The 57,671-nt window shown below is 65.2% G+C and carries 35 protein-coding genes (1 of these 35 running past the window's edge); 12 read left to right on the forward strand and 23 right to left on the reverse strand.

Features of this window, described 5'->3' with window-relative positions; all coding sequences use genetic code 11:
• Positions 1-207: 207 nt before the first annotated feature.
• Positions 208-657, reverse strand: a complete 450-nt coding sequence (locus QF819_00005) for a hypothetical protein (GenBank protein ID MDP6801545.1) — start codon at positions 655-657, stop codon at positions 208-210.
• 311 nt (positions 658-968) lie between these two features.
• Entirely contained in the window at positions 969-3,923 is a 2,955-nt protein-coding gene (locus tag QF819_00010; protein MDP6801546.1) for a FlgD immunoglobulin-like domain containing protein, read from the reverse strand.
• 314 nt (positions 3,924-4,237) lie between these two features.
• On the opposite strand from QF819_00010, the gene QF819_00015 reads away from it, so the two are divergent.
• Complete coding sequence (locus QF819_00015; protein ID MDP6801547.1) at positions 4,238-4,837, forward strand: DUF3365 domain-containing protein; 600 nt, start codon at positions 4,238-4,240, stop codon at positions 4,835-4,837.
• On the opposite strand, the gene QF819_00020 is transcribed toward QF819_00015, so the two are convergent.
• Genes QF819_00020 through QF819_00035 form a run of 4 tightly spaced genes read right to left on the reverse strand, consistent with a single transcriptional unit; the run spans position 4,791 to position 11,273 of the window.
• The gene (locus tag QF819_00020) at positions 4,791-7,985 is read right to left on the reverse strand and encodes an efflux RND transporter permease subunit (protein MDP6801548.1); all 3,195 of its coding nucleotides are present in this window, start codon (positions 7,983-7,985) and stop codon (positions 4,791-4,793) included. The genes QF819_00015 and QF819_00020 overlap by 47 nt on opposite strands.
• Positions 7,982-9,142 carry an efflux RND transporter periplasmic adaptor subunit gene (locus QF819_00025; protein MDP6801549.1) on the reverse strand — a complete coding sequence of 387 codons (1,161 nt, stop codon included), beginning with the start codon at positions 9,140-9,142 and terminating at the stop codon, positions 7,982-7,984. Before QF819_00025 ends, QF819_00020 begins: the two co-directional genes overlap by 4 nt.
• Positions 9,139-10,587, reverse strand: a complete 1,449-nt coding sequence (locus tag QF819_00030; protein ID MDP6801550.1) for an efflux transporter outer membrane subunit — start codon at positions 10,585-10,587, stop codon at positions 9,139-9,141. The genes QF819_00025 and QF819_00030 overlap by 4 nt, the downstream gene beginning before the upstream one ends.
• Positions 10,587-11,273 carry a TetR/AcrR family transcriptional regulator gene (locus tag QF819_00035; GenBank protein MDP6801551.1) on the reverse strand — a complete coding sequence of 229 codons (687 nt, stop codon included), beginning with the start codon at positions 11,271-11,273 and terminating at the stop codon, positions 10,587-10,589. The genes QF819_00030 and QF819_00035 overlap by 1 nt, the downstream gene beginning before the upstream one ends.
• A 325-nt stretch (positions 11,274-11,598) precedes the next feature.
• Between QF819_00035 and QF819_00040 the strand changes: the two genes are divergently transcribed.
• Entirely contained in the window at positions 11,599-12,849 is a 1,251-nt protein-coding gene (locus tag QF819_00040; GenBank protein ID MDP6801552.1) for a right-handed parallel beta-helix repeat-containing protein, read from the forward strand.
• 147 nt (positions 12,850-12,996) lie between these two features.
• On the opposite strand, the gene QF819_00045 is transcribed toward QF819_00040, so the two are convergent.
• Positions 12,997-13,536: a PAS domain-containing protein gene (locus QF819_00045; protein MDP6801553.1), complete on the reverse strand. Its 540-nt coding sequence runs from the start codon at positions 13,534-13,536 to the stop codon at positions 12,997-12,999.
• 186 nt (positions 13,537-13,722) lie between these two features.
• Between QF819_00045 and QF819_00050 the strand changes: the two genes are divergently transcribed.
• Genes QF819_00050 through QF819_00065 form a run of 4 tightly spaced genes read left to right on the forward strand, consistent with a single transcriptional unit; the run spans position 13,723 to position 18,363 of the window.
• Entirely contained in the window at positions 13,723-15,183 is a 1,461-nt protein-coding gene (locus QF819_00050; GenBank protein ID MDP6801554.1) for a flippase, read from the forward strand.
• On the forward strand, positions 15,180-16,322 hold the full coding sequence (locus QF819_00055) for a class I SAM-dependent methyltransferase (GenBank protein MDP6801555.1): 1,143 nt from the start codon (positions 15,180-15,182) through the stop codon (positions 16,320-16,322). Before QF819_00050 ends, QF819_00055 begins: the two co-directional genes overlap by 4 nt.
• The gene (locus QF819_00060; protein ID MDP6801556.1) at positions 16,319-17,356 is read left to right on the forward strand and encodes a phosphotransferase; all 1,038 of its coding nucleotides are present in this window, start codon (positions 16,319-16,321) and stop codon (positions 17,354-17,356) included. The genes QF819_00055 and QF819_00060 overlap by 4 nt, the downstream gene beginning before the upstream one ends.
• Complete coding sequence (locus QF819_00065; GenBank protein ID MDP6801557.1) at positions 17,356-18,363, forward strand: lysylphosphatidylglycerol synthase transmembrane domain-containing protein; 1,008 nt, start codon at positions 17,356-17,358, stop codon at positions 18,361-18,363. The genes QF819_00060 and QF819_00065 overlap by 1 nt, the downstream gene beginning before the upstream one ends.
• Here QF819_00065 and QF819_00070 read toward each other — a convergent pair.
• From QF819_00070 to QF819_00080, 3 genes are read right to left on the reverse strand one after another with little or no spacing between them, the layout of a single operon-like run.
• Positions 18,260-21,352, reverse strand: coding sequence for an efflux RND transporter permease subunit (locus QF819_00070; protein ID MDP6801558.1), 3,093 nt, complete (start codon positions 21,350-21,352; stop codon positions 18,260-18,262). The two genes, QF819_00065 and QF819_00070, sit on opposite strands and share 104 nt — an antisense overlap.
• The gene (locus tag QF819_00075; GenBank protein MDP6801559.1) at positions 21,349-24,438 is read right to left on the reverse strand and encodes an efflux RND transporter permease subunit; all 3,090 of its coding nucleotides are present in this window, start codon (positions 24,436-24,438) and stop codon (positions 21,349-21,351) included. Before QF819_00075 ends, QF819_00070 begins: the two co-directional genes overlap by 4 nt.
• Complete coding sequence (locus QF819_00080; protein MDP6801560.1) at positions 24,435-25,556, reverse strand: efflux RND transporter periplasmic adaptor subunit; 1,122 nt, start codon at positions 25,554-25,556, stop codon at positions 24,435-24,437. Before QF819_00080 ends, QF819_00075 begins: the two co-directional genes overlap by 4 nt.
• Positions 25,557-25,792: 236 nt before the next feature.
• On the opposite strand from QF819_00080, the gene QF819_00085 reads away from it, so the two are divergent.
• Positions 25,793-27,736: an alpha/beta fold hydrolase gene (locus QF819_00085; protein ID MDP6801561.1), complete on the forward strand. Its 1,944-nt coding sequence runs from the start codon at positions 25,793-25,795 to the stop codon at positions 27,734-27,736.
• 101 nt (positions 27,737-27,837) lie between these two features.
• Here QF819_00085 and QF819_00090 read toward each other — a convergent pair whose 3' ends face one another.
• The 8 genes from QF819_00090 to QF819_00125 all read right to left on the reverse strand — a co-directional run bounded on the left by QF819_00090 (position 27,838) and on the right by QF819_00125 (position 39,221).
• Positions 27,838-29,454 (reverse strand): PKD domain-containing protein, encoded by a 1,617-nt coding sequence (locus QF819_00090; protein ID MDP6801562.1) that lies wholly within the window; start codon positions 29,452-29,454, stop codon positions 27,838-27,840.
• A 285-nt stretch (positions 29,455-29,739) separates the two neighbouring features.
• Positions 29,740-30,543, reverse strand: a complete 804-nt coding sequence (locus QF819_00095) for a glycosyltransferase family 2 protein (GenBank protein MDP6801563.1) — start codon at positions 30,541-30,543, stop codon at positions 29,740-29,742.
• A gap of 29 nt (positions 30,544-30,572) precedes the next feature.
• Positions 30,573-32,234 carry a hypothetical protein gene (locus QF819_00100; protein ID MDP6801564.1) on the reverse strand — a complete coding sequence of 554 codons (1,662 nt, stop codon included), beginning with the start codon at positions 32,232-32,234 and terminating at the stop codon, positions 30,573-30,575.
• Positions 32,231-34,024, reverse strand: a complete 1,794-nt coding sequence (locus QF819_00105) for a glycosyltransferase family 39 protein (GenBank protein MDP6801565.1) — start codon at positions 34,022-34,024, stop codon at positions 32,231-32,233. Before QF819_00105 ends, QF819_00100 begins: the two co-directional genes overlap by 4 nt.
• A complete protein-coding gene (locus QF819_00110) occupies positions 34,014-34,751 on the reverse strand; it encodes a glycosyltransferase family 2 protein (GenBank protein MDP6801566.1) in 738 nt (245 codons plus the stop codon). The genes QF819_00105 and QF819_00110 overlap by 11 nt, the downstream gene beginning before the upstream one ends.
• On the reverse strand, positions 34,733-35,266 hold the full coding sequence (locus QF819_00115; GenBank protein ID MDP6801567.1) for an HAD-IIIA family hydrolase: 534 nt from the start codon (positions 35,264-35,266) through the stop codon (positions 34,733-34,735). The genes QF819_00110 and QF819_00115 overlap by 19 nt, the downstream gene beginning before the upstream one ends.
• Positions 35,263-37,428: a hypothetical protein gene (locus tag QF819_00120; GenBank protein ID MDP6801568.1), complete on the reverse strand. Its 2,166-nt coding sequence runs from the start codon at positions 37,426-37,428 to the stop codon at positions 35,263-35,265. The genes QF819_00115 and QF819_00120 overlap by 4 nt, the downstream gene beginning before the upstream one ends.
• Positions 37,425-39,221, reverse strand: coding sequence for a SpoIVB peptidase S55 domain-containing protein (locus QF819_00125; protein MDP6801569.1), 1,797 nt, complete (start codon positions 39,219-39,221; stop codon positions 37,425-37,427). The genes QF819_00120 and QF819_00125 overlap by 4 nt, the downstream gene beginning before the upstream one ends.
• 114 nt (positions 39,222-39,335) lie before the next feature.
• On the opposite strand from QF819_00125, the gene QF819_00130 reads away from it, so the two are divergent.
• Complete coding sequence (locus QF819_00130; GenBank protein ID MDP6801570.1) at positions 39,336-40,649, forward strand: hypothetical protein; 1,314 nt, start codon at positions 39,336-39,338, stop codon at positions 40,647-40,649.
• On the opposite strand, the gene QF819_00135 is transcribed toward QF819_00130, so the two are convergent.
• The 5 genes from QF819_00135 to QF819_00155 all read right to left on the reverse strand — a co-directional run bounded on the left by QF819_00135 (position 40,646) and on the right by QF819_00155 (position 47,255).
• The gene (locus QF819_00135) at positions 40,646-42,193 is read right to left on the reverse strand and encodes a FlgD immunoglobulin-like domain containing protein (protein ID MDP6801571.1); all 1,548 of its coding nucleotides are present in this window, start codon (positions 42,191-42,193) and stop codon (positions 40,646-40,648) included. The two genes, QF819_00130 and QF819_00135, sit on opposite strands and share 4 nt — an antisense overlap.
• 17 nt (positions 42,194-42,210) lie before the next feature.
• A complete protein-coding gene (locus tag QF819_00140) occupies positions 42,211-43,020 on the reverse strand; it encodes a metallopeptidase family protein (GenBank protein MDP6801572.1) in 810 nt (269 codons plus the stop codon).
• A gap of 91 nt (positions 43,021-43,111) precedes the next feature.
• Entirely contained in the window at positions 43,112-43,291 is a 180-nt protein-coding gene (locus tag QF819_00145) for a hypothetical protein (protein MDP6801573.1), read from the reverse strand.
• Positions 43,288-45,507 carry a radical SAM protein gene (locus tag QF819_00150; GenBank protein ID MDP6801574.1) on the reverse strand — a complete coding sequence of 740 codons (2,220 nt, stop codon included), beginning with the start codon at positions 45,505-45,507 and terminating at the stop codon, positions 43,288-43,290. Before QF819_00150 ends, QF819_00145 begins: the two co-directional genes overlap by 4 nt.
• The gene (locus QF819_00155) at positions 45,504-47,255 is read right to left on the reverse strand and encodes a CRTAC1 family protein (GenBank protein MDP6801575.1); all 1,752 of its coding nucleotides are present in this window, start codon (positions 47,253-47,255) and stop codon (positions 45,504-45,506) included. Before QF819_00155 ends, QF819_00150 begins: the two co-directional genes overlap by 4 nt.
• A 414-nt stretch (positions 47,256-47,669) precedes the next feature.
• Between QF819_00155 and dnaK the strand changes: the two genes are divergently transcribed.
• The 4 genes from dnaK to QF819_00175 form a co-directional block, all read left to right on the forward strand.
• Positions 47,670-49,586 carry a molecular chaperone DnaK gene (gene dnaK, locus QF819_00160; GenBank protein ID MDP6801576.1) on the forward strand — a complete coding sequence of 639 codons (1,917 nt, stop codon included), beginning with the start codon at positions 47,670-47,672 and terminating at the stop codon, positions 49,584-49,586.
• Between the two features lie 173 nt (positions 49,587-49,759).
• Positions 49,760-51,820 carry a FlgD immunoglobulin-like domain containing protein gene (locus tag QF819_00165; GenBank protein MDP6801577.1) on the forward strand — a complete coding sequence of 687 codons (2,061 nt, stop codon included), beginning with the start codon at positions 49,760-49,762 and terminating at the stop codon, positions 51,818-51,820.
• Between the two features lie 252 nt (positions 51,821-52,072).
• Entirely contained in the window at positions 52,073-55,018 is a 2,946-nt protein-coding gene (locus QF819_00170) for an alpha-amylase family glycosyl hydrolase (protein ID MDP6801578.1), read from the forward strand.
• 121 nt (positions 55,019-55,139) lie between these two features.
• Positions 55,140-57,671, forward strand: the 5' portion of a protein-coding gene (locus QF819_00175) for a FlgD immunoglobulin-like domain containing protein (GenBank protein ID MDP6801579.1). 1,350 nt of this gene lie beyond the right edge of the window; 2,532 of the gene's 3,882 nt are visible here — the first part of the coding sequence; it begins with the start codon at positions 55,140-55,142; its stop codon lies off the right edge, out of view.

Here is a 57,671-nt window from a genome sequence, read left to right on the forward strand (position 1 = left end):
AGAGCGCCGTCATCCGTCGCAAGGCGCAGGAAGTAGACGCCCGCCATCACCTCCGCGCCGTGCGCGTCCCGGCCATCACGCGGAACTCATCCACCGCCGCCTCCACCAGCGAAGGGTCCCCCGTGTCGCTGGCAACGAACTTCACCTGCCCGGGTGTTCCGACCGACCAAGCATGACCCGCAGGACATAGACACGCTGGAAACGCGACTATGTCCTGTCGTGGTCCATGCTCTTGTTCGGCTCATTCCTCTTCTTGAGGTAGTTCACCACGCGAAGGATGCGCAACTGATCGACCTCCTGCACTGACAGACCCGGGACACCCTTGGCGGTGAGCAGTTTCTCCCGCTTCTCGTCGGACACATTGTCCGACAACCAGGTTTCCAGTGTGGTCAGAATCGCTTTCTCCTCCACTCCGCCTTCGGCGATCATCACGGCGCCCGTGTCTAGCGGATGGGTCGCCCCCACATAGAGAAGCCAAGGCTGAAGCGGCGTCCCCACCTCTTCTTTCTGCATACGACCGTCGAGGCACAACTTGAACTCCTTGCCATCAGAATCCTCCAGAACAAGTCCCGTCGTGCCTCCGTCCCTGTAGTACAGGACAGTCTTGACTTGGATTGGCGCCTTCGGAAGAGTGATTCCATCCTGCTCTTCAGCCATTCCACGGATAGGGCCCAAAGCGGCGCATATCAGAGCCAGGGCCAACATTGCCTGAAGTGCCTTCATGCATCCTCCCTTTGATTTCTCCGCCCGGCGACCGCCCTTCGCTTCAGCGGCAAGGGCGGCCAGCGCGGCGCCGGGTCTGCCAACCGTGTGACGGCCGCAAGTAACTGTTCAGGGGCAAGTCATCGTACAGCTGCGCTATACTGTTGTTCATTGAAGAAGAATAAGCAAGTCCGGATTCCGGACCCCTCCCCCGGGCGCTGCCGATCGGGCAATGCCAGGACCGTGTCCATCGCGGACTTGATCCGCTAACGGACTACCGTCATCTTCCGGGTGAGAGCGCCGTCATCCGTCGCAAGGCGCAGGAAGTAGACGCCCGCCATCACCTCCGCGCCGTGCGCGTCCCGGCCATCCCAGCGGGCGCGATGCGTACCGGACTCCCGCACTCCGGAGAAGAGCGTCCGCACGAGCCTCCCGCTCACATCGTACACGGAAAGAGAGACGGCTCCCCTCGCGGGCAACGCATAGTCCACCCATGTCGTGCCGGGCACCGGATTGGGGTGGGCCGGCGAGAGCGCCAAGGCACTCGTGGCGATGACCGCATCCGCCACACCCGTGGGCTGCCCGGTTCCGGCCAGCACGCGGAACTCGTCCACCGCCGCCTCCACCAGCGAAGGGTCCCCCGTGTCGCTGGCGACGAACTTCACCTGCACCTGCCCGGGTGTCCCGAACATCTCGCGAACATCCACTTCCACGCTCTGCCACGAAAGTGCCGGCTCCTGCGTGTACTCGATGTTGAACCAACTGCCTCCGCCGTCGTTGGAGATCTCCACCTCCCAGATGTCCGTTCTCGGGGCCGTCCCCGTCTGGTTGGAATACCAGCGCTCGTACTTCACCTTCGCGTTGTCCGCCCAACTCACATCGAACACCGGGGAAAGGAGCGTGGTCGCCCCCCCGTCCACATCGTTGCAACCCAGCGTGCACCCGGCATGACACTGCATCCCCTCGCACTGACCCGTGACGAAACACATCGCCCCCGGGTCAGGAGTGGCATCATTCTCCGGCTGCGCCATCGTCCCGATCGGGTCCACAAGTTCCCAGATCCCGGTCGTGGCATCGTCTCCCGCGTAACCCACGGTCCACCCCGGTCCGCCGGACTCCAGGTCGTCGTACGCAACGGTCAGGTCAAACTCGTGGAGTTCCCCGGGAGCCGCCGCCGGATTCATCCCTTCGTTTCCATAGATGTCCTTGGCATGCAGGTAGTACTCGACTTCGCCCATTCCCCCAAGCTCCGTGAGCTCTGCTCGATATCGGTCCTGCGTGCCTTCCGGTGCCATCAGAACATATTGGAAAGCGCCCCCGTTCACACGATAAGCCAGCCGGACTTCCGACGGATCCAGTGGACCCTCAGTGGACACGATGTCCGCCACGACCTCTCGTCGGGAAGTGGTGTCCGGGCAGTGCCCGAGGGGTGTGTGTGAAATCAGCACGCCGACAAGAACCGGCGGACATTCGAAGCCGTGGTTTGTGGCCGCCACGCAGAGGTCTTCGTGGTGCGGCGTGCCGTTGTCGAGATTCCCGTCGACATCATCCGCCCAGAACGACCACAGCACTTGGTCGGGGAAGGTCTGCGGAAGCCCGAGCACGCGGGAGTAATGCCACACGGCGCGCGCCACGGAGTCCGCTTCGGCTTCCGGCAGAGAGGCTCGAAGTTCCCGCCAGGCATCCCAGTGAAAACCGGCGAGAATCTGACCGCTGGTGTGAGGCTGGCCGGGGACCACATCGTCCGGCCACTGGAGCGTGTTCTCTGAATCCCGAACGCCGGTCACGCAGTCTCCGTCGAAATACCCGACGCCGATGACCGAACTTCCCGTCATGAGATTCGCGAGAATGTCCGAGTTCCCTTCGTGCATATCGTTGGGGGGATCCGTGGTTCCGCCTGCGGTGTAGATTCCATTCGTCACGCCATGCCCGTACTCGTGGTACAGGACATCCGAAATCCGCCCCGTGTTCGCATAGGCCCCCTGCTCCGCGCAGAGGTTGATGGATCCGTCGGCGAAGTCCCACCACGCGTTTCCCGGGCAGTACCCGTCCGATCGGCCGACCCGTGTCGTGACGGGACGATCCATCCCGACAAACCCCGGATCGATCGTCTTCAGAAAGTCGTGCGCGCGGTTGCCATTGATGAAGGCATCCCGTTCGTCGGGCAGGGAGTTCTGATCGTCCCAGGAGATCGTGAGGAGGCTCCCGGGAGAGACCATTTCGAAGTGCGTTGCGTCCTGCCCGTACGATCGGTCCACATCGATCCACAGACCCGAAAGTTCCATCTTCAGGAGCGCGTACCCCGCGCCGGAGACGGGAACGGAGAAGTACCCGGAGGAGTCGGTCCATGTGGAGTCCACACCGATCACCCCCACCATCTGACTTGACGAAGGCACCGGGGCGTATCCATCGCAGTAGGAAGGGCACTCCGCCTCCGCCAGCACCGTCCCCGCCACCTCCAGCGTGTGATTCAGATTTCGTCGCCCCAGAAGGTCGCCCGAGTGCGCGTCCAGAAACACCTCCCACTCTCCGAGTGGAACTTCGCTGGAGAATCGGACACGCCATGCCAGCGTCGGAACAAACGCCTCCACCCCCGGCGCGGGCATGTAGACCAGATCCGCCGAGGTTTCCCCGGAAGCATCGGGGACCGTGCCCAGTTGCGAAGCCGCCAGCGCAATCGCCGAGGACGCATCCATCCCGGGAACGGGACTCCCGAACCCGTCCGGGAAGAAGTCCGATCCGAAAGCCGCCGCCATGCCTTCGTCCGTCAGCAGAACGAAGGCTCGCGCGGAGACGACGGGCAGCCCGTTTGCGACTTGCCGGAAATGCACGGCCCACTTGCCACGCTCATGAAACGCGCCAAGGAAGATCGCGTTGGCATTGCTGACCGCGAACGCGTCCGGATAGGAGCGGAGGAACGCGAGCGCCACCATTCGGGCGTCGGCCGCGCATCGGATTCCGCCCGGCGCAAGAAGCAATCCCTCTCCCCAGACCGCGTGCGCCGTTCCGGTCCAGGGATTGTGTCGAGCGTGCCACCGGCCACCCAGCTCCAGGTGCCGCCCGCATGGACTGTCCGGGAGTGTGTCCGTGCGGACGGTCGCCTCAAGACGCCGGTACGCCGGGACCACCTCCGCGCCGCCAACCGGGGCGAACGCATACGCAACACCGCACACCGGCATCCCGATGGCAAGCCAGAGGAGTAGGGATGGACCCCGACGCATGCAGACACTCCAAGAGGCGGGAAAGGCTTGAACGATTCACCACGGGGGGGAAGTGGCGGTGGCGGGTGGATCTGAAATCATTATACAGGATCGTGCGACCGGATGAAACCGCCCTGACCGCGACTGTCCCTGTCCGCCCCGGCGATGCCGCGCGCCTTCGCGCCGGGACCGCTTTCCGCGAGGGGGGCGGGCGCGTGTCCGGACGAAAGGAATGATGCGGGCCGTCGCGTCCGGCGTATACTTCGTGCGGCTTGCGGGGCCGTATGCGGACCCCGTTCGGAAGATCCTGCTCATTCGCCGACCGGGAGGACAACATGAGGGAAGTCGCGGCCGCCACCCTTCTTCTTCTGGCGGTCGCGGTCGCAAGACCCGCCGCGGAGGATGACATTTCCCGTGGGGTCACCCATGAGCAGATGAAGGTCCGGATCGCCCGTGAAGAAGCTCGCGTCCGGGGCGTACTGGCCGCCGACCTTCTCACGAAGACGCTCGGCGCGGAACTGAAGGCCGCCGTGTCCTCCGGGGGGCCAGCTGAGGCAGTGACCGTGTGCGCCTCGCGAGCCATGGCACTGACCGACAGCGTCTCCGCCGTGCTCGGTCTTCGCATCCGCCGTGTCAGTGATCGGAACCGCAATCCGGGCGGCGCTCCGAACCAGCTCGAACGCGCAGTCCTCGCGCGTTTCTCCGAGGAGGGCGCCCCGGCCGACACCTTCTTCGCGGACAGTGCCGGCGACTGGCATTACCTGCGCGCCATTCGCATTGAGAAGCCGCTCTGTCTGAAATGCCACGGCCCGAAAGAGGAGCTGGCCGAAGATGTCCGCGCCGTTCTTCGGCAGGACTACCCGGAGGATCTGGCCACCGGGTATCGGTTCAGGGAGCTTCGGGGAGCGTTCTCGGTGACTGTCCCCGCCCGGTGATGCGGGCGGCCATCCGCCGCACATCCTCCAGCACGACATACCCCACGGGGACGAGGCCCAGCGTGATGAAGGTCGAGAAGATCACACCAAACGCCAGCGACACCGCCAGCGGAATCAGGAACTGCGCCTGAACGCTCTTCTCGAACAGCATGGGGCTCAGGCCCGCGAAGGTAGTGAGCGAGGTCAGCATGATCGCACGGAAACGCTTCACTCCGGCTTCGCGCGCGGCTTCCAGCGTGCCCTTTCCTTCGGCCACGCCCCGATTCACAAAGTGGACCAGAACGAGGCTGTCGTTCACAACCACGCCGGACAGTGCCACCACGCCCGCAAGGGATAGAATCGTCAGGTCCATCCCCATGATGATGTGGCCCCAGATTGCACCGACAATCCCGAATGGAATGGCGGACATCACAATGATCGGCTGGATATAGGACTTCAGGGGAACGGCCAGCAGGACGAAGACAAACAGCATCGCGACGGAGAACCCCCGGATCAGATGGTCGATCATCTCCCGTTGCTCTTTCTGTTCGCCCTCCAGCGAATACGACACATCCGGATGGTCACGCAGAACCGCCGGGAGAACGTCCGTCGTGACTGCGCGGACAATCTCGTTGGAACTGGCGATGCTCAGGTCCACATCGCCGATGACATCGATGACGCGCTTGCGGTCGGAACGGTTGATCGCGGAATACCCCCGCCCCTTCTCCGCGAACGCCACTGTCCCGAACGGCACCTCCACTCCGCCCGCCGTTCGAATGCGCATCCGCTCCAGATCCCCGAGAGAGCGACGCCGGTTCTCGGGATAGCGCACCATGACTCTGACATCGTCGCGACCGCGCTGAATGCGCTGCACCTCTTCACCGTAGAATGCCTGTCGCACCTGCCGCGCCAGATCGATCAGCGTGATCCCCAGCACTTCCGCTTCCGGCCGAAGCGACAGGCGAATCTCTTCCTTCCCCAGCCGGAAAGAGTCTCCGACATCGAGCGTTCCCGGGTATTCGCGAATCCTCGCCTGCACCTCCTGCGACACTTCACGCAACTCCGCAAGGTCCGGCCCGGCCAGCTGCACATGGATCGCCTGTCCCGCATCAAAGAGGCTGGAGGTATAGGTCAGTTCCTCCACATCGGGAATCGGGCCCGTCAGTTCCCGCCACCGGCGAGCCAGGTATGCGCTGGAGATCTTTCGGCCCTCCGACGGGGAGAGTTCCAGGTGGACCTCCGCAAGATGCTCCCCGCCAAACGACGCAGCCACTCCCAGCGGGCCATGCGCCGCACGGGCACGATACGGTTGCGCCCCGACCGACACGAGTCCATGTCGAATGGCCCCGGCATTCTCCGGGGAGTCCTCTTCAATCTCCCGCCGCAGGAGGTCCGCGGAATCGGACAGCCGGGAGACCATCTGCTCGGTAACTTCCGCTGGCGTTCCCTTGGGCATGGTGAGGAAGGAGACGATGTGGTCCGCCTCCACCGGAGGGAAGAACACGAAGCGAAGCCAACCGCCGCCCACCAGTCCGACCGTGATCAGAAGCGTGGCAAAGCCCACGGCCAGCGTGAGGTATCTCCAGCGCAAAGCGAAGTCAAGCCCGGGCCGGTAGTAGTTCCGGACCACCCGCTGAAGCCCCGCGTCTACTTTCCCCTGAAACCGGTTCCACCCGGAGAGAAGCCCCGTCGCACGGTCTCGCAGGCGCACATGCGACAGGTGCGCCGGAAGAATGAAGAGCGATTCAACCAGCGAAAGCAATAGCACCGGGATCACGATCAACGGGATCACCCGCCAGACCTGCCCCATGGTCCCGGGGAGCGTCAGAAGGGGCGTGAAGGTGACGATGGTGGTAAGCACCGCGAAGCACACGGGCGTCATGACGCGAAGCGCTCCCTGAACGGAGGCCTCCACGCCACGCTCACCACGCTGAAGCCGGGAGTAGATGCTCTCCCCCACCACGATGGCATCATCCACGACAATCCCCAGCACGACGATGAACCCGAAGAGCGAGATCAGGTTGATCGACACGCCCATTGTCGGCATGAGCCACACCGCGCCCAGGAAGGAGATGGGGATCCCCAGCGCGACCCAGAACGCCAGGCGAAGCCGAAGGAAGAGCGCAAGACACAGGAACACCAGCGCGAGACCCGTCCGACCGTTCCGAATGAGCAGACTGAGGCGCCCGCGCAGGATCACGGAGTCGTCCTCCCAGACGGTCAGCGAGATCCCCTCGGGATAACGACCTGAATCCGAAGCCCGAGCCACGAACTCCTTCACGCGGTCCGCCACATGAAGAGCGTTCTGGTCGCCCACGCGAAAAACGCGCACGAGAAGCGCGGGTGCTCCGTCGAAGAACGCCTTCTCTCCGGTATCGCGGAAGCCGTCGCGCACCGTGGCGACATCCCGCAACAGCACGCGTGTCCCGTCGGGTCGAGTCATCAGCACGATGTCGCCGAAATCTCCCCCGGTGTACGCCTGCCCGCTCGTCCGGAAGAGCACTTCGCCGCCCGCCGTCTTGACCGATCCACCCGGAAGTTCCAGCGACGATTGCCGGACGGCACGCGCAACCAGATCGATCGTGAGACCATGTCGCTCCAGAGCATCCTCCGAAACCTCCACGGAGATCTCGTAAGGACGGGCAAAGCCCAGATCCACCTGCGTGATTCCCTCAAGCGCGGCAATGTCATCCCGGACCTTCTCCGCATAACGCTTGAGCGATGCTTCCTCGGCATCTCCGGAGACCGCCACGGAGAGCACCTGGCGTCGAACCACAACATCTTCGACCACGGGGTTTTCGGCGTTCTCGGGAAAGTTCTCGATGGCATCGACGCGCGCCTTGATCTCGTCCAGGAGATCGCTGTGGTCCTTTCCGGGAACCGTCTCCGCCGTGACCTGGCCGGCCCCCTCCGCGGCGGTTGCGGTGATCCTCCGAATGCCCTCCAGCCCTTCAATCTCCTCTTCAATGCGAAGGCAGATCCCGTTCTCCACCTCCTCCGGAGACGCGCCCGGGTAGAGGACCGATACCGCGATCATCCCGGCGGATATCTCGGGAAAGATCTCGCGCTTGATGATCGGATAGGTGAGCATCCCGCCCACGAGGATCAGCACCATCAGGAGATTTGCGGCGACCGGGTTGCCGGCCATCCATCGAACAGGGGCTCTCAACGCGCGCCTCCCGGGATCTCTTCCAGAACGGTCCGCACGGTCATGCCCTCAACAGGGGCAGCCATGGCCGACAGGCACACGAGGTCCCCGTCGGCAAGCCCGCTTCCGATCACGGCATCCTCCCCGTGCACGCGCACGACGCCGACGCTCCGGTAGCGAAGCTGGTCCCCCTCGACAAGAAGCACCCGGTCCCCGCCCCGCAACACCGACCGGGGGAGAACGACCGCATCGTCCATCGTGAGACCCTCCACACGCGCTTCCACGAAAAGTCCCGTCATCAGCGGCGGGCGACCATTCGCTCCGGGAGTCATGGGGTCCGCAATGCGTGCGACGAGTTTCACGGTGCGCGTTCTCGGGTCGATCTCGCCCTCTGCTCGTGCGACGACGCCGCTCCATTCGTGGGTGCGCCCCGCGAAGTCCCCGGTCAGACGAACCGCTGGCTCTGCGGCCGTATCCACGAACGCCATGTCCTCAACAGGAACTGGCAGTCGGACAAGCGCCGCCTCGCTGCCGTAGATCCTCCCGAGCGGCGTACCGGGCGCCACCTGTCCCCCGACATCGACCGCCTTCGCGCGCACCTGTCCGTCATAGGGAGCGCGCACGACCGTGCGGTCGAGGTCGAGTCGCGCACGACCCAGCAACGCCTCCGCCGCCGCATGCTGCGCACGCGCTTCCGCTACATGGGGCAGTCGCAGCACCAGTGCGTCCGGAGCGTCGGCCCCACCGAGCCGCTCCCAGTCGGCGCGAGCCACCTCGGCCTCTCCTTCTTCATGCAGGAGCCGGACCCATGCCTGCGCGACCGCCGCTTCGGCCTGAACGACGGCCAGTTCATAGTCGGCCGGGTCAATCCGCAGAAGAAGATCCCCATCATCAAAGAACCCACCCGCGACAAACGACGGCGACACCTCCATGACTTCGCCCGCCACGCGCGCGACAAGGTCCGTTTCCACTTCCGCTTCGACCATCCCCCGGGAGTAAACATCCAGACGGACTCGGCTCGTCTCCACCTCCATGACACGGACGAGCGGCGGCGGAACCGCCGTGGCTTCGGACCGAACCGCACGCCGGGTCTTCACCAGCGTGACGGCTCCGATCGCTCCGAGAGCGACGACAAGAACGGGAAGGAGAACTTTCGGGTGAATCTTCATGAGCCTCATCCTTCGGAATCGGGTTCGCGGGGAGCGTCCCCGACGGTCGGCGGCAGTTCCCCGCCAAGGGCAAGATGCAGATCGACGCGGTTCACAAGACGACGAAGGCGCACGGCGACGAGGCCGCTTTCAGCAGCATGGGCGCCGCGGCGGGCCTGAAGCAGCATGATGACATCGGACAGGCCGGACTCGTACCGCTCCGTCGCGAGACGCTCGGCCTCCTGCGATTCCCGGGCCGCTTCACGCCGGGCCGCCTCCGCTTCGGCAAGATGCGCATCCGCCGCGAGAAGCCCCTCCACCTCCGCGCATGCCCCCAGCACATCCCCCGCCCATGCGGCGAGCGCCTGATCTTCGATCGCACCGGCCTGTGCGACGCGCGCGCGGAGCTTCCCCCGCTGGAAGAGCGGCTGCAGAACTCCGGCGACGAGTCCCCAGGTGGAGAAGTCCCCTTCCGTAAGGTCCTGCAGCGCCGAACTCGTGCGACCGCCTGACGCCGTGAGGCTGATGCGCGGGAGCAGAGCGCGGCGCGCTTCGGACCGCGCGGCCCCGGCTGCCGCCAGGCGCCGCTCCGCCGCCACCAGATCCGGACGACGAAGCAGCAGATCCGCCGGGAGCCCGGCGGGAACGGATTCCGGAATCGGGAGGGGGCCCTCCGGGTGCATTTCTCCAGCAGGATAGCGTCCCAGCAGCACTTCGAGCGACCGCGTCAGTCGGTCCAGCGCGATCCTCCGGTCGGCCAGCACCGCCTCGGCCCCGGCCGCTTCGGCGCGAAGAAGCCGGAGATCGAGCGAGGGCCTCAACCCGCGCCGATAGCGTTCGCGAACGCGACTCTCCGCGGCCCGGTAGCTGCCGACCGTCGCCCGGGCGAGTTCCTCCTGCTGCCGCGCTTCCACTACCGCGAACCAGCTCTTGACCGTCTGCGCGGCAATGGACAAGCGCGCGGCCTCATACTCCGCGGCGGTGGCCTCATACGACGCGACCCCCGCCGAAGCGGCGGCCCGCACCCGTCCCCAGAGGTCCACTTCCCAGGAAACATCCACTGACGCCCCGTAACCGGTGGAGGTCGACGAGATCCCCCCTCCGGAACCCCCGGGAATCGGCAGGCCGACGAACACCTGTCGGGATCGTGTCCGCTGGAGACCAGCCTGCACGCCCGGCAGAAGGCCCGCTCCGGCCATGCGAGCCTCGGCGGCGGCGGCCTCCACTCCGGCGGCGGCGGCGACGAGATCCCGATTGTGCAGGAGCGCTTCTTCCACAAGCCCGGGAAGACGCGGATCCCCCAACGACTCCCAGAACCCGGCGGCGGAACCGGCGGCGGAGTCCGGCGGCGCGGCGGTGAACGACGACGGAAAATCCGGCGCAAGACGGGTTGGCGTGCGCGGCGGCGAAGATGCGCACCCCGCGGTCAGGAGCGCAGCGACGAGAGAGGCCGCGGCCGGGGACCACACACGCATCACGACGCCCCCCCGGCATCCGGGTCCACCGCATTCGACCGGAACCCGGCCACCACGAACGGAATGAGATGGTCCAGAACCGGCCCGTCGCAACAACTCCCGCTGTCGTCAGGATGACCAGCCCCCATCCGGGAGCCATGGATCATCGCGAAGGCCATGGCGCCCAGCGCGAACCGCATCCGCCACAGAATGACCTCCTGCGGAACTCCCGGAAGCGCGCGCGACAACGCCGCCGAGAATCTCCCCAGCACCTCATGGAAGAGAGACGCAATCAGCGGACGCAACTCTTCGCCCGCTTCCATGTGCGCGCGCCCCATAAGCTGCATGAAGGTGAAGCCGCCATCTTCCGACCGCTCCCCAAGGCGAAGCGCCGGAGACAGAAGCGCGGTGAAGATGTCCTCCAGCGCAGGGCCGCTCTCCGGGGCGGCGGCCTCACACGCATCGAGCAAACGGATTCGCTCCGCATTCATCGGCTGGACCCGGCGGGCGAAGACGGCCTTCACGAGTTCCGCTCTCGACCCGAAGTGGTAGTGGACCGCTGCGAGATTCGCGTTCGCCTCGTAAGTGACCTGCCGCAAGGAAGTCGCGGCAATCCCCTGCCTGGCAAAGAGCTGTTCCGCCGCATCGAGCAGGCGATCCCGCGTGGCTGCGTGGGCTTCGCCGGGTAGATCGCTCGGACAGTTCATGGAGCCTCCCGAACAGTGAATCGGTCTCTGAGACCGTGCGAATCAAACGGGGGTTTCAAACATACGCTTGAATGATCGGCAGGTCAAACGGTACCCTTCACCGCCTTGAGTTGGGCACCTGGGGAGTGGGGTCGCCTGACGGAGTCCACTCATCGCAAGGAGACACCCGATTGAGACCGGAGGGGGCAATAACTCCCGGCAAGCTCCAACGCTAGCCAGTCTTGCCAAGAGAATCGCTAACTCCCGTGGTTGCATCGCATTTGGCTCCACACGGGTCTTGCTCTGTGCTATACTTCGCTCACCTTCCGCCCCGGAGGTTGAACGAATGGCTGCTTCTTCACGGTCCACTCTCCCGGCGCGACTGCTCATGCTGGCCGCACTTCACCTGCTTTCCGCCGCTCCGGCAAAGGCCACCGTCTATTACCTCCGCGCGGACGGAACGGGCGACATCGCCACGATTCGCGAGGCGCTGGACATTGTGGTGAACGGGGATGTCATCGAACTGGCCGACGGGACCTACCGCGGCTGGGGCAGCTGGGGGCTGGAGTTCCACGGCAAGGCCATCACGCTCCGCTCCGGAAGCGGGAATCCGGAAGACTGCATCATCGACTGCGAAGCGTCGGAACGCGCGCTCATCTTCTGGGCGTTCGAGGGGCCGGATTCGCGGGTGGAGGGCATCACCATCCGCAACGGACAGGTGACATACGGCGGGGCGATCTACTGTTCGTATTCTTCGCCCACGATCACCAACTGCATTCTCACGGAGAATGTCGCCACACTGAACGGCGGTGCCGTCTTCATTCAGCACGCTTCGCCGGTCATCGAGGACTGCGTGATCACCGAGAACTCGTCTTACTTCTCCGGCGGCGGGATTCGATGCGAACGCTCCGCCTCCCCGACCATCCGAAACTGCACCATCTCGGGGAATGAGGCCGGCTACGATGGCGGCGGTGTTTCCTGCTACGAGTACTCCTCACCGCTCATCACCGGCTGCACGATCACGGCGAACACCGCCGTCTTCAGCGCGGGCGGCGTACAGGGGAACTACCACTGCGATGTCGAACTGGTGGACTGTGTTGTCGTGGGCAACGCGGCCGGGGCCTACGGCGGCGGCTGCTCCTTCGTGACGGATTCAGAGCCCGTCGTCGAAGGCTCCACCATATCCGGCAACCGCGCCACCAGCTACGGCGGCGGCATCTACCTTCAGGGGTCCCAGCCCGAGGTGGAGCGGTCCATCCTGTGGGGCAATTGCTCCAACGACGGGCCCGAGCTCTACACCGCCGATGCCACATCCGACATCCAGTTCCTGTGCTGCGTGGTCGACTCCTCCGCGTTCTTTGGACCGGGCGAAGTCGACTTCTCGCCGGGGAGCGTCTTCACCGACCCGCTCTTCTGCGCGGGGTGGCCCTGCGCGTCCGCACCGTCCGGCTGGGGTGATTACACGCTGGACGGCGCCTCCCCGTGCATCGCGGAGAACAACAGCTGCGGCGTGCAGATCGGGGCGCTCGGCTTCGGGTGCGGCGTGGACGCGCTGTCCCCGGCTTCCTGGGGTGCCGTCAAGGCTCGCTACCGCTGACCCTGCGCGGGACCGCCCCCGCCTGCTCTCGCTGGTGAACAACGGGTGCAGGCGGGGAAGGCCGGCGATCACCAGTCGATCCTCTCGGGCTGTGGCGCCTGGCCGCCCAGTTGGCCGGGTTGGCCCGGATGTACTCGCGGATGCGATTCAGCGAGGGTGCGCTTCGAATGATGCTGTCGTGGTAGTTGCGTTGCCAGACCCTTGTGCCTGGAGTGTTGTACAGCATGCGGATGCGGCGAGTCGTGGCCGACTTGAATCCGCCAACCAATGCGCCGATCGACTTGGGGCGCGGACCGCGTTCCCGTCGGCGTCACGCTCCATGACCTTCCCGCGATCCAGAATCCACTTCCATTCCCCGGACTTCGTGAGAAGACGATGCTCCGTTTCATAGAACGGGGTTTCCCCGTCCAGGTGCTTCTGAAGAACGGCCATCACCATGGGCATGTCGTCGGGGTGGACCAGTTTCTCCCAGGTGCTGACATTCCCTTCCAGCTCACCCGGCAGGTACTCCAGCATCTCCATCCAGCGGCGGCTGAAGTGAACATCTCCCGTGACGATATTCCAGTCCCACACACCCTCGTCAGATCCGGCAAGAGCGAGCTTCAACCGCTCTTCGCTTTCGCGCAGAGCTTCCAGTTCCTGACCGTGCAACGACTGCCCGGCCGACCACGGCTTCGCGGAGTCCATGACACCTCGCCTGGGGGAACTGCGTGCTTCGGGCCTGGGGGAAAGACGACCCGTGCGGCTACTCTACGCCAATCGGCTGAAGTGTAGCACTTCTTGAACTCTCGGACCATCCCGGCCACAATGCCCCGGTTCACCGGTCGGATGGGAGTCCGGGTGCGCAGGGTTGCCGGGTCGCGGGAGAGCCTCTTGTCCACAAGTCGGACCATTGCGAAGAACGCTGGTTTCCTGTTCCTGATGCGGGGTACGGGGTTCGTGCTGTCGTTCGTGCTCGTGATGGCCATCGGCCGAATCCTCGGCCGCGAAGGGCTGGGCGTCTACACGCTGGCCACCGCTTTCCTTCAGGTGTTCGTCCTCATCCCGAACTTCGGACTCGACACGCTGGCCATCCGCGATGTCGCCCGCGATCGCAGGCGAGCCGGTTCCTACTTCGCGGAGATGATGGGCGCGAAGCTGGCGCTCACGCTTCCCGCCTGCCTGTTGATGCTGGGCGCGGTGGAACTGCTCCACTATCCGCCGGAGACGACCACCGCCATCCGACTCCTGTGCCTCGCCCTCCTGGCGGATCCGCTGGCCGAGGCCGCCGCGGCCGTTTATCAGGGCTTCGAACGCATGGAGTTCATGACCATGGCGTCCGGCGGGATGAAGATCGTCGTCACGGGAGTGAGCCTTGCGCTTCTCGCTCGCGGGGCGGGGGTGGTCGATGTGCTGGTGGTTCAGGTCGCGGGGAGCTTTGCCGTCATTCCCGTGCACCTGCTCCTCCTCCGCCGACTCTCCCTTCGCATTCCGCAACGCCCTTCCCGCGCGGGAATGATGACACTCCTCCACGAAGCCTACCCGCTCTTCCTCACGAATCTCGTCGGGTTGCTCTACTTCCGCATGGATGTGGTCATGCTGTCCAAGCTCCGCGACGAAGCGGAAGTGGGTCTCTACGGCGCGGCATACAGTGTGCTGCGCGCGCTCGTGATGATTCCGTCCATCTTCGTGACCGCGATCTATCCGGTGCTCTCACGCCTCTACGGAAACGACGGCGCGTCACTCCGGCGTCTCTGCGATACGGCATTCCGTTACCAGCTGGCGGTGGGCCTTCCGCTCGTGGCCGGCCTCTCCACGCTCGCGCCGGAGACGATGCATCTCGTATACGGCGACGACTTCGCGCCTTCCGGCCCCGCGCTCCGAATCCTGATCTGGACGCTCTTCTTCTTCTTCACGAACACCCTCCTCGGGTACATGCTCTTCACCGCCGGGAAGCAACGCAGCTTTCTGTCGATCAAACTCATCGCGCTGGCTGTCAACGGAGTCGCCAATGCGATCCTCATCCCGCGTTACGGCATTCAGGGCGCCGCAGCGGCCACCGTCGGGACCACTTTCGTGAGCTTCGCCCTGCATCATCGCCTCGTGACGCAACACCTCTACCGCGTGAACTTCCCGAAGATCCTCTGGCGACCCGTGGTGGCTTCAGCGGTGATGGCGCTGGCGGTTCACCTCGCCCGCGATTGGCCGACCGGCGCGGTGATCCCGGCAGGCGCGGCCCTGTACGCGTTCGTGGCACTCGTCCTTCTTCGCATTCTCGGTCCGGACGACCGGGAGATCCTGCGGACCATCCTGCGGCGCGGATCCACCGCACCGCCTCCGGAAGGAACACCATGACTGCCCACCCACTCGCGACCGCCCGCGCGGCGGAAGCGTTCCTCGCCTGCCCCGAGGATGGAGCGCGGCTGAAGACCGGGCCTGGCGAAGTGACTTGCCCGTCCTGCGGGACCCGGTGGCCACGCATCGGCAAGGTCCCCGTCTTCTCCGATCCCGACGGATACTGGGGCGAGATTCCCCAGCGTGAAATGGAGCCTCTTCTGGAGGAGGCGGAACTGGAAGGCTGGGACCGGGCGCTGCGCAGGAGGCTTCTCGGAGAGACGGGAGAACTCCGCGACAGGCCTGACGCCGGGGCCGACGAAGAAGGCGCCGCCCCGCGCGGGCGATTCCTCTACGACTACGCCACCGACGCCTCGCGAGCGGACTGGCGATTTCTTCTTCCGCTGAACGAAGACAGCCGTGTGCTGGACATCGGCGCCGGATGGGGCGCCCTCTCGATGGCGATCGCCCCCGAGGTGGGACTCGTCGTCGCAGCGGACGACATGGTAGAGCGCGCCCGCTTTCTTGAGATCCGCGCCCGCCAGTCCGGCTTCGACCATGTGCAGCCCATCGCGACCCCCGCTCAGGACATCCCCTTCCCGGACGGCACCTTCGATCTGGTCATCCTGAACGGCGTGCTGGAGTGGGTGGGGCTGTCCCGAGTGCGACGCAACCCGCGCGATGTCCAGCGCCTCGTGCTGGAGAACATCCACCGGAAGATCGCGCCGGGGGGCAGCCTCTACATCGGAATCGAAAACCGATACGGCTACCACTACTTCACCGGCACTCCCGATGACCACACGAAGCTCCGAGGGACCAACCTCATGCCCCGATTCATGGCACAGGCATGGACTCGGATGCGGACCGGACGGGACTATCGCGCCTACACGCACTCGCTGGACGGCTACCGAAGGCTTCTCAAGAGCGCGGGCTTCGGGGGGATCTCCTTCCACGCAACGCTCCCCACCTACCGGAACCCGCGGGAGATCATCCCGCTCGATGATCCCACCGTCTTCGACCACTACGCGACGCGCACCCCCGCACGGACCGTCGGCCGCCGGGTGAAGGTGGCGCTGGCCCGCGCGGGATTCCGCGCCGGAGTCATCCCGAGGCTCATCCCGCACTATGCCATCCTCGCCACGCGGGAGAGGTCGCGATGATCGACATCCTTCGCAAGACGATCGCCGACCGGTGGGAACGCATGAACCTCCCCGGGAACCCGACGCTGGATCTGTCGTTTCTCCTGTCCGGGGGAGTCGGGGGACGGCACGGCAAGGTGCTGCTCTTCGCATTCCGCCGGGGAGATCCACGCCCGCTTCTCCTGGTCAAGATGCCGCGCGTGAAGACCGCACACCGCTGGGTCGAGCACGAGTATTCGTTCCTGGAGGAACTGGCCGAAGCCGCCCCCACCGGAGTCGGGCACCTCTTCCCCGAGGCGCTCTTCCGGGTCACGGACGGGGCGCGGCTTGCCACTGCGCAGAGCATCCTGCCCGGTGTTCCGATGGACCGTCTGCCGACGCCGGGATCTCCCGGTGCGCCCTCCTCGGAAGACTTGCTGGACCTTGCCCGGCGATGGCTGGCGCGATTCTGGCGCGCGACCACCTTTCCAGAAGGAAACGAGCGCGCCCTCTGGCAGCCGGTCACCGACGCGGTGGAGCGGTTCCCACGGGAGCGTGATCACCTGCCCGCGCCGGTGCTCGACGGGGCCGAGGAGGTTCTCGCGGGAATCCACGCGCGGAAGGAGAAGACCTCTCCGGTCGCAATCGGACACGGCGACTTTCTCGCGTCCAACCTTATCCTCCACGGGGCCAGCGCGGGTGCGGTGGACTGGGAGTTCGGCGCAAAACGGCAACTCCCGTGGGTGGACCCCGTCCACTTCGCCGTGGATCACTGCCTCCGGCACGGAATGCAGACCGGACGCGGACGACTCGGGGGGTTCCGCGAGGGGTTTCTGGAGCGGTCCGCCCTCTCGCACCGCATTCGCGACTTCCTCTGGGAGTGCGCGACGGAAGGCGGCGTCCCTCACGAGGTGCTTCCGATCGCGCTCCCCGCCTACATCATGGCATCCACGGTCCGCATGGAGACCTTCTTCTCGCGCGATTACCCGGTTACCCGCGAATGGGAAGCGATCGCGGCCGAGTGTCTGCTTCCTGACTCCATCGCACTCCTCCACCAGACGCTCGGGATCTCCTGATGACCCCTGACCCCACCCGCGCCACACCAAAGAGCACTCCTTCGGCGCGCATCGTGCGTGGGGTTGTCAGTGCCGGACTGCTCGGCTTCCTCTTGTGGCGCGCCGATCTCTCGGGGATCGTGGCCCGCCTTGCCGGAGTTCACGCGGGGAGCCTCCTTGCGGCATGCGTGCTCCTGCATGTGGACCGTATGCTTCAGGCATGGAAGTGGCGCGGGCTTCTGCTCAGTTCCGGCACCCCGATCCGGCTGCGTGATGCCATCGCCAACACCTACATGGGCAACTTCGCGGGGCAGTTCCTGCCGTCCGGCGTGGGTGGCGATGTGGCTCGCGTCTTTCTGCTTCGCAAGATGCGCCTGCCCACCGATGAAGTGGTCGCCTCGATCGCCATGGAGCGCGTCGTCGGGTTTTGCGCGCTCCTCGCCACAGCGTCCGTTGCGGTGCTTGTGGGAGCCTTCCTCGACGCTCCCGCACCCGAAGGCCTCCCCGGCGGCATCCTCGTCGTATCCGCCATTGCCGCCGCAGGTGCCGTCACCAGTCTTTCCCCGCGCTTTGAGTCCATCACCACGCGACTCTCCCGGCCGCTGGAACGCTTTCGCCTGCGGGCGCTCGCCGACTCTCTGATTCGCGCCTATCGAAGGTACGCAGGCCGGAAGCGCGCCGTCACCGTGTACTTCTTCCTATCCATTGTGGAAGTGGCGGCGATGACGCTCGTGACTCATGTCGCCTGCCTGTCGTTGAGCCTCAAGGTCGGCCTTGTCCCGTTGCTCCTCATTGTCCCGGTGACCCTCGTGTCGATGCGCATCCCCGTCTCCGTGAACGGACTGGGCGTTCGCGAGGGCGTGCTCGTCTTCACGCTCGGCGCGCTGGGCCACTCCGCGGAAGCGGCACTCGCGCTGTCCGTGACTATGCGGTTCCTGGATCTTGGCGTTTCCGCAATCGGCGGCCTGCTCTTCTGGACACAACGCGGCGAACAAGACCGCCCGCCTTCCCAAGAGCATCCTCGGTAATGCACACGGTGGTCGGCAGAAGAAGCGAAGTGAGAACCGTCGACACGGCCAGCCCCCCGATCAAGACAAGCGCCATCGAGTAGTAGTAGACCCCACCGAGAGCGGGCTTTCGAACCACGATCGGGATCAGCCCCAGAAGCGTCGTCGCGGCGGTCATGAGAACGGGCCGCAACCGCTCCGCGCCGCCGCGAAGCATCGAATCGCGGCGGGCCATTCCGCTTCGACGATACCCGTTGATGTGCTCGATCATCACGATGCCGTTGTTCACCACTACGCCGAGCAGCAGGAACAGCCCCACCGACGCCGGTTGGTCGAAATCCGTCCCGGTGAAGTACAGCATCCAGAGTGCGCCCGCCACGGCGAACGGAAGAGAGATCATCAGCGACACAGCCTGACGCGCGGATTCAAAGAGAGAGGCCATCACTCCAAAGATCAACCCCAGCGCCAGAAGAAGATTCAGAAAAAACTCCCGCTGGCTTTCGCGCGAATCCCTCCGGAAAGAATCGAAGTCCCATGAATACCCGTACGGGAGAGCCATCTCCTCCAGCGCGGCCCGCGCCGCTGCCGCGTGCTCTTCCTTCTGCCCTTCCTCGTAGCGCGCTCCCACCCAGACTCCGGTCACTCGATCGTCGCGCTGGATGTCGTCCGGTCCCTTCACCACCGCAAACTCCGCAACGCTGGCCAGAGGCACCGGCGCGGCGCCCCCGCGGGGCAAGGGAAGGTCATGCAGGCTGTGGAGGTTTGTCACTTCTCCTTCGTCGAGCGCAAGTTCCATCTCCACTTCGCCATCTGGGCCGAGGAAGCGAGGAAGCCTGCGGCCGCGAAAGGTGAGCCCCACGATCTGGCCGGGTTCGTCCACCGGCACGCCGTAAGCCCGCGCACGATCCCGGTCTATCCTCGTTTCCACCTCCAGCTTTCCGCCGTCGGCGGAGGAGTAGAAGTCAAAGAGTCCATCCACGCCCTCCAGGAGTTGCCGGGCTTCATCGGCCAGTTCCGCGAGTTTCCCCGTGTCCTCTCCGCGTAGTTGAAATGCAACGCGCTTCCCGCGATTCCGCTGCCAGAAGGGTCGGCTGTCCTGTACCTGAAGACGCACGCCGGGAATCTTCGGCACGACTTCCTGAAGGCCACGCCGGATGCGGTTCATTTCCTCTTCGTGCGTATGTCCCTCTTCCATGTAGAGGCGCGTGATCATCCATCGTTCGTTCCAGAAACTGTAGATGGAACGGATGTGGAACTCCTCGCGATGACCGTCGAGCACCTCTTCCACCCGGTTGATCAAGGCCTCTTTCCGGTCCAGCGGAAGTTCCTCACTCAGGATATAGCGGACGCCGACGAACATCTCGGGCGAACTCACATCGAAGTTCTTCTCGACACCGCGGTACGGAACGACGGCCGAGGCCATCACGGCGATTCCCGCCAGCGGCGCGATCCAGCGATGATCCAGCGTGAAGTCGAGAGCGCGGACATAGCGGCGGCGAAGCGCCGACATGAAGCGCGAAGTCCCCGGCAGTGCGGCGGTGCGGGATCGGGCCATTGCCAGTGGAATGAGCGTCTGGCTGATGAAGAGCGACGCCACGAGGGTGAAGCAGATCGTGAGACCCAGTTCCCGAAGGTAGAGGTTCATCTCATTCGGTCGGGAGAAGATGATCGGCAGGAAGACGATGATCGATGTCAGGGTCGCCGCCGTGATGGCCACGGACACCTCGCGCGACCCGAAGAGCGCGGCAACACGCCCTGACATCCCCTTCTCCCGATACCGGTGGATGTTCTCCATCACGACCACCGCGTTGTCCACGAGCATCCCGATTCCTACAATGAGTCCCAGGAGGGTCAGCGTGTTGAGCGTGGCCCCCCGCGCCCAGACCACGGCACACGCCGCGATGACGGAGAACGGAATGCACGCCACGACAATCAGCGTCGGTCGAACTCTCCGCAGGAAGAGAAACAGCATGATGGACGCGAGAATCCCGCCCAGAACACCGGTGTGCCGGAGGTCGGCCAGCGTCTTTCGTATCTCCTTCCCCTGATCTTCCCAGACAAGGAAACGAATCCCCGACAGATCCGGGTCCGCGTCCATGGCAGCGACACGCGCGCGAATCTCTTCGCTGATGGTGACCGTGTTCGCGCTCGGTTCTTTCGTGACACTCACGCCGATGGCAAACTGCCGGTCGAGATGCCGCCCGTATTCCAGGGGCGGCTCTGCAAAGGTCACAACCGCGACATCCTCCAGCCGGATTCCGGACGCGGAAACGGCCACCTGACGAATCTCGTCGATCTCTCGGAAACGCCCCAGGCTGCGCAGCAGGATCCGGCGATCTCCCTTGCGCACCACGCCCAGCGCACGATCCTGGTTGTTCTCCGCCAGTGCCGACATGACCTCGCGAATGTCCACGCGGTGTCGGGAAAGCGCGTCCAGTCGCAGGTCGATTCGGACTTCGCGGGGGTTCACGCCATCCAGCGTCACCTGAGCCACACCGGCGATTCGCTCCAGTGGACGAACGATCTTCCGTTCCAGAAGTTCGTAATCGCGACTCAGATCCCGAGCGGAGGAGATCCGTCCCTCCATGATCGTCTCGCCCGTTTCCCGGGGATTCCAGTGGGGCGAGATCTGCAGTCGCTCCAGATCGTCCGGGAGATCGTCCCGCATCCGGTCCACGCGTTCCCGAATCTCCGCACGCGCGGCATCCAGATCCGTTCCCCATCGGAAGGTGACATTCACGCGACCGCCCTGTTGATCGCAGCGGGACCAGACTCGTTCCAGCCCTTTCAGCGAGCCGAGTTCTTCTTCCAGCGGACGGATGATGTTCCGCTCCACCGTCTCCGGCGACGCGTTGGGGTACTCGGCAATCACATAGAGCGCGGGGCGCTCCACTTCCGGCATGAACGCCAGCGGGAGCCTCGCGATGGCGAGAAGTCCGAGAACAAGAATCGAGACGAGCAGCATTGCGGTCGTGACGGGTCGGCGAATGGCCAGTTCGGGAAGCGTCACGACGCGGCCTCGGGCGTCCCGGCCTCCGCCGCGGCCAGCTCCGCGGCCAGGTCCCCTTCTTCGGATACGCGCCCGGGTACCGTCAGGTAGAGAGCCGGAATCACCGCCAGCGTCAGGAGGGTTCCCACCGCCAACCCGGCGATCACGACCATGGCCAGCGGGGCGCGAAGTTCCGACCCTTCGCCGAAGCTCACCGCCATCGGCACGAGTCCCAGCACGGTAGTCAGCGTGGTCATCACAATCGGGCGCAGACGCACAAGCGCCGCCTCCACCACCGCTTCCCGCGTCTCCATACCCTGACGACGGTTCCGGTTGATGGCGTCCACCAGCACGATGGCGTTGTTCACCACCACCCCGGCAAGGAAGATCGTCCCCAGGAGCGAGATCACATTCAGCGTATGACCGCCCAGTCCCAGCCCCGCCACAATGCCCACCAGAGCCAGCGGCAATGTAAAGAGAATCAGAAGTGGATGGAGCAGGTTCTCGAAAGTCCCGGCCATCACGAGATAGACCAGGAAGACCGCCAGCAGAAGCGCGAACCGCAGGCTGTCGAAGGAGACGCTCATCTCTCGATTCTGGCCGCCTTCCTCCCACGAGATCCCGGCCGGGGGCGGAAACGCGCGCACGACTCCGGCCAGGTCTTCCGACACGGCACCCAGACTCCGGCCTGACACCTCTCCGGCAAGGATCGCCGCGCGACCCTGCTGAATCCGGTGAATCTCAGATGGACCCCGCGCCGCTTCCAGTTCCGCGACTGCGGAGAGCTTGATCGGAATGCCGCCACGCTCGCTGACGATCAGGTTCTCGATGTCTTCGATGCTGTCCCGGTCAATCTCTCGGTTTCGCATCCTGATGTCGATGTGTCTCTCCGCCTCCCGGAATCGAGACGCGACGGTTCCCATGACGCGGTGGTGGAGCGCGTCAGAGACATCTCGAACGGTCAGTCCGAGCGAAGCCAGCCTGTCGCGATCGAAGACCACCGACAGTTCCGGGTTCCCGGATTCAAGCGAACTTCGCGCGTCGACAAAGCCGGGGATCGCCTCCGCCCGGGGAAGCAGTTCGGAAAGATATGCGGCGAGCGCGTCCAGATCCTCCCCGTGAAACACCAGTTCGACCGGCGTACTCAGACTGAAGAAGGACGGTCGCGCCAGCCGGGTTGAAAGGTCCGGGATTGCGGCATACTGCTCGCGAAGGTGTGCCGCGGCGAGAGCCTCTGCGTCCGAGTCGGTTCGATTCTCCATCACGACATCCACTTGCCCCAGATTCTCGTCCTGCGTCTTCATGGAAAGCCCGCCCGCCACAAGGCGGCTTCCCACGCTGGAGAACACTCGCGCCACGCCCGGTTCCGCGCGGGCCGCTTCTTCCATGGACGCCATCACCCGGTCCGTCACCGTGAGCGGCGTCCCCTCGGGAAGAGTGACCTCAAAGTGGAACTCTCCCTCCGTCAGTTCGGGGACCAGCTCGCGCCCGAGCCGGGGCACGATCGCCACGGCCGCGAGGAACAGCAGAGACGCGACGCCAAGCGTCAGCCCCCGCCGGTCGAGGACCGCGTGAAGGAAGCGCTCGTACGCCCGGGTGCCGCGGCCTCTCCCTCTCGTGTGGCCCGCCTTCGCGCTCCCTCCGCCGCCGAGCGAAGACAGCATGGGGATCACCGTCAACGCAACGACCAGCGACGCCACGAGGCTCGCTGTGACCGTCAGTGCCTGATCGCGGAAGAGTTGCCCGGCAATGCCCTCTACGAAGACGATCGGCAGGAACACCGCCACCGTCGTCAACACGGATGCCGCCACCGCGCCGCCCACCTCGCAGGTGCCTTCGATGGCGGCGGCAGCACGGGAGAGACCGTCCGCGCGCTTTCGGTGGATCGCCTCCAGCACAACAATCGACGCATCCACCAGCATACCGATCCCGAGCGTCAGCCCCCCCAGCGACATGATGTTCAGCGACACGCCCATGCGGTACATCAGGATGAAGGTCACCACGATGGACAGCGGAATGGATGTGGCAATCACCAGTGTGGGGCGAGCATCGCGCAGGAAGAAGAACAAGACCGCAATCGCCAGAAGGCCGCCGAGAAGAAGCGCGCCCCGCACCTCCCGAATCGATCGGCGAATGAAGCGAGCCTGATCGAACAGGACGACCACTTCCATGCCGTCCGGCAAGGCCTCTTCGATCAGGGCGATCTTCTCCCGCACCGACGCCGACACGGCGACCGCATTCCCGTCGCCCTCTTTGTGCACGGCAATCTCCACCGACTCGCGCCCGTCCACGCGAGTGATCTCCTCACGATCCTTCGATCCGCGCACCACCTCGGCGACATCCCGGAGACGCACCACCGCGCCCCCTGATCCGGAGACCGCCAACTCCCCGATCTCCTCCACAGTCTCGTACTCGTTCAGCGTTCGCACAAGGTAGCGGCTTTCCTTCGATTCCAGCGCGCCGCCCGGTTGGTTCACATTGGACGCCGCAAGCACCCGCGCCACCTCGGACGGCTCCACACCGAGTGCGGCCAGTCGCCCCTGGCGGAGGTCCACGCGAATCTCCTCCTCCAGACCGCCCTTGATCCGCGCGGCCGCCACGCCGGGAATCGTCTCCAGTGACTCCTTCACCTCTTCCTCCGCCACCCGGCGCAGGAACGCGAGATCGTCCGATCCCGTGAGTGCCATCCGCATCACGGGATCGAGCGCGGGGTCGTATCGGAGCACGATGGGGTCTTCCACTTCCTCCGGGAGTTGAAGGCGATCCAGCTTTTCGCGAACATCCATGGAGAGTTCGTCCATGTCCGCCCCCCAGCCGAACTCCAGCGTCACCTCCGATACGCCGGACCGGGAGATGGAGTGAATCTCACGCAATCCGCGCATGACGCCCACCGTCTCTTCGACCGGGCGTGTCACGAGGTACTCCACTTCCGCGGGCGCGGTATCCGGGTACTCCGTGCGGACGGTGATGGACGGGTAGGTGATGTCGGGAAGGAGATCCAGCGGGAGACGGGAGAATCCCACCACGCCGAACGCGGTCGCCGCGAGCGCCACCATGAGCACCGTGACGCGCCGGGTCACCGCCGTGCGAACAACCCCGCGAATCATGAGGATTCCGGCGCTTCCGGGATCTCAACCGGCGCGCCGTCTTTGAGCTTGCGCTGCCCCTTCACGACAACGCGTTCTCCTTCGGCCACGCCTTCGGTAAGTTCGGTGTCGTCCCCTTCGACGAATCCGGTCGTCACGGTCCGGCGCACGGCCGTGCCGTCTTCCACCACAAAGACCACGCTCTCCCCTCGATCTTCAAAGACCGCGATCGAAGGAACGATGAGTGTGTTCTCGTGACGCGCCGTCACAATCCGTACCCGCGCGAAATCGCCGGGGCGCACGGATTCGGGCGCTTCGTGAATCTCCGCGGTCACTTTCACCGTTCCGGAAGTCGGGTCCACCACAGGACTGACCAGGTGGACGACCCCACGGAGCGGTTCGGAACAGCCGTCGACCGAAAGCTCGATCTCCTGCGCCTCCGCCACGCTCCCCATCCTCGTCGCGGGGATGTGAATGCGTGCCAGCAGCGGGTCTGTGTCCATCATCGCAAAGAGCGGCGTCCCGACGGCCACATTCGCGCCGAGATCCGTGAGTCGCGCCGTGACCTTCCCCGTGAACGGCGCGCGCACGCGTGTCCAGGACAGTTCGAGCCCGGCGCGATCACGCTCGGCCTGTGCCAGCGCCAGCGTATTCTCCGCGGTCTCGAACTCCTCATCGGAGAGAATCCCCGCCTCTCGCATGGCATCCCGCCGACGGTGCTCCGCCCGCGCCTTCTCCACCCCCAGTTCCGCCTGCCTCAGGCGGAGTACCGCATCGTCGTCCTCCAGACGCAGCAGTTCGTCACCTGCCGCGACCTCATCCCCCTCCTCATGGAAGACCTCCCGCACCACGCCCGTGGCCCGCGCCCAGATCTCCGCATGGCTCTCGGCGGCCAGCGTCGTGGTGGATGCGTGATAAGCGGACACCGTTCCGACTCGCGCCAGCTCCACCGCCACCGGTACGCTCTCCCCGCCGCCCGGACGCTTGCCGCGGCCTCCCTTCCTCTGCGCCCCGTGCTTTTCAACGGCCGGGGACTCTTCAGCCGCGTCTTCCCCCCCACATCCGGGGAACACAAGCAGAAGCGACAGCCCGACAGCAAACGGAAGTGTGACGGCGAAAGTGCGAAGAAAATGTCTCATGGCGGACCTTGTTGTTCCCGGGAAGCAGGTGGCAGACGGCGCGACATCAGGCGGGAGGAGCCGAATCACGCAGTCCGTGCACAGGCGGACCCGATGAGCCTAGCAGATCGGACCGAACCGGCCAATCGAATGCGCCGCAAGGCAAGCGCGATCCGGGCTTGATCTTCCGATTCCCCCCGCTCATTCTGGCGCGAGGATCGCAGCATCAGGCCGTTCACTCTGGAGGGGAGCCACTCATGACCCGTCGTCTTGTGTTCACTGCTCTTGCCGTCGTCCTTTTCACACTCCCGGCCGCGGCAGAGAGGCGCGAGGAGGGGAACCTCGTCCTCGACGGCGTTCCCGAAATCCCGCAGCGGATTGTCGACAAGACAAACCAGTATATGAATGTCCGCTCCGCCTCGTTCTCGGACTGGATTCCCGGAGGCGGGCTTCTGATCTCCACACGATTCGGAGAAACGCGTCAGCTTCACCGCGTGGAGAAACCCGGCGGAGCGCGGCGGCAGTTGACCTTCTTCCACGAACCGGCAGGCAGTGGGTCCTTCGGAAACGATCCCGGATGGTTTCTCTTCACGAAAGACGCGGGAGGAAACGAGGCCAGCCAGATCTTCCGGTACGACCTTTCCACCGGAGAAGCCGTCATGCTTACCGACGGCGAAGCCCAGAACGGCGGCCCCGTCTGGTCGAACGCGCGGGACAGAATCGCGTGGCGAAGCACGACGCGAAACAAGCGCGACCACGACATCCGTGTCATGGATCCGCTCCACCCCGGGAAGGAGCGGATCGCGCTGGAGACGGAAGGATACTGGTTTCCGATGGACTGGTCGCCGGATGACCGCTTCCTCTTGATCGGGAACTACATCTCCATCACGGAGTCGTACTTCTGGATTCTGGACGCGCAGACCGGAGAGAAGAGACCCGTCGGGAACCACGGGGCCGCGAACGGCGCCACCATCTCCTACGGCGACGCGCTCTTCGGGGCCGGCGGCGACGAGGTCTTCTACACCTCCGACGAGGGCACCGAGTACCGCACCCTTCGCGTCGCGCCGGTAGGTTCGACGGACGCTGAGGAGCTGTCCGGGGCCATCCCGTGGGGTGTCGGGTCCATGCGGATGTCGGAAGACCGCACGAAGCTCGCCTTCACGGTGAACGCCGACGGCGCGGACCAGCTCTTCGTGATGGACACCCGCTCGCGGGAGTATCGGGCGATGGACCTTCCGCTGGGGATTCTCGGTGGAACGAGCTTCTCGGAGGACGGCTCCACCATCGCCATCACCTTCACGCGTCCGAGTGCACCGGGAGATGTCTACACGATCGACCTCGAGTCGGGAGAGCTGACCCGCTGGACGGAAAGCGAAGTCGGCGGACTGGACACCAGTCTCTTCCGCGATTCGGAACTGGTGCACTTCCCCACCTTTGACAACAACCCGGACGGCAGCCCGCGCGAGATTCCCGCGTTCCTCTACAAGCCTGCCGGCGAGGGGCCCTTTCCCGTCGTCATGAACATCCACGGCGGCCCGGAGAGCCAGAGCCGCGCGTGGTTCTCCTACACGACGCAATACCTCGTGAACGAACTCGGCTGCGCCGTCATCTATCCGAATGTCCGCGGATCCAACGGATACGGGAAGTCGTACCTGAAGCTGGACAATGGATTCCTGCGCGAGGACTCCGTGAAGGACATCGGTGCGCTGCTGGACTGGATCGCGGCGCGGGAGGATCTCGACGAAGGCCGCGTCGGCGTCATGGGCGGCTCTTATGGCGGCTACATGAGCCTCGCCGCGCTCACGCACTACAGCGATCGACTCCGCGCGGGCGTCGATATCGTGGGGATCTCGAACTTCGTCACCTTCCTCACGAACACGAAGGACTACCGGCGCGACCTTCGCCGGGCGGAATACGGTGACGAGCGGGACCCGGCCATGCACGCACACCTGGAGAAGATCTCCCCGACAAACCATGTGACGAAGATCAGCGTGCCGCTGTTTGTGATTCAGGGCGCGAACGACCCCCGCGTTCCGGCGTCGGAGGCGGAGCAGATCGTCACGGCCGTACGGGAGAGCGGAAGGGAGGCATGGTACATGCTGGCCCTCGACGAGGGGCACGGCTTCCGCAAGAAGACGAACCGCGACGCCATGGGTTATGCGCTGGCTCTCTTCTGGGAGACCTACCTGCTTCAGGAGTAGCGGACCGACGCGCACCACCCGGGAGGCTTGCGGACGAACGGCCCCGACGCCAAGCGCCGGGGCCGTCGTTCTTCCGCCCGGAGAAGACGGTGCTGCGGTTCCTACCGATAGACCCAGGAACGGTTTGTCGGAATCTCGTCCCTGATGATCTCGATCAACACGCCGGAGCTGTCGCTTCCGTCACCACCGAAATAGAGCCCGGTGAAGAGGTCGTAGTCCCAACCCGTGTAGTTAGCCGTGTTGAAGTTCCACTGGACCTCGCTGCCCGCACTCAGGACCGCCTGAAACTCGTTCAGGTAGCCATCTCCCTCGTCGTAGTAGGTCTCCTCATTCCAGTGGAAGAGAACCTGGTCGCTTCCCAGCACAAAACCGGCGAAGCCCTCGTCGTCCGAGGTCAAGTCGTCATAGGCTGCAAGAATGAAGGTGTCGGTCGAGTTGCCGTAGTATCCGGTGATCCCCCACAGAGGCCCGTAGCCCGGACCGTATCCCACGCTCGCGTCTCCCAGGATGGCGTATCCGTTTGTGTCCATCCGGAAGTGGGTGAAGCTCTGCCCGCCCAGCGCGACCGGGAAGGGAAGCGCCGTACCGGGGTCACTGGTATGGTCGTCTCTCCGAACGGCCCAGTCGCAATCGCCGTAGGACACTGCGGTCCACTCGAAGGGAATCTCCGTGACGGCAGCGGTTCCCGCCACGCCGACAGTGACCTCGACTTCCTCGCGTGCCACATTGCCGGAGGTGTGCGTGACCTGGAAGGCCACCGTGTAGGTTCCGTCCGCGGCGTAGGTGTGGAACATGTAGGCCGGAAGGTTGGAGGAGAACGAGTCGGTCGATCCATCGCCCCACTCGACCAGCACGGAGAGTTCCGCATGGTTGGCCACCATGTAGGTGGCGGCCAGCATCGCCATCAACGATTCGGGGACTGCCGGATCCACATGGAGGCTGCCGATGATGGGTTCGTCATTCGCGTCACGCAGCGCGGGTGCCACCGTCGCGGGCCACGCAAGCTCCGTATTCTGCAGCCAGGATGCGTCCATGCGGAAACCCGTCTCCGCCTCGCCCGGCGCGAGCACCGCCACGCGGGAGGCGATCCACGGCGTGTTGGCGTGATCCGAATCCCACGCCAGAACCGCCGGGACATGGACGAGGTCGGTCCGTCCGGTTGTGAAGCCCACGCCGTCCAGCGTCACGGCCTCGGTGCCGACTGTCACGGCCCCGGCGTCCGTATAGGCCGTCACGCGGCTGCCGTAAGACTGGCGTGCACGGATCTCGAAGACTTCGGCATCCGCCGGGAGGGAGAGGGCGGAGTCAAAGCGGAGCGCCGTCGTAAGAGCGCCCGCGGACTCGGAGAGAACCAGGTCGATCCCGGAGCCGTAGACGCTCTCCAGAACCACCGTGCCGTGGTCGTCCGTCGGCGTGACGGAGACGGGCGAGGCGGTCCAGACCACTTGATCCGCGCTGTTGAGCGCCACGAGGTCGCCCGGGGTCCAGGTCATGGTGCTGGCTCCCCGGCGCAGTTCGATCGCGGGGGCTGCCCCGCCATTGACCACGGTCCAGGAAAGCGCGTCGGCGAGGAGTCCGTCGCCGGGCTGCTCACCGGCAACCACCGGAATCCCGGTCGGGATGTCGTCGGTACGGGTGGCGTCACGACCGCAGCCAACAACCATGGCCAGTGCCGCAATCACGCCGAAGATGATCAGAGTACGGGGGGAGGTACGCATGATGGTTCTTCTCCGGGTTGGGTGCGCAGGTACGAGCGACGGCAGGGGCCGAACGCTGAAAGGCCTGCGTCTTGTCCTTGAGCCCCGTGGGCCATCGAGTAAGGACCATTGAGTAGGGCTCTGGAGTTACGGAGTGTAGCTTACCGTGTCGGTCTCTGTCAACCCCGGCCGGATGCACTCATCCCGGGGGAAGCCCCCCGTGACTGGTGGGGAAGGCTCGCGCCGACACACTTCCCGGCCGGAAGGAAAACGGCCTCAGGGGCACCCTCAGGGGCATTCGGAGCGTCAGCGCCGGTCCGGCTCATGAATCCGGTGCAACACGGCCCGGAGCGTCCGGCGAAGGCGAACGAGTCCCCGCAGATCGTCGCGGACCGTCTTCAGAAGCTGGACACGCGTGTCGAGGTCTTCGATCCAGCCCACCGGCACTTCTCCGATCCCGACCCCCGCCTTCTCCGCAAGCACCAGAAGTTCCGTGTCGAAGAACCACTTGCGGTCCTCCACAAACGGCACAAGCCGCTCCACGGCCTCCCGGGTCATCGCCTTGAACCCGCACTGCGCGTCGCTGAACCGCGTTCCAAAGAACGCCTTGACGAGCAGATTGTACCCTCGCGAGAGGAACTCCCGTTTGATGCTGCGCTGAATGTCCGACCCGGCCGACAGCCGCGACCCGATGGCCACGCCATTCCCGTCCATCAAGAGTTCCAGCAGTTTCGGAAACGCCTCCAGATTTGTGGAGAGGTCCACATCCATGTAGGAGACCATCTCCGCGTCGCTGTCCAGCCACACGGTCTTCAGCGCGCCGCCGCGGCCCTTTTGCCGAATGCGCCGGTACTCCACCTCCGGATAGATCTCCGCCAGTTCCCTCGCCACTTCCTCCGTGAGATCCGTGGACGCGTTGTCCGTGATGAGGACGCGCCACGGCCCCCGCACATTCCCGCGGAGAAAACCCACGAGCGTCGCGACGCTCTCGGGAAGAATGCGCTCCTCGTTGTACACCGGCAGGACAACATCCACGCGAAGACGGTTCTCTCCGGGGAACAGGGGCATCGGAGCCGTTTCGGGAAGCGGAACCGTGGGCGTGTCCGTCATGGAGATCCTCGGCTGAAGGCCCCCGTATGCTACCAGAGAGGAGTCGGCGCGAGGGAGTGGAAGTTCTCCGCAAGGCGAACCATCCAGTACGCGTTGTGGGCCAGCGACAGGAAGAGCGCGCTTCGGAGCAACCAACGGACACGCAGGCCTGAATCAGCCACCAGCGCGGCCATGAGCACCGCAAGCGCCGGAACCAGAAGGCAGAGGTGCTTCGTCTGCCGCCAGTCGGTCAGCGTGAAGAGCACCGCACCCGCCGCGACCCAGACTGCGGGCAGCAGCAGCGCGCGTGCCGCCGCCGCGTGCGCGATCCAGGCGCGGAAGACCCACACCAGGGAGAACGCGGCGAGAAGCGTCCACGCCCACCCCAGATGCGCGGCGAACTCTCCCCACAGAGCGATGCGTCCCGGATAGGTCGGGCTCCCGGCGCGATCCAGCACCTCTCCTCCGGCGAATCGCCCCACGCCATGCCCCAGCAGGTGGTCTGTCACGAACTCGACCGGATCCGTCCCGAGCCCATAGAGCGCGAAGGCGGCCCACCCGGCCGCCACACCCAGTACCGCGGGAAACGCCGCGCGAAGAAGGCGGGGGTTCCTCGCACGCACCGCTTCCGCCATCCGTCCGGCCGCGGCCCCCAGCGCAAGGAGCAGTGCCTTCTGGTTCGCGAGGGCCGCCAGCGTACCCGCCGAGAACGCCGCCCGACCGCCCCCCGCGCGTTCCGACGCAAGCCAGGCTCCCGCAGTCAGCGTCGCCGCCGTCAGCGCGTAGTAGCCGCCATACCCCGACCGCACCACAACCTCCGGGAGGGTGGCGTACGCCAGCGTGACCAGCGCGGCATCGAAGACGCCCGCGCCCAGTCGCCGTCCCCAAGCGAAAAGCAGAACCGCCACCGCGGCCGCCAGCACGAAGTTCGGTGCGCGCGTCCCCGCCAGCGCCGGGTGCGTGCGAAACGCCGCGTAGACATCCCGGTTCCAGGCAAGGGACCGGTCGGGCCGGGGGGTCTTCCCGCGAATCGCTCCTGCCACGGCGCGCAGACCGCGTGGCGCGTCGCCTTCTCCTCGCTCGGCGGCACGCGCCGCGTCGTAGGCGGACCGCACGGCGTCCAGTTCTCCGGACAGCGACAGTGTCGTGGCATTCAGCAGATGCAGAAGCGGGGGATGCGCGAAGAAGCGCAGCGTACTCCGGTTCGTGAGGCAGACGGGATCGAGGTCGTGGACGATTCCCCACGCCGTCCCCTGCACTTCCATGTCCTGATCCTCCAGCGGCGGCACGACGGCAAGCCCTGCCCACGCCGCCAGCGTGAAGGCGGCCGCAGCGACCGCCACGGCTGCCGCATTCCGTCGCAGACCGGGGAGCGTCCCCCCGCGGCCGACCCCCACAAGACCGGTCGCCACGGTGATGGCCCCGAGCGCGATCGCCAGCGTGCGGGGTGTCGGCTGAACACCCGCGATGCGAAGCACGCCAATGGCTGCAATCTGGAGAACCGCCGCGACTCCGAGCGCACGCACGAACCGACCCGCTGTTCCCGCACTCCCGGGCAGCAGCATCCCGGCCGCCCCGGGCGCGACGAGCGCGGCCACGCACACAAGCACGACGCCCGCACCACCCCCTCCCGGCGTCCACCCAAGCGCGAACGGCGCATACGGCAGAGCGAGAAGCGCACCGCCCGCCGCCATCTTCGCGCTGCGCGTCATGGTCCGTCTCCCGCGCGGTGAAGCGCGGCTTCCGCTTCGCGCCGCATTCCGTTCCGCCGGTAAGTCTCCGCCATTCCGGACAGCGCCCGCGGGCGATTCGTCAGGTCATACAGCCAGATCCCGCCGACGCGCTCTTCGGGTTCCACCTCCACAAGCCACGGGAATGGCGGTTCGTCGCGACGCGCTCGAATGTACACGCCCTGGAGATTCGTGACGCTCATCGCCAGCCACACCGGCCCGCTCTCCGGAAGCCGCTCCCAGCCGTCCATCCCCTCCTCCCAGGTGGGTGGCAGGAGTTGCCACCGCATCTCCTCCGCGAAGGGGTTGGCCGTCCCGAAGTAGCAGAGGATGGCGTGGTCCACGCCGTGGCGGTGCAGTGCGTCCGTCGCGCGGGAGAGATCCTGCCCCCAGTCGAGGCTGGAGTCGCCGAGAATGCGCGCGCCGCCGCTCACGCCACCCGCCGCTTCATGGAAGTACGAAAGATAATCGGGATGCACGCGCGCTGACCCGCCCAGATGCCACAGAAGGAGACCGCCCGCGATCACGACCCCCACGCGCGAAGACGGGAGTCCCCGCCGGAAAGGCAGCGCGGCGAGAATCAACAGGAACGGCATCGCGGGGAGCACATGGCGGAATCCGATTCCGAGCCGGGCCAGCATATTCGTCGCGAAGACGAGCGCCACCGGCAACAAAAGAAAGAGCGTGTCCATCCGATGGCGCCCGCGAATGCGGCTGACCCCCCACAGCACCAGTGCCAGCACGGGGAGCGGAGTTTTCGCGAAAAACGCCACCGGCGCAAACCACCACCAGCCGTGGTCCGCGCGCATCCCGCACAAGAACACCGGGTGTCCGCCTTCCGTGTAGAGGAGCACATCCTTCATCCCGCGCGCGAACTCCACCGATGGCCAGGGGATCGTCGCAAGGACCTCATACGGGATGCGGCGAATCAGCGACATCCCCTCCGGATGAACGCCGCGTCCGGTCATCCCGATGGAGCGGATGGAAGCGAAGTCGGTCGCCAGTCCATACGAAGCCCACACGACGAGAAGCGTCAGGAGGGCTCCCGTTCCGGCCAGAACCCCCAGATGGGCGAACCCGCGCCGCAGATCCCGCGACGGCGACGGAATGAGCGCCAGTGCCGCGTACACAGGCGCGTACGAGAACGCGGAGAACTTGGTCGCCATCGAGGCGGCGAAGCACGCGCCGGCCGCCACCACCCAGCGGGTGCGCCCCGTGCGTCGCGCCGTCCACAGGCACGCGCAAGCCGCGGTGACCCAGAGCGCCAGCGGGATGTCCGTCGTCACGAGTCGTGAGTGCGCCACGATGTTCGGCTCAAACGCGAAGAGGCCGAGCGCGACCGCCGCGGACGCTGCCCCGGCCATCGCTCGCGTCCATACCCAGACGACGAACCCCAGCAGAAGACCCGCCAGAACGGTCGGGAGCCTCGCGGCAAAGAGGATTCGCTTCCACGACGCCGGGCTCTCGTACAGGACTTCGCGCCCGAATGCCCACTGATCGCCATCGCGCCAGGCATCGCTGCTCTCCGGCATGCGTGCTCCGGCGGCCAGCGCCGCCGCGCCTGCCGCGAGCTTCGGAAGCGCGGGGTGCTCCGGGTTCATGCGAAAGTCACCCGCCCGGACATACGACACCCCGGCACCCAGATGCGCCGTTTCGTCGAAGGTCGGGGACTTCCGCGCCATGGAGAGAAGCGACGCCGCGGCAAAGGCCGCCAGCAGCGCCGCGACGAGGACCCATTCCGCTCGCGACACCGGAAGGCCTTCAGTCCGCACGATATCTCCCGACTTCGCCCGTGATGCGCGGAAGCGCCATCAGCATCCGAACGGAATCGCTCAGGGGATCCACGCGGCTCCCCTCCACATTTTTCCAGACCACCGGGATTTCCCGCACGACAAACCCGTTCCGGTTGGCGCGAAGCACCAGCTCCACATCGAACGCGAAGCCGTCTTCCCGCAGTTCCCCGGCAAGCACCCGCGCGACCTCGCCGCGCATCAGCTTGAACCCGCACTGCGTGTCCCGAAAGGGAATGCCGGTGATCGCGCGGAGGATGAGATTGAAGGTCTTCCCCATGTGCTCGCGATACCATGCCTGCCGCACGACGATGTCCGAACCCGGCAGCCCGCGCGACCCCATGGCCAGGTCCGCGCCTTTGTCGAGGGCCTCCGTGAGCTTCGCCAGTTCCTCCGGCGGCGTGGACAGATCCGCGTCGGAGAAGAGGACGCGCTCCCCGGCGGACTCCGCAAGCCCCGCGCGAACAGCCGCGCCCTTGCCACGGTTTGACGGGAGACGCACGACACGCACCGCGGCTCGCGACCCGGCCACGCGCGCGGTCCCGTCGGTGCTTCCATCGTCCACGACGAGGATCTCCCACGACTCCGCCCGCGCCTGAAGGTGCGCGATCAGCGTGTCCAGGCTCCGCCCGAGCCGGGCTTCTTCGTTGTACGCGGGAATGACGATCGTCAGCGCGACACCGCCCGCCGTCACGCTCTCAGAATCCACTCCACCGCCTCCACGATCGTCGGGAAGGTGTGCTCCCGCGGATGGTCCGCCGCGGCTTCGGCGCCGCGTCCCGTCCGCACCAGAAGCGGGGTCGCTCCCGCGGCACGCCCCGCTGCCATGTCCTCGGGAGAGTCGCCCACGAAGTACGATGCGTCGAGGTCGATCGCGTGCGCCGCCGCCGCCGCCCGAAGAAGCCCCGGAAGCGGCTTCCGGCACTCGCACCCGTCGTCCGGAGCATGAGGGCAGGTATGGAACCCGGCAAAGCGCCCGCCCGCGTCCTCCAGAAGGCGCGCGCACTCCCGGTTCACTTCGTCCACGACTTCCGCGCCGATGATGCCGCGCCCCACGCACGACTGGTTCGTGCAGACGGCCACCGGCCATCCGGCCAGACAGAGTCGGGCCACTGCTTCAAACGCCCCGGGATAGGGAACGAACTCCGCGAGGCTCTTGACATAGAACGGAGGGTTCTCGTTGAGCGTGCCGTCGCGGTCGAAGAGTACGCCCGCGCGCGTCACGGCGTCACCAGCACCCGGTGCGCGGTGATGTTCCCCGCGATGTCTCCCGCGTGCAGCATGATGGTGTGCTCCTCGTCCGCGGCGGCCTCGACCGTGAACTCGAACGCCTCACTCATGGAGTCCAGCATACCGTCTTCGGGAAGGAAATCCGTGTCTTCCAGTCCGTCCACTTCTCTCCGGAGAAGGTAGAGCGGAGAAAGCGCATCCTTCACGCGCCCTGTCACGCGAATGGTGTCGCCCTTGCGTCTAGCGTCCACCTTTGCGAACACGGGTGCGGTGTTGTCCACCAGGAAGGGTTCGCTCACGGCGGATGCGGTGAGCGAACCTTGCGGGTTGTCCGGTTCGTCGGAGGCGGTCACGCGAACGACATACTTGCCGTCCGGGTACATCACGCTGTGGAGAGTTCGGATGGTGCGCGTCATGCCTTCGGCCAGCAGCTTCCATCGCGTTTCGTCCACCGCGCGGTAGTGGAGTTCGTACACCAGCGAATCTCCGTTCGGGTCCCCCGAGACCCATTCCACCTGTCGAATCCCACGGGTCCAGTGGGTGGCCGCGGGCTTTGAGGGAGAACTGTTCGACTGCGCCTTCGTGTACTCCACCGTGACCCCGCCGCGAAGACGCTGATAGAGCGGTGGCGGCGATCCGTCCGGCTCGTCGTGCAGGAAGAGATCTCCTCGCGGGTTCACCACCACGCCCGCGATGAGCGGCGATGCGTTCCGTTCGGTATAGGAGAGGCGCACCTGCCGGATCTCGGGCGCGTCGGCACCGTCGCTTCGGAGGGTCACTCTCCACTGGAGATACCGGGAAGGTTGCCGAACCGCCAGGGGGATCTCGCGGCCGCCGCCCAGTTCCACCCAGTCCGACCAAAGCGCTCCGGGTTCCCCGGTGTCACCCGCACGCGCCGAGAACTCCACGGACGAGCCGCCCGGCGTGTCTCCCGTCCAGAGGATGGTCCCCCAGTGAGCGGGAATGCTGGCGTCCAGTACTTCGGACTTGTAGATGCCTGACGAGGACGGATCGTCGGTCACCAGGTAAAGCGAAGACGGCCCGGAGGTTGCCAGGAACACGCCGCTTCCGAACGGATCCCGCGCCATCGCGGAGAACTGGCTCTCCCGCCCGGTGCCGAGCAGCGATGCTTCCCCCGCAACTCCGGACGCGTGCACCTCATAGAGCGCGGCCGGGTCACCGGTTGCGACCAAGACCCTCCCGTCGGCCGTCTCTTCCAGATCGAAGATGAACCCGTCCTCCGGAAACCACGCGGACGCCACTTCGCCTTCCGGGGTAATGCGGTAGAGCCCGGCGGAAGTCCGCCGCGGGGTGACCTCCGCGCGGTAGTCAAAGTCGTCCAGCGCACTCTGGGAATCGTCCGGCCCGCTTCCGTTGTCGTCGCCGGAACCGGGTGTCGCGGAAGCCCAGACCGACCCGTCCGCCGTGGCCAGGACCGCCGTCACATCCTCTTCGTCGCAGTCGATCAGCACGCGAAGATCTCCCCCGGAATCCAGACGCAAGACGAGACCCGTGCCCGATGTCCCGAACACGAGCCGTCCTTCCGTATCGAAATCCAGACAGAGCACATGTTCTTCGCCCGGTTGGGCAATCCGCTCCGCGACCCCCGTCGCCGGATCGATTCGATACACCGCGGCGGGCGCGCCATAAGCGGCGTAGAGCATTCCGTCCGCGCCGAACCCGAGATCCCACGGGTAGGCTTCCTCCGCATCGAACCGCCATGCGTCCGTTTCGCCCGGCCCCATGCGAAGCACGATTCCGTCCGGCGCGAACCCCGCATACACCGACCCATCCGGCCCGACGGCAATCGAGATGGCCTCCGGAGACGGTCCCGTCCGGAAAGGCGCCAGGCCGGACATGGTCAACCGGTACACCACTCCTCCGTCTCCCGTGGCCAGATAGGCGCGCTGCCCGGTCGGGTCTGCCGCGGCGTCCCAGATGTAGGGCACATCCACGCTGCCAAAGAGCCGGAGGTCGGGGGCCGGGCGGAGCGCCCCGGCCCGGGTGACCGCCACGCCTTTGGGACTTCCGTCCAGAAAGTGCTCCGCACTGTCGTAGACGATGAACTCCGTCGTCACGGCACTCGACTCGCCCGGATGCACGGCGGCCAGCAACACACCGGCCGCTGCCGCGAAGACTGCGGTTCTCCCTCTCACGGCTTCTCCCTCTTCACCCGACACGGAAGGATGTGCGCACCGAGGACCATGCCGGATTCCCCGGTGGACTGTTCAGACACCAGTTCTGCAAAGAGATGGTCTCCGCCATCGCTGCGGGATGCGCGTTGGATGACGGAACGCGCCACCCTCGGCAGACGGGGGAGTTCGCGACCGTCCACAAGGACTCCGCTCGGCGCGCGATAGAGCGCGATGTAAACATGGTCGCCGCGGCGACGATCACGAATCCGCGTGAGCAGTTCGTCGAGATCCCGCGCGTCCCGGCTTCGCGGAGACCGCTCCGCCTCCAGTTCCTCCATGGTCGCCGCATCCGCAATGACCACGGCGTGCGCGCCGGGCCCATGATCTTCCGGAACGGGAACCGCGAAGCGAACCGCCCTCTCTTCCCCGCGCCAGTCGCGCAGCGTATAACTCCCGCGGAGCGTCCCCCCCCGCTCGATAACCCGGCCATCCAGATGCGCACGCTCGATCGTGGAGAGGCGTGCCGGAGACTCGAACTCCACCGTCACCTCCACGCCCTTCAGCAGCACATCCTCGAACGGGTTGAGCGCGATCCGCCGTGGCGCATCGGTCAGCGCGTCCGCCACCGCGGCAAGCGTGTACTCTCCCGCGATGAGGAACCGACTCTCGGTTTCGCGCCCGTCGTCCAGCAGAAGTCGCTGCGTGAATCGCACGGTCTCGGACTCCATCATCCCGCGCTCGGAGAGAAACGCGTTCGACGCGGCCAGCCCTACGAGGTTCGGCGTCAGGAAACGACTCCGCGCAAGATCGAAGTGATAGGTGCGCCGCTCGCCTTCGCGGACCACCTGCATATCCAGCGAAGTCGTTCGGGGTTCGCGCCCGAGAATCCCCGAGATGCCCGAACGCCGGTCCCCCGTGAGTGTGCCGATGACCTCCCCGCCGCTTCCCATCTTGAACGAGACATTCCTGCTGGGAATGACTGCGTGAATGTATCCGTCCACGAGCGGCATCTCGACGCGACCCAGATGCAGGAAGGGGTGCCCCCAGCCGTGGACACGACGGCCGTCGATCCAGGTGGCGGTTCCGATGGCGGAGATGTTCATGTCGCCCCCGATGAGGCGAACGCCCAGAGTCGATCCCGGGCGAAGTTCCCCGGCACCGGACGCATCCCCCGCGCTTCCGCCTTCCGTCACGACAAACCCCCACGGCTCGAAGACGGATGCGGCGTGGAGAGCCAACCGGGGATCGCAGCCGGAAAAGACAAGCGGGGTGGCGATGGCGGTGGACGCCAGCGAGGGACCCGGCGGGCGACCTTCGAGAAAGTCCCGTCCGGAAACGGCATCACGCCGGGGCTTCTCCGGCAGGAGCGCGCCGGACTCCCCGGAGCCGGGAACTTCCCATTCGACTTCGCCGGTCATCTGCCCGATGGGCGTAATCCCCATCAGCGGTTCCGTGATCATACCCCAGGTGGACGACACGGCCCCCAGCAGTCGTCCGTTCAGATAGACGGGGCTCCCGCTCATTCCCTGAGACACGCCAAGGCGTTCCATCCGCTCGCCGAGGCCGCGCGCGAGGATCAGGTCCTTTCCCGGGGCGACATCTCGCACAACCGAGACAATCTCGACGGAGAAGGTGTCGATCTCGGTGCCCTGAAACACGGTGCGACCGGTGGCGACAGCTCCCGGAGAGACTTCCGACAGCGGAAGGAACGCGGATCCCGCAAGAGCGCACGACGCCGCGAGAAGCGCGGGAAGAAGGGCGGTGGCCATGCCGTGACGGAACGGCCGTCCGGGCGCGCGCGGCGTGCGGATCAAGGGGCTCTCTCTTGGAAGATGTTGGGATACCGTGACTTCCGGTCAACCTAGCGCGGCACAAAGGAGAGTGTCAACCGGGTTGACTTCGCCGGGGGTGCAGCGAATCATGCGCTCATGGAACCGACTCGCGTCCGGGACATTCTACTGATCGCCACGGCACTTGCCGGGCCGGGATGCTGCGGAGACAGCGACGCACCCTCTTCCGTGCGCCTTCTTCCCTTCCCGCCGCCCTTCCGCGCCGCGCTGGCGATCTCCAGCGACATCGACGATACCGAAACCGTGGAGGAGTTCCTGGCCATTCAGGACTTTCTCTGCGGGAGCGGGACCACGCCGCTCGGCCCCGGACTGGGCATGGAAGTCGGGAACAGCTTCTGGTTCTTCGACGCCACCGGCGCGACAGAGGTCGCATGGTTCTCGGACGATGCCGGGACACCGTCATTGGCGGCCACGACGCTGGAGGAGTTGATCGCCGCTGGGTTTGTGGATGTGCTGCACTCGTGGGGAGACTTCAGCGAGGGCGGTTTTCGTCGGGAGTATGCGGAGCGGGGTGCGCGGGAGCTGGCCGCGATCGAACAACGAACCGGACGGCGCATTCGCGTCTGGGTAAACCACGGCAACCCGCGGAACTCGCAGAGCGTGGGGCCTCTTCCGTCACAACTCGGCGACAATCCGGAGTCGAGCGCGCACCACACGGACCTCCTGCGGGAGTGCGGCATCCGCTTCACGCACAAGTGGGAGGTCACGAGAACGGTCGGTCAGGACGCCGGACGAAGCGTGGGCGACTTTCTGCGCGCATGCGTGTCACAGGCCTGGTGGGCAGCCCGGAAACTCTGCGGTCGATTGCCGCGCGGAACGCGTCGTCCGTTCGCGGACAATGTACTCCTTCACGCGGAAACGCTCGACGACGGCACGAGGTGGTTGTCGTTCAGACGGTACATCGGGCGGCGGCGCGGGATCTCGACCGGCGGCGCGGGGGTCGCGGAGCTCATCGCCCCGGAGATCCTGGACGACCTCACCGAGCGCGGGGGCGTCATGATCGTCTACACGCACCTCGGCGACAACGACGGCCCGCCGCGCTACCTTCCGCCGGAAACCGTGCGAGCACTGCGTGGACTCGCCCGGAGAGCGCACGCGGGGGAGATACTCGTGGCGACGACTGCGCGAATCCTCGCCTGGACGGCTTCGAGGAACTTCCTTCGCTGGAGTGTGCGCGAAGATGCCGCGAGGACGGTGATCGAGATCGCGGGCTTCGACGATCCCGCTACGGGATTCCGGCAACCCGATCCGGGAGAACTCGACGGGATCACCTTCGCGGTGAAAGATCCGTCACGCACGCGGATCACCGTATGCGGACAGGATGCGAAAGGTGTGGTCCGCACGAAGAGTACGGTCGGCTTCCCGTGGGCCGCGCTGGAGTATCCGCGCTAGGGGATTCGGACGACCTTGCGGGTCTCGGTTGCGCCGTCTCTCAGCAGGCGCAGGAAGTAGCTTCCGGCAGCCGAAGGCCGCCCGGAGTCGTCGCGGCCGTCCCAGACGAAGGGGTGGTTCCCCGCCGCGAACACCCCCGACGCCAGAGTACGAACGCGCTGCCCGGCCGCGTTGTGGACCCTCAGTTCGATCTTCGCGGGGGCTCGAATGGAGACTTCCACACGAGTGCTCGCGGAAAACGGGCTGGGCCTCGCAAGCCCGAGTGCGGCGTCCCCGGGGGGAAGCGAAGCGCTTTCGACGCCCGTGGCGACCGGTTCTGAGAATCCGGCCGCATAGACCTCCCGGTTCCCGTCCCGCGTGTCGGTCCAGACGCACTCCATGCCTCGCGCGGGGTCCGGTTGGCTCCACTTGTGCCAGGAAGCAAGCGTCGGCACCGAGGAGAACGCCCCCGCTCCACCGGGGGAAACCTCCACCGGCAGGTCCGGGGTTCCCGGGTCCAGATAGAGAACGGTCGATTCCCCATTCGGGCGATCGTCTTCTTCCCACGCGACCACCATGTGCGGACACCAGGTGTACCCGAAGATGTACGGGACCCAAGTGTACACGGTGGCGACGGTCGGGTGGCGCGAAACGCTCGGCGTTGTCACGAGCGGCGACGGACTCCCCCACCAGCCGGAATCCCCCACGATCATGAAGATGTCGCGCGTGGATGCCCGGTCATCTTCCCAGGCGACGCCCGTGCGGAGGAAGATGGCATCCGTGCAGGTGTTCCATTTCATCCATGCGGACGGGTGGCGCGAATCACCGGAGTCATGGGTGAGACGCGTCTCGGCCATCCAGTTCATCCCGTCGAAGATCCGCGCGTAGATCTCGCGGTTGCCGTCGCGATCATCCTCCCATGCAACCAGCACGGCATCCCCCGCGCCCGTCCATGAACCGGGGGACGCGACCGACGCATACGCGGACACGCCCTCCGACACGGACACGCGCGTTCGCGCTCCCCAGCTGCCGTCTGTCTCCCACAACGCGTGGTAGATCTCGCGGTTGCCGTCGGAGGTCTCCTCCCAGACGAGATTCCCTGCAGGCTGGTCGAGGGCAGGACGGGCGGACTCGTGTGCATCGCAGGTGAGACAAGTGTCGGGCGACCACGCGCTTCCCGGCAGGCGACGGGTCGCGTAGATTTCCCGACGCCCCGAGCGGTCATCCTCCCAGACGACGCGCACCTCCCCCGACTCCGTACACCCCACCGCCGGGTGGCGCGATGCCCCCGGGTCGGTGGTGAGTCGCTCCACCGCGCTCCAGGCCCCGCCGGTTCGCTCCCGGTAGAGGATCTCCGCGTTTCCGTGCCGGTCGTCGCTCCATACCACCAGAAGCGAGTCCCGCGAAGACCACGCGTTGCGGCCGCCGTCCACTTCCGTGTCGGAGTATCCCGGATCGTTGGTGACGCGCACCGGAGGGTCGAACACCGCCGCGGGTGCCGCAATGGCCCCCAGCATCGACACGATTGCAAGGAGTCCGTAGAGGGGTCGTTCGTGATGCTTCATCTGGGGTGTCTCCGTCTCTAGTCCAGCCCGCGCTCCTTCAGGTCGTCCTCGTCCCAGCCGAGATGGTGGCCGATCTCGTGAAGAACGGTGGTGCGGATCTCGTTCTCCAGGGTTTCGCGATCGGTCGCAAAGCGTTCCAGATTGTTCTGGAAGAGGTGGATTGTGTTGGGAAGCGTTCCCGTGTCGGACACGGACTGATCGACAAGGCTCGTTCCCTGAAAAAGCCCGAGTATCTGCGGATCAAGCGGGGGGGCATCCAGCGTGAGGAGATCATCCGGAGGAATGGGCTGTACGAAAAGCGAGGTGTTCTCCATGACCTTGAGAACTTCGGGGTCCAGACCCGCGACGACTTCCTCCGCCACCTGAAGGAACTCCTCTTCGGACATTTCGTACGGCTCCGGGAACACCTCCGGATCGAGACGCCGTGCCTGGGCGAAGGCGACCACCGCCAGCGAGTCATCACCCGCACGCTCCGCAAGAAGGCCGCGAAGCTGGTGGGCGTCGGCCAGTTCCGGATCCGCCTCCAGGGCAGCCACGAGCTGCTCTCCGCACTCCGCAAACTTCCCCGCTCGGAAGAGCGCCCACCCCAGCGCGGAGTGGCCTTCCGCCCACTCTTCGGTGCCCTCCACCGCGCGACGGAGTTCCGCTTCGGCAGCCACCACCTCTCCACAGTCGAGCAGCGCGATCCCGAGCAGATAGCGGAGTTCCGGATCGTCCTCGCTTTCGTTCAGTGCGCCCAGTGCGGCAGCCGCTGCCTCCCCGGAGCGGCCCGCCGTCAGGAGCGCCCAGATCTCGTCCCAGAGAGTCGCACTGCGGTTGGCCACCATCACGCACCTCCGTCCTCGACGGCCGTCCCCGCCGGATGTGTTCCGATTGTAGCATTTCGGGCCGTCGCAAAGGGAAACCGACCGCCCCCGCTTACTTGTCCGCGACATCCTCGTACTTTAGCGAGTCACGCCCGTCGAGCTTGCTGAATCGAAAAGCCGGCTTCGGCCCCTTCTTGAGTGTGCCCTTTGCCGCGCCGTCTTCGGGTGTACGAACGCCGTCTTCTCTCTCTTCGGGAACTTCCTGTCGGGAGTGCTTCTCTTTCTCGGTCATGCGTGACTCCTTTCTCTGGCCGCCTCCAGTATGAGGCCTTCGGCCGCCAGCGCTTTCAGAAAACTGCCCGCGTCCGCACGGATCGCGGGGTCCAGGCCCTGAAGAACTTCCTGAGTGGTGCGGTCACCGCGACACGACGCCAGCAGTTCCGCCCCTTCCGGCGACAGACACGCCACTTCGCCGGAACGCGGATCCAGCACGAGTACCGCCTTCGACGGAGCGATCGGTGAAACCGTCCGGTCCAGCGTCTCCAGCACTTCGCCGCTGATCAGGTCGAACTGGTAGCGCGGCAGCGTCAGTCCATCGGTGGCCGCCTCCAATGCGGTGTCCACTTCATCGCGATCGAAACGAATGGGAAGAACGCGAAGCCCTGCCGCTGCCGAGGGACGATCCGGAAGGCCGCCGGGCGCCGACCGCTCCCGGAACGCCCCCTCCATCAGCGCGTCGACGCTTCCCGCCTTCACGAGGTAAAGGAAGTAGTGGGACTTCAGTTCGTGATAGAGAACATTCCGATTCTGAAAGACCGGCAGGTGGCTCTTGAGGCGGCGCAGCATCTCCATGTACATCCGGCGCGCACGCGCGCGGTCCATTCCGCTGCCGGTTCGGAAGTCGTGGTAGATCTGGAGATCCGTGCTCTCTTCTGGGAACACCTCGGCGATGTCAAAGTCCTTCGGTCGGCGAAACACCTCGGACTTGTAGTCGAGATAGAACACGCGAAGGCTGACCTCTTCGAAATAGCGGCTGTTCTCCACCAGCGTGTTCAGCGTGAGTTGCGCTTCCTCTTCCGTCTCGGTGGGGAACCCGACCATGACATAGAGAGTGACGGAGATGCCTGCATCATGGACTCGACGGATGACCTCCATGCCAAGCTCCGGATCCGACCCCTTGCACATGAGATCGAGAACGCGGCGGCTCGCGGATTCGTATCCGAAAGCCAGGCGGCGACACCCGGCCTCGGCAAGTTGCGCGCAGACCTCCGGGGTGAACACCTCCGGTTCGAGCTTGGCGTCGCACCACCAGTCGATATCGAGATTCGCCTCCAGAAGCGCTTCGGGAAGACGGCGCACCATGCTCGGCGGGAGGTCTTCGATGGGGAAGTAGAAGTGCCGGGACCCCCAGCGCTCCTTGAGGAAAGCGATGTCCTCCACCGTCTTTTCGATCGAGCGACCCCGATAGCCGGGGCCGATCACTTCATGAAGCGTGCAGAACACGCACTTGCCCCAGTAGCACCCTCGTGTGATCGCCAGCGGAATGATGAACTCCGGCGAGAAGTACAGGTCCAGCGGCATCCCCTCGAAGTCCGGCGTCGGGAGTGAATCGATGGGAAGCGGTTCGATGCGCGGGTTCGAACAGACTTCGCCGTCAGGGTTGCGGAAGATGATGTTCGGGATGTTCTCAATGGTGGCGCAGGTGGCGATCGCTTCGGCGATTTGCGAGAACGGCCGCTCCCCCTCCAGGACGACGAGCGTGTCAAGGAGATCGAACACATCGGGGCGCTTCGCGAGTTTCTCGCCCAGGTAGGCAACCAGTCCGCCCCCCACCGAGACATGCACTTCCGGCTTCCACTCCTTCAGCATGGCCGCAAGCGTGAGCGCGGGAATCGCCTGGCTTGCAAAGGTAAGCGAGATCCCGACGAGGTCCGGGTTGAGTGCGCGAATCTGAGGCATCGTGACTTCGCGGAAGAACTCGATGAATGGATTCCCTTCCGCGTCTGCGGCCCCTGCCAGGAGGTCGTCTGTTCGCTGCACCGAGTGGCGCATGGAGAATCCGTGCGGCGTAAAAGAGGTGGGGTGATGTTCCGCACTCACGAGCGCCAGTCCATGCTCGATACAGCGCGCAGCCCGCGTGTACTCCTCGTAGTCGTAGAAGCGATCGGGGTCGCGCAGGGCCGCCTTCGCGTCTTCGATCTCCTCCACGACCCAGTCGCCGGCGACTTCCGCCTGCGTGAAGCTCCGGTACGCGGACATCTCCGCGTAACCGAGGTGGGCGCGCGACTCCAGCTGGCGGAGACGCCCGGACATGCGAATGCGATCGAGCGACTGAGACAATCGCGACCGGGAAAGAAAGTAGTGGCAGGCCTCGATGTTCGCGTCCATGACATGGGTGTCAGGGAAGCCTTCCTGTCGCAGGTAGGCGGCCAATGTGGGGAGCGCGAGGTAAGGCTGCGTGAAGTGCGCCTGGGGCGGAAAGAGAAGAAGCGTACGCATGCTGTTCATCGGGTGCCCCGGGTCTCGAAGGCGGGAGAAGGTTCGACAATGGTGAGAACTCGATCCACGGGCACGCCTTCAACAACCGCCACGCTGCCGGAGGGCCAGCGCACTTCCACGCGATCCACCCACGCCGTCCCGCCAAGGCCAAAGCGCGTGCGCGGGTCGTGGGACGAGTAGATGCCCTGATTCGGCAGAACCCACGCCGTGCGTGTCCGGCCACCCGCCGTCACGCGAACCCGTGCGCCGTAGGAGTCGCGGTTGCTCTTCGTGCCCTTGGGGAGAACGGCAATCCAGTGCCCCTGTGCACGCGTACGGTTCTCAAGAAGTCGCGGTCGGGAATCCATGTCGACGATGAGTAGATCGAGATCCCCGTCCTCATCCGCATCGGCGACCGCAACGCCGCGACTGGACTTCAAGACCGCCATCGGACCCGCCGGATCGAAGAGAACTTCCCGGAAGTGCGGCGGCTCCCCGGGGAAGGTCTCGTTCAAGAAGAACTGGTCCGGCATCTCCCAGGGAGACAGACCGATCGCGGGTCCGTCCGGGTAAACATGGCCGTTCGCGACAAAGAGATCGAGATCGCCATCGAACTCCACATCCAGGAAGGCGCATCCCCAGCCGAGTCGGTCGATCACAGGTTCGTGCAACCCGGCGGCAGCCCCTTCGTCGGTGAAGAACCCGTGGCCGTCGTTGATGTAGAGGTTGTTCGGTTCGGTGTCGAAGTTGGTGACATAGAGATCCGGGTCGCCGTCGTCGTCGATGTCCGAAACGGCGATTCCCATCCCCGCCTGAAACCGACCGTTCGCTCCGCGCGCGAATCCGCGTGCCTCTCCCTCTTCGGCAAAGTGCCCGCCGCCCCGATTCATGAAGAGGTTGTTCGCCTGCGCATCATTCGCGACGAGAAGATCCAGCCAACCGTCCTCGTCTACATCACAAAAGACCGCGCCATAGGAGCAGAGCGGCTTCTCAAGGAGCAGGCCGCGTGCCTTGGCGGATTCGGTGAAGTGACCGGTCCCGTCGTTTACGAAAAGCGCGTTGGCCTCTCCGATGTTGATGCCGGGGTTTTCGGCTTCCGGACCCCACATGACCGCGACCCCCTCGATCATGAGAGGCTCGCCGCCCGCGGGCGGGTTCAGGGGATCGAACACGACATACGATGCCACGAAGAGATCCAGGTCGCCGTCGTTGTCGATGTCGCCAAACGCCGCGCGCGCGCTCCAGCGATCGCTGGCGGCTCCGCGCGGAACTCCCTCGGAGGCGAAGGTTCCGTCGCCCTGATTTACATAGAATGCGTCCTGACCGAGATTCGCCACATAGAGGTCCGGGTCGCCGTCGTTGTCGATGTCGCCGACCGCACACCCGTTCCCCCATCCGCGGTCACCGACTCCCGCCTTCTCCGTCACATCGGTGAAGCGCCAGTCGCCGTCGTTCCGATAGAGGCGGTTTGCCGCGTCCGGGAGGTAGCGAAGCCGTGCGCCACCGTCTATCGCCTCAATCCCGTTTCCGTTGACCATGTAGATGTCGAGATCTCCGTCCCCGTCGTAGTCCAGCCAGGCGGCTCCACACCCGTTGCTCTCGGGGATGAACATTCGGTCCCCCCCGCACAGGTTTGGAACGGTGAGGCCAGCCTCCACCGCGCGGTCCACAAAGACCGGCTGGGCCGCGACGGGACGAAAGGGTAGAAACGCGAAGAGAAGAAGCGGCACGACCCGGGACAGGCGCTCCGGAAGTGGGGGGGAAATGCAGGCTGACATGTCTCGATCCCGTTTGTGTGTGGGCGGAAACCACCCGTGGGGCCTTCGCCCGGCACCGTATCCGACGCGGGAAGCGGGGTCAACAAAGTGCCGGGCAGCAGGGGGTGGTTGTGCGGTGAGAGGCGGCCTCAGGCCATTTTCCACCGGTGTTGCGAAGAGTGTGGGTGGCCCGGAGACGGCACTTCCGACACTGCCAGCCCCGCCACAAGCCTGCCATTCTGGCAGCGTCGTGCCCGACTCGCTGTCCGGCACCCGATCCTTCGCGCAGCCCACCACGCCTGGCCGCTACCGTAACTCGTGGCCTGTTCGTATCTTACCGGACACCTGCCGCCCTCTTCCCCTTTCGGCACGACCCTTGCGAGGTCCTCCGCCGACATATTCCGTCACCCTACCTGTCCAACCGGAGGGAATCTCATGGGCAAGATCATCGGTATCGACCTCGGCACCACCAACTCGTGCGTCGCGGTCCTCGAAGGCGGGGATCCCGTCGTCATCGCAAACGACCAGGGCAACCGCACCACACCGTCGGTCGCGGCCTTCACCGACGGCGACGAACGCCTTGTCGGCGAAGTCGCCAAGCGGCAGGCCGTCACCAACCCGACCAACACCGTCTATTCCATCAAACGCTTCATGGGCCGACGCTACGACGAGGTCGGCACCGAGATCACCGAAGTGCCCTTCAAGGTCGTCAAGGGCGGGAACGGTGACGCGCGTGTCGAGATTGGCGGGAAGACCTACTCGCCGCCGGAGATCAGTGCCATGACGCTTCAGCGAATGAAGCGCGTCGCGGAGGAGTACCTGGGGCAGGAAGTCACGGAAGCCGTGATCACTGTGCCTGCGTACTTCAACGACTCCCAGCGACAGGCCACCAAGGACGCCGGAAAGATCGCCGGCCTCGAAGTCAAGCGCATCATCAACGAACCCACTGCCGCAGCGCTCTCCTACGGCCTCGACAAGAAGACCAACGAGAAGATCGCTGTCTTCGATCTGGGCGGCGGGACCTTTGACATCTCCATTCTGGAACTTGCCGACAGCGTCTTTGAGGTGAAGTCCACCAACGGGGACACGCATCTCGGCGGAGACGACTGGGACCAGGCCATCATCGACTGGCTCGCTGAAGAGTTCATGAAGGAGAACCCCGGCATCGACCTTCGCAAGGACCCGATGGCACTCCAGCGCCTGAAGGAGGCCGCCGAGAAAGCGAAGTGCGAACTCTCGACCGTCCCCGAGACGGATGTGAACCTTCCCTTCGTCACGGCGGACAACACCGGCCCGAAGCACCTGAACATCAAGCTCGGGCGTGCGGCTTTCGAACGCATCACGGACGCCCTCTTCGAGCGGCTGAAGGACCCGTGCCTGGGGGCACTCTCCGATGCATCCATGTCGCCGTCGGACATCGACGAGATCGTGCTCGTCGGAGGCTCCACGCGCATCCCCCGCGTCCGGGAGATCGTGAAGGAGATCTTCGGCAAGGAACCGCATCACGGCGTGAACCCGGACGAGGTGGTCGCGGTCGGCGCAGCCATCCAGGGCGGAGTTCTCTCGGGTGAGCGGAAGGATGTTCTGCTTCTGGATGTGACGCCGCTCTCGCTCGGCATCGAGACGCTCGGTGGTGTCTGCACGAAACTCATCGACCGCAACACGACCATCCCGACACGCAAGAGCCAGGTCTTCTCCACGGCATCCGACAGTCAGCCGGAAGTGGAGATTCATGTGCTCCAGGGCGAGCGCGAGATGGCCGTGCACAACCGGACGATCGGCAAGTTCAAGCTCGCCGGCATCCCGCCCGCACCGCGCGGTGTGCCGCAGATCGAAGTGACCTTCAACATCGACGCGAACGGCATCATGGAAGTCTCCGCGGTGGACAAGGCCACCAGCAAGGAGCAGTCGATCAAGATCGAGGCGTCGAGCGGGCTCTCCGAATCCGAGATCGACAAGATGGTCCAGGACGCGGAAACGCACGCCTCGGAGGACAGCGAGACGCGCGAGAAGGTGGATGTTCGCAATGCGGCGGATCAGGCCGTCTACCAGACGGAGAAGCAGATGGCCGAACTGGCGGACAAGATGGACGACGCAGCGAAGAAGCGCATCACGGATGCCACCGAGGCGGTGAAGCAGGCGCTCACCACCGAGGACACGACCGCGATGAAGGACGCGACCGAAACGCTGCAGAAGGCATGGCACGAGGAAGCCGGCAAGCTGTATGCACAGGCCTCGGATGCCGCCGGGGCGGAGCAGGCGGAGGGTGGGCCGCAGGCGGAAGAACCCGCGTCCGCAGACGGCGAACCGATCGACGCGGACTACGAAGTCGTGGACGAGGAAAAGAAGTAGCCTCTTTCGCGCAAGAGTGACACGGGGCCGGATGCCTTGCGGTGTCCGGCCCTCCTGCGCGGGTGTGCGCCGGTTTCGCCTGGCCGCCAACCCTGCTATACTGTTCGCAGATCATCTCCCCCAGCACCCCGGATCCGCATCACGCCACGAGGCGGCGGAAGGAGAACTCCCTGATGACTTCCCGAGTTGTGCGCCCGTTGCTCATCGCGGCTCTTCTTGCTGCTGCCGCCCAGGCCAACGCCCAGTACACGCTGTACTATGGGAACTTCCACAGCCACTGCAGCCTCTCCGACGACGCGGCCGGGTCCGGGACGCCTGCGGAGGCGTTCCAGTACGCTCGCGACACGGCGGGAATCGATGTGCTGGCGCTGACGGATCACACGCACTACATGTCCACCTACGAATACAACACGCTCCGAACCGACGCCACCACCTACACGCAAAACGGAGTCTTCGTCGCGATCGCCGCGCAGGAGCACGGCAGCCTTTCAACGAGCGCGTCCGGGGCCTTCGGGCACATGAACATCTACGACTCCATCTCTCTCATCCCGCAGTACGATAACGGCACGGACTATCGGTACAACCTGCTCGGCACCTACTCCTGGATAGCCACCCGCACCGACGCCACCTCGGGGGCGCCGCTTGTAGGGACATTCAATCACCCGTACAGCACCGGTGGCGCCGGGATCTGGGCACGGTTCCAGGACTTCACCTACAGCACGACCGGAGACATGGGCGTTCAGTTCATTGAGGTGCTGAACGGGAAACGCAGTTCCGCCTACGAGCCGGAGTACTTCGACTGCCTGTCCAAAGGCTGGCATGTCGGCGCACTCGGAAATCAGGACAATCACCAGGGCGAGTGGGGTGATCAGGTCAACAATGTCGGCAACATACCGCTCACGGGAATCTGGGCGCCGGCACTCACGAAGGCGGACATCCTCCAGGCGCTGGCGAACCGACGCACCTACGCCATGGAAGTGGATCCGGTGACCGACCGCATCTCGGTGGAGTTCCGCATGGACGGAAACTGGATGGGGTCGGAATACGGGTCCGCCGCGGACAGTCTTCAGGTGGAGGTCGTGGTTTCGGCCACCAACCCCGTCAGCAGCATCAACCTCTTCCGGAACGGGATTCTTGTGAAGTCCACGGGTACCGGCGGCTCGCCGTCGTACACATGGAACACTTACGACACACCCGGCCCCGGTGAGTTCTCCTATGTCGTGCGCGTCTCCCAGGCGGACGGCGATCGCGCGTGGACCAGCCCCATCTGGGTGTCGTCCACATCTTCGTTCACCACGCCGTTGGCGCAGGTCAACGAGGACGACGCAAACGGGCTTCCCGTCATGTGGTTCCAGAATGTGATGGTGCAGGGAATCGTCACCGTGGATACAGACACGCTCGACACAACGGACAATCTCTTCTACCTCCAGGACGATACCGGGGGCGTTCAGGTCTGGGAGGTCGGCGCACAGACAACGCCGGTCGCTCTCGGAGACAATGTCCTCGTCTCCGGATTCGTGAACACCTACCAGGGGCAGACCGTCATCATCCCCTCGTCCGTCCAGATCCAAAACTCCGGCGCAACCTCCCCCACTCCGGTGGAACTCTCCACGGCAAGCCTCGCTGCGGGCGGCGAACTCTACGAAGGGCAACTCGCCGTTCTCCGCAATGTCTCCACCGTCTCCGGCAGCTGGCCCGCCGCGGACACCAGCACCGTCGTGACCGTGGACGACGGATCCGGCCCGTGCGACCTCTTCATCGACGGGGACACCTCCTGGGATGAACTGGGTGCGCCCGTGGAACCCTTCTCCATTACGGGGATTCTCTGGCAGGAAGACACCAGCATGCCGTATCTTTCCGGCCATCGGCTGACGCCGCGCTATGCGGAGGACATCGTCAACCAGACCGGTGTCAACGACCCCGTCGCTCTGCCGAACCACCACAGCATTCACGGAACGCGCATCACCGACAACACGCCGAACCCGTTCCGGCCGGCGACCACGATTCGCTTCGAGATCGCAGGGTCCCGGGAGGTGGCTGCCTCACTCGCGGTGTATGACATCACCGGCCGACGCGTTCGCACGCTCGTGCAGAAGACCCTGCCCCCGGGTGAGTTCGAAATCCTCTGGAACGGACGGGACTCTGACGGCCGAAAGCTCGCTGCGGGCGTCTACTTCGCAAGACTTCAGGCGGAGGGCGTGGAGGATTCTCGGAAGATGGTGCTGCTGAAATAGGGCGGGCTTCGCTCCAGCCCGGCAACCCGTGTCCGCCGGTGTCTACTTCGTGCGATGGGATGACGGGGAGACCCGCGCGGCCGGGAAGGTCGTCGTTCTCGACTGATTCCTCCCCGCAAGACGCGCCCCGCCGGGCCGGTATCAAACCGGATCCCCGCGGGGCGCTTTCCCCTCCCATGCGCTATCATCCGCCCTCGGGAGTCCCCGCACCCGCGGTGCCCTCCCGCGACCCTGATCCCGAGGTGACCGACCATGCGTGATCGCGTTCTCCGTCTCCTTCCGGTGCTTGCCATCCCCCTTGTCCTCACTGGCGCCCTCGGGGAAGCCGCGACCGCCGAGCCCGTGGGATTTCGATTCCGCCCGGACGCATCCGTGCAAAGCATGTTCGTGGCGGGCGATTTCAACCACTGGAACCCGTCGGGCCTCCCGATGGCCGATGAGGATGGCGACGGGCAGTGGGAAGCAACCGCAGACCTTCCGCCCGGTCGGTACGAGTACCTATTCGTGGTGGATGGAGAGTGGCTGGAGGATTCCGACGCGGCCGAATCCGTGCGGAACGCGTTCGGGGGAAGAAGTTCCGTGGTGGTGGTCGGGGAGTCCGATGCGCAGGGTGCGTTCGTGAACGCGACGAGCGCCGGTTCCGCACCCGACGGGGACGCCATCAACACCTCATTCCGCTACCAGCCTCTCATCTCCGGAGTGGAGCATGTAATGCTGGCCGGTTCCTTCAACGACTGGAACGCTTCCGCGACGGAGATGGCCGACGACGACGGCGACGGCGTCTACACCGCCACGCTTCCCCTCCCTCCCGGAGAGCACCGGTACAAGTTCGTCGTCGACGGGAACTGGATCACCGATACCGCCGCCGAGTCGTTTACCGACGACGGGTTGGGCGGGACGAACTCCGTCGTGCATGTGGGCGAAGCGGCTGCCCGGCCTGCGGGGATGGGGCCGCGACGGGTGCTCTTTTCGTGCGAGCCTCCCTCCGCACCCGGCGAGATGTACCTGGCCGGAACATTCAACGACTGGGCTGTCGGCAAGACCCCCATGTCGGACGACGACGGAGACGGCCTCTGGACAACCACGCTCCTCCTCCCGCCGGGCCGCCATCAGTACAAGTTCGTCGTCGATGGAAACTGGATCACCGATGAATCGGCCGACGCGTTCAGCGACGACGGCTTCGGAGGACAGAACTCGATCATCGAGGTGGATGCGCGGCACGAAGAGGTCACTCTCCGGCGCGGGGACGGGTTGATCCTGACCGAGGGCATTGTCCATCGCCAGACACTCCGCGAGGTGAACCGCGCCTCGGAGGAAACCGCCGTCATCACCGCCCGCGCCTTCGCCGGGGATGTGGAGGGAATCGACCTTGTGGCATTCCCGGCGGGAGTCGAGACGCGAACGCCGATGGCAAACGCCGGGCGCGACGCCACGCATGAGTTCTTTCGCGGAGACCTGGTCATTCCGGAGGGCGCCGACGCTTTCGAGTATCACTTCGTCTACCGGGACGGCGACGCACACGTCGCGCTGACTCCGGGCGGCTTCGCCCCGGAAGCGGAGCGCGGACCGGGATTCACCTTCTCCGCGGACACCATCACGCTCTTCGACACGCCCGACTGGATCCGGGACGGCGTGATCTACCAGATCTTCCCCGAACGATTCGCAAACGGAGACCCGTCCAACGATCCCGACTTCCAGGAACCCTGGTACGACGGAAAGACAACGCTCCCGCGAAGCGGAAGCACGAACGAAGTCTACTACCACGCTACCGAGGACTGGTACGACACCGCCGGACTCGCAAAGAGCCCCTACCGGACAGACGGACGGCCCGACTACTTCTCCTTCTACGGCGGCGACATCGAAGGGGTTCGGCAGAATCTGGACTATCTGGAGGATCTCGGGATCTCGGTGATCTACTTCAACCCGCTCTTTCCGGCAGAGTCCAACCACAAGTACGACGCCTGCGACTACCGGGGCGTGGACCCGCACTTCGGCGACGAAGCCACCTTCCGCGCCTTCGTGGACGAAGCGCACGCGCGCGGCATTCGGATTGTGGCGGACTGGGTCATCAACCACACGGGCGATTGCCACTATGCCTTCCGCGACACCATGGAGAAGGGGCCCGAGTCCGCATACTGGGACTGGTACGAATGGAAGCGCTGGCCGCTCCCCGATCGGATTCCCGAGGGCGAACGAATGGACGCGTACTACGCCTGCTGGTGGGGGTTCGGGTCGCTCCCGGAACTCAACTTCGATCTCTCGCGCCCGAATGCCGCCGAGAACAACATTGGGGACATCGCCGATGCAGAGGTCAACCAACCGGTCATCGACAATGTTCTGGAGTCCGCGCGTTACTGGCTGACCGATCTGGATGTGGACGGCTTCCGCCTTGATGTTCCGAACGAGGTTCCCTTCTGGATCTGGAAACTCTTCCGCGCGGAGGTCAAGCGCATCAAGCCGGATGCGTATCTCGTCGGCGAGATCTGGGGAGATGCAGGGGACTGGGTTTCGCCGGAGTGCTTCGATGCCACCATGAACTACCGGTACTTCAAGGATCCGGCCGTCGGGTTCCTCGGCAAGGGAGAGATCGACGCGAAGCGGTTTGACGCGGACCTTGCATCCGGACGCATGGCGTACCCGGAGCAAGCGGTGCGGGTGATGATGAACCTCGTGGACAGCCACGACACGCCCCGGCATCTCACGGCGATCGGCGGTGACATCCGCCGACTTCTTCTGACAGCGCTCTTCCAGATGACCTATGTCGGGTCGCCGCACATCTACTACGGAGACGAAATCGCTATGACCGGAGGCGCCGACCCGGACTGTCGCCGCCCGTTCCGCTGGACCTGGCGCGACGAACCGGAACGCGTCGCCGTCCACGACCGATACCGTGAACTGATCCGACTTCGACGGACACATGCGGCCTTCACCTCCGGCGAATACAAGACTCTCTTCGCCGAGGGCGGCGTCCACGCCTTCGCCAGGTTCGACGAGAGCGAGTTGTTCATCATCGCCATGAATGCGTCCGACCGTGCGGCCAGCGCCTCCGTTCCCCTCCACGGTCTTCCCTGCGAGCCGGATGCCGCCTTTCGGAGCGCGCTGGAAGGGGGAGCCGATGCCGTGGCCTCCGATGGCACGCTTGCCCTCCCGCTGGACGCGGTCTCCGCTGTGATCCTCCGGACTCCCGCGTCGCCTTGAATCGTCCGCAAGTGCATTGATATACTGGGAGGTGACGCACTGATGATCCGGGGTGGAACGGTGCCCTTCGCGCGGCCCCCATCGACTGAGAATGGACATCCACACTGAGGAGACCCGCCCCATGCGCTTCCGATCTGCGGCCGCAGTTCTCGCTCTGTTCGCACTTGTCCCGACAGCGCCCGGCGCCGCGCTCTCCCCGCACGCGCTCGGCGACGCGGACGCCTGGGACTCGCACCCCATTCGTGCGCTGGACCCGGTATACGACACCGCCTTCCCGGGATCCGCGGGCGACCTCATGTCGCTCCGCTTTGTGCGTGTCGGAAACCAGCTCATCTTTCGAGCGGGCGTCATGAATCTCCTGCATGAACCGAGCGCCGATGTCGTCTTCCTCGTGGACTGCCGGGCCGGAGGCTCCCACGAACTCCCGGGCACCGACGATGCACGCGCACCCTTCGCGTGGGACTTCGCGCTCCGTGTATCCGGAGGGCCGGGTGATGCTCGCGTCCGTTCCTCCGTTGCGGGTGAACTGCGCGCATCGTCTCTTCCCGCACTTGCCGCCATCACGCCCGATGCGGACATGGTGGAAGCGTCGGTCGCCGCCCCGTCTTTTCTTCCTGCCGCCGACTCGTTCCGGATTGCCGCAGTGACGCTCTCCGACGGGCGACTGCAGGACACGATCGTCACTGCTGCGAACTCCCGCGTTGGCGCGAAGAATGTCTCCTTCGTTCAGCACGGGAATCAGGGTCTTACCTGGTCCAGTGTGTTTCTGGGGGAGCGCGGCGAAGCCTCCACCTCTCCGGGTGATGTCAACAATCCCGACGACGGGTTTGACGAAGTCCTGGAGGCGCACAGCTTCTACTCGATCCCGGGGTGTTTCCATCTGGCCTCCACGCTTCAGGCCTCCGCCGAGTGGCACAACCCGGCGTTCAACGATTCGCTGGTCGCCGGTGTTGCCGCTGGATGGGCCGACATGGTGACCTCCGCCTATGCGCAGCACATGATGCCCTTCGTGCGAGACGAGATGAACGACTGGTCCGTCCATGTCGAGAAGAACATGACCGACTGGAGATACGGAACGAACAGCACCGTCGCGTGGGTTCCCGAACGCGTCTGGGTAGAAAGCCCGGACACCGACGGCAACGGTACCGACGCATCCTGCGGAGTCGTCGACGCCACCATCTCCGACAACTGGCTCCCGCACGGAGTAGAGGCCGTCATCCTCGATGACTACATCCACGGCGCCTACTACGACGATGCGCTGAACGATCGACACATCCTCGTGCTTCCGAACGGCCTCAAGGTCATTCCGATCGACAACACCTTCGTCGGCGACCTGAACTGGGACTGGGGCACGGCATGGAACACAATCATCACGCTGTCCTCCGATGAACTTCTCGTCTACGGCAATGACTGGGAAATGGTCGCCGAGGTGAGCCAGGGTGCGTCGAACATGGATGCGCTCAACAACTACATACAGGTCTTGAGACAGTGTTCGCTCAACAGCGGGACCGTGTCCGCCTGGAAGATCTCCGATGCCATCCACGAGCCCGCCTTCATCTCCGGCGTGTCCGGGCCCATCATTCAGAATGGAACCTACGGGCTTCTGGGAGGATTCGGTGGATACGGCGGCGCGTGCAACTCATGGTACACGGACTGGGCCGCCTACGCGGACCCACAGCACCAGTGGGATCAGCACTCCCCGGTCTGGGACTACGGGACCATCTGGAACAACACCTATACCAAGATCATGGGCGTCCCGCAGAACAGCCTCTCCGAGTCCGCATGGTATGTCATGATGACCAATCTCCACGAGACGGGCTGGCACGACGACGGCCAGATATCCGGATGGATCTATCGCTACTCCAACCACATTCACAACGCGAACGCCTATGCCGAAGCGGCACGCTGGGCCGATGGCCTCTACGCCACCACCACCGGGGCTTACCTGGAGGACATCGACATGGATGGCCAGACGGAGGCCGTCATCTACAACGACCGCGTCATGGCTGTCTTTGAACCGGCGGGTGGACGCGCCGCCTGGATCTTCGCGAAGGGTCCGACCCTCGCCGACTACGAGTACTCCGTCGCGGGGAACTGCAATGTCTACTGGTCAAGCACCGAGGGCGACTACAATGAGGGGAACCACATCGCGTGCCTCTCCGATGTCTCCGTATCTGGAGTTGACCGTGAGCATGAACCCTACGCGTTTCAGATTGTGCAAGGGGCCGGTTCCACCGTGTCCCTTGAGTTGGCGCACCCCAGCGTAACGAAGACCGTCTCCCTCACTCTCGGCGACAAGTATCTTGATATCGCCTACCTGGCCGCCTCGGACAATGTCTATGTGAAGAACGCGTTCAGCCCCGACCTGGTGGACCTCGCGTGGAACGCTCGCACCGAGAGGATCTGGTCTCCCGCGCCGTCCGGGTCGTGGTTCGGTCATCGCAACCCGAACACCGGGGCGACCGGTGCCGTCGTCGTGGGGTCCGCGGGGGCCACGCACAACTTCCAGTTCAGCTCCACGCTCCTGGAGGGTGATGAACTGCGGGGACCCCGCAAGTTCCGCATCTACCTCTTTGCGGGAGAGACCACCACGCCCGACTCTTCCGGAGCGCTGGCGGAACTGGACGCGCTCGCCGCCGGACTCACGGACACC

It is taken from the genome of Gemmatimonadota bacterium, assembly GCA_030747075.1.
Taxonomy (GTDB): domain Bacteria; phylum ARS69; class ARS69; order ARS69; family ARS69; genus ARS69.

Coding starts and splice junctions, on each gene's coding strand:
- QF819_00005 (MDP6801545.1), bottom strand. CDS start 657: ATGGCTGAAGAGCAGGATGGAATCACTCTTCCGAAGGCGCCAATCCAA.
- QF819_00010 (MDP6801546.1), bottom strand. CDS start 3,923: ATGCGTCGGGGTCCATCCCTACTCCTCTGGCTTGCCATCGGGATGCCG.
- QF819_00015 (MDP6801547.1), top strand. CDS start 4,238: ATGAGGGAAGTCGCGGCCGCCACCCTTCTTCTTCTGGCGGTCGCGGTC.
- QF819_00025 (MDP6801549.1), bottom strand. CDS start 9,142: ATGAGGCTCATGAAGATTCACCCGAAAGTTCTCCTTCCCGTTCTTGTC.
- QF819_00030 (MDP6801550.1), bottom strand. CDS start 10,587: ATGCGTGTGTGGTCCCCGGCCGCGGCCTCTCTCGTCGCTGCGCTCCTG.
- QF819_00035 (MDP6801551.1), bottom strand. CDS start 11,273: ATGAACTGTCCGAGCGATCTACCCGGCGAAGCCCACGCAGCCACGCGG.
- QF819_00040 (MDP6801552.1), top strand. CDS start 11,599: ATGGCTGCTTCTTCACGGTCCACTCTCCCGGCGCGACTGCTCATGCTG.
- QF819_00045 (MDP6801553.1), bottom strand. CDS start 13,536: ATGGACTCCGCGAAGCCGTGGTCGGCCGGGCAGTCGTTGCACGGTCAG.
- QF819_00055 (MDP6801555.1), top strand. CDS start 15,180: ATGACTGCCCACCCACTCGCGACCGCCCGCGCGGCGGAAGCGTTCCTC.
- QF819_00060 (MDP6801556.1), top strand. CDS start 16,319: ATGATCGACATCCTTCGCAAGACGATCGCCGACCGGTGGGAACGCATG.
- QF819_00065 (MDP6801557.1), top strand. CDS start 17,356: ATGACCCCTGACCCCACCCGCGCCACACCAAAGAGCACTCCTTCGGCG.
- QF819_00075 (MDP6801559.1), bottom strand. CDS start 24,438: ATGATTCGCGGGGTTGTTCGCACGGCGGTGACCCGGCGCGTCACGGTG.
- QF819_00080 (MDP6801560.1), bottom strand. CDS start 25,556: ATGAGACATTTTCTTCGCACTTTCGCCGTCACACTTCCGTTTGCTGTC.
- QF819_00085 (MDP6801561.1), top strand. CDS start 25,793: ATGACCCGTCGTCTTGTGTTCACTGCTCTTGCCGTCGTCCTTTTCACA.
- QF819_00090 (MDP6801562.1), bottom strand. CDS start 29,454: ATGCGTACCTCCCCCCGTACTCTGATCATCTTCGGCGTGATTGCGGCA.
- QF819_00095 (MDP6801563.1), bottom strand. CDS start 30,543: ATGACGGACACGCCCACGGTTCCGCTTCCCGAAACGGCTCCGATGCCC.
- QF819_00100 (MDP6801564.1), bottom strand. CDS start 32,234: ATGACGCGCAGCGCGAAGATGGCGGCGGGCGGTGCGCTTCTCGCTCTG.
- QF819_00130 (MDP6801570.1), top strand. CDS start 39,336: ATGGAACCGACTCGCGTCCGGGACATTCTACTGATCGCCACGGCACTT.
- QF819_00135 (MDP6801571.1), bottom strand. CDS start 42,193: ATGAAGCATCACGAACGACCCCTCTACGGACTCCTTGCAATCGTGTCG.
- QF819_00140 (MDP6801572.1), bottom strand. CDS start 43,020: ATGGTGGCCAACCGCAGTGCGACTCTCTGGGACGAGATCTGGGCGCTC.
- QF819_00145 (MDP6801573.1), bottom strand. CDS start 43,291: ATGACCGAGAAAGAGAAGCACTCCCGACAGGAAGTTCCCGAAGAGAGA.
- QF819_00150 (MDP6801574.1), bottom strand. CDS start 45,507: ATGAACAGCATGCGTACGCTTCTTCTCTTTCCGCCCCAGGCGCACTTC.
- QF819_00155 (MDP6801575.1), bottom strand. CDS start 47,255: ATGTCAGCCTGCATTTCCCCCCCACTTCCGGAGCGCCTGTCCCGGGTC.
- dnaK (MDP6801576.1), top strand. CDS start 47,670: ATGGGCAAGATCATCGGTATCGACCTCGGCACCACCAACTCGTGCGTC.
- QF819_00165 (MDP6801577.1), top strand. CDS start 49,760: ATGACTTCCCGAGTTGTGCGCCCGTTGCTCATCGCGGCTCTTCTTGCT.
- QF819_00170 (MDP6801578.1), top strand. CDS start 52,073: ATGCGTGATCGCGTTCTCCGTCTCCTTCCGGTGCTTGCCATCCCCCTT.